We start from the raw sequence: 57,671 nt of genomic DNA on the forward strand, positions 1-57,671 counted from the left end.
AGGGCCGCATAGAGGCTGCTCGTTTTCCCTGCTCCGGTAGGCCCGCAAACCAGAATAAGCCCATGATTTTGCCGGATAACTTTCTTGAACTCTTTTAACAAAGGGCCTGGGAGGCCTAGCTGGTCGATGCTTATTTGTTGCTGGGACTTATCGAGTAAGCGCAGTACTAATCTCTCTCCGTGATTCGCAGGGATGGTTGAAATGCGCAGATCTATGGGTTTGCCTGCAAGATTTACGGTCATACGACCATCTTGCGGGAGCCGCTGTTCAGCAATATCCAGCTCTGCAAGAACCTTTATACGTGAACAAAGGCGAGGGGCAATTTCACCCTGTAGGCTTTGGACTTCTTGTAAGACGCCATCGATTCGAAAGCGAATAGCAAGTTGTCCTTTAAATGGCTCTATATGAATATCTGATGCCTGGCGGCGAATTGCTTGGCTTAATAAGCGGTTGAACAATTTAATGATGGGCGCGTCGTCGCCCTCGGCAAGCAACTCGATATCTTTGTCTTGCCAGAGGCTATGCTCTTCTATAGCGTCTTCGTCCAGTACTTCACTTTGAGATTGATAAAAGCTCTGAAGCTTTGCTTGAAACTCCTCAGCTTCAAGTTGATGGACCTCTATCCCCGGAGCTAAACGTCTCTGCACCTCCAATAAGCTGTCTAAACTGGTATCGGCGGTAATAAAAACACGACTTATAGTGGAGTCGCTATGACTCACAAAAATAGCGTTCTGACGGGCGAATTCGAAGTTCAATTTATCCATCTAATACACGCCTACTCTTCGAATACCGGTAGTACTGGAATAATATCGTTATCTAACAATGGGACGCCGGTGTCCTGTTTTAGCAATTGCTCCGCACGTATATAGCGATACTTCTTTTGACTTATGGCATTTAATAGCTGCTGATCTCGGATAATGGTTGGGCGTAAGAAAACCATGAGATTGCGTTTGGTTTTCTCGCTATTGTCGCTCCGAAAAACGCGGCCAAGTAGTGGTATATCGCCCAGTATCGGAACCTTGGAGTTAACTAATTGAACTCGTTCATCCATCAAGCCGCCAAGCACAATAGTTTCGCCGTCTTCAGCAAGAACCGTAGTGTTTAGTGTGCGTTTATTTGTTATGAGATCCGAGGCTTGTAAGCCGGTAAGAGAGGAGACTTCCTGTTGGATCTTTAGCTGTATAGCATTGCCTTCGTTAATTTGGGGCTTAACTTCTAATTTTATACCGACTTCTTTTCTATCAATGGTTTGAAAAGGATTGCTGTTGTTACTGCCTGTAGTTGAGCCGGTGATAAACGGAACTTCTTGGCCAACAAGAATGGAAGCTTCTTCGTTATCAGTGACTAAAAGGCTAGGAGTCGACAGAATATTGGAATCGGTATTTTCAGATAGGGCATTAATGAGTACAGCAAAACTTAAGCCATTGCTGCGTAATCGCCCACCTGCGAGATTGAGGCCATTTGCCGATGATAGGGCGTTATTCAATGCGTTATCGTTATCAGTCAGCAAGGCGCCAGCTAGCGCAGCGGCGTTCAAGCTGCCAACGCTGCTGCTTAAGCCGCCACCAATCTGGCCATCTTTACCGACCAACCACTGTACGCCGAGCTCTTTCGCTAAGGAATCAGAGAGCTCAACGATTATTGCTTCAATAAGTACTTGTGCGCGGCGAATATCCAGTTGTGAAATAAGTGCCTTAGCATCACTTACGGCTTGTTGGGTGCCAGTTAAGATCAAGGCATTAATATCTTCATCCACTTCTACATTGAGTGCTTTATCTGTATTGGCCTGCTGTTTGCCAGCGATGCCTTGTTTTGGCTGTTCAATGCCTTGTAGAATTTTTTGTAGCTTAATAGCGTTTGCGTATTGTAAATAGACCACCTGGTGGCGTTGCTGCTGATCGTTACCCTTATCTAGCTCTCGTAAAATGCTGCGAAATCTTAGGCGTTCTCGGCTGGGTCCTCGCAGTAATACGCTATTGCTGTTCTGATCGTAGGCGATGGCGACTTTGTTGTTTTTTTCATCCCCGTTTGCCTTTAGCAGGGCGCTTAATAGTTGAGCCATGCTAGCGGCGGAGCTGTTCTTTAAAGGGATGGCTTCTAAATCTTGTTGGCCTTGCTGATCTACGTTCTCCGCTATTTTTAATAGTCTTTTAATGTTGGCTGATCGGTCAGTGATGATTAGTGTGTTGCTTGGCTCATAAGCATTGATAACACCAATTCGGCTGTCGACAAGAGGGCGCAAAGTATTAAGTAAGCTTTTAGCGGCGACATGATCTAAGTGAATAACCCTGGTAATTATTGCGTCGCTGGCCTCGGTATCTTCACCTATGGAAACTAAACCGCCTTCGAGTTTTGCCTGCGGGGCGAGCACGACTTTTAATATGTTTTCGCCTTGTAATACAGCCATATACCCATGTGCTTGTAATTGGCTGAGAAAAATTTCATAAACTTCATCGGCACTTAAGGATTTTCGGCTGTTGATGTTTACCCGACCTTTAACGCGCGGGTCTATGATGATTGTTCGCCCTGTTATTTTACCTACTGAGGTTATGAATTCGCGCATTTCGACATCGTTCATGGTGAACTCAAATTGTTCGCTTTTTGCCGCTTGGGCAAAGGATGCAGCAATAACAATTAGCAGGTAAGCCTGAACTCGAAGTGCGCTGTTTTTTATACTGCCCAAGGTCTTACTAAGAGGCAAGCGTGGTGAGATTTTACCGTTTTTTATCATTGTTATTTCCATTAAGGTAAAGAGGCTTAATCCTAAGTTAAAGGTTTGCTTAAAAAACTAGTGTGAGTTGGCGCTCGGTACCATTTCGATTTAATTGCAGTTCAATTTTCCCGCTGCTCAATAGTCTGGGCACAGAGCTTAAGCCGATATCGGCAATGGGTGTGTCATTGATGTGGGTAAGCTGGTCGCCAGTTTTTAATCCAGCCTGTGTAAAAAGCGTGGCTGACGTGCTAGGGGCTAGCGATAAGCTCGTAAGTTTGCCGTTTTGGTAATTAGCCTGTGCCTGGATGTGATCTGCAAGTGAATTGGGTTGCTCTAAGACGATTGTTTTGAGTTGTGGCAACTTGATAACAGTTTCTGAAAGCCCTTGTTTAATTTCTTTTCCATTAAGCCCTAGGCGCTTTTCACCCCAGGGGCCTGATAACGTGATGTTATCAGTGGCGATGGCTGTTATCGAAATATTATCTTGTTCAGGCAAATATTCGCCTACCGACATAAGCAGTTGCTCCTCATGCCAGCGTATAATCGCAAAAGACTGTTTGGCGTTACTGCGAACTAGGCCAACGAGCTCAACTTGATCAAGCTCCTGCCAGCTCTTGGCTTGTTGATCAAGAATTGTGTCTATTTTATCTGTTGATATTTGAGGTTTCGCTTCAGATTCGGCCGTGGCTAAGGGGGGCTGGCTTTCAGTATTCGCTTTGTTGGGTGACAGGTAGCGAACCAGGCTCAATAAAACAATAACTAAAACGATGACTAGGAAAAGCCATTCTAGGATCGCTAGGCGATTACGGCCGAGAGGTAAGTGGCTGTAAATGGGGTATAGTGCTGCGCGAATTAATGACATGCCGCCGTTGCCGAAATACTAAGTTATACATTTTATTTGATTTTTAACTCTGCTTTTAAACCAGCTTCCTAAGCTTTGCCTGTCACCTCTATTTGGGTGACAAGGTGGCGCTTTGTTGGGTGCTGCTGTCCAGAGTAAGTGATCTTAGACTAACACAAAATTACCTAGGATTACCCCTCGCTGCTATGGCTATTTTTGGCAATGGTAATCAAAAAGTATAACGCGCTCATGATTTGTTCAAATGTATGAGTTGGCAATTCGGCTTAGGAGTGGAATAGCTGTAAATAAGCGCTTGAATAATAAAGCGCCCCCTGGGGCGCTTTATTAGGCCTTAATGCAGCACTGTGTGATTTTAGATCTATGCTGTCCGGTTTCTAGATGACGCCGTAGGCAATCATGGCATTGGCAACTTTGTTAAAACCGGCAACATTAGCACCGCGGACATAGTCAATATAATCGTCCCCTGGGTTTTGGCCGTACTCCATGCAGTTATCATGAATGGTCTGCATGATATTGCGCAGTTGTCGGTTTAAATTACTTTCATCCCAGGAAATACGGGCAGAATTCTGACTCATCTCTAGCCCTGATACGGCAACCCCGCCTGCGTTTGCGGCTTTACTGGGTGCGTACATAATGCGAGCTTTTTGGAACACCTCAACGCCACCAGCGGTGGTGGGCATATTGGCGCCCTCAGAGACAGCCATGCAGCCATTTTTAACCAACATCAATGCATCTTCTTCGAGGAGCTCGTTTTGGGTGGCGCAAGGGAAGGCGAGGTCGCAGGGTACTTTCCATGGGCGTTCGCCGGCATGAAAACTCGCTTCAGGGTATTCCTCTACATATTCAGAGATTCGGCCACGCTTTACATTTTTAAGGTGCAGCACAAAGTCTAGCTTGTCTTCATCAATACCTTGAGGGTCGTGAATGAAGCCCGATGAGTCAGACAGTGTTAGTACCTTGGCTCCAAGTTCGATAAGTTTTTTACTGGCGTAGCTGGCGACATTGCCGGAACCCGAAACGACAGCAGTTTTGCCTGCGAGAGTTTGATTTCGTACTTTCAGCATGTCTTCAAGCATGTAAACGGCGCCGAATCCTGTGGCCTCCGTTCTTACTAAGCTACCACCATATTCAAGGCCTTTGCCGGTAAGGATGCCGGTGAATTCATTGGTTAATCGCTTGTGTTGGCCAAACATATAGCCGATTTCTCTAGCGCCAACCCCAATATCACCGGCCGGTACATCTGTATCGGCTCCGATGTGTCTAAACAACTGTGTCATAAAGGCCTGGCAAAAGCGCATAACCTCTCTGTCGGATTTACCCTTGGGGTTAAAATCTGAGCCACCTTTACCGCCACCCATAGGTAAACCGGTTAAGCTATTTTTAAAGGTTTGTTCAAAGGCCAAAAACTTTAACGTCGATAGGGTGACATCGTGGTGAAATCTAAGGCCACCCTTGTAGGGGCCAATTGCATTATTACACTGTACTCGATAGCCGCGATTTACTCTTACATTGCCTTCATCGTCTTCCCAGCACACCCTAAAACTGACGATTCTATCGGGCTCTGTCATACGTTCCAGAATACGCGCTTCTTTATAAATAGGCTTGTCTTGTATGTAGGGGATTATTGTTTCTACAACTTCATGTACAGCCTGGTGGAAATCTGATTCGCCTGGGTTTCGACGAATCAGGCCTTGCATAAAATCATCTATTTCACTTTGAACGGCACTAGAGTGTTGTGTCATGTTTGGCTCCTTGATGAGTAGCTCGCTTATACTCTTTATTGTTGGCTAATTAGAGCAATGCATTGGCGCTAGTATTTAAAAATTCGATCTTATTGCTTAAGTGTAGCAGCCAAAGTACCAACGACATTGCCAGAGTTGGCTTGGCAATTAAAGCTGGAGGTGTGTTTAAGCGTCACTTTTAGCATGCCCTAGTGAGCACATTTATCGCTTCTGCCTGCTAGTATCCAGTTTGGCGTTTAAAAGCACAGTTAGTTAAACAAAGCTGCTATATGCTATGTTTGCGGCAGCAGTGTGCCATACTTAAGGTAAGGCAAAGATAAGAAGTTACTTTAAGTTGCAAACGTAAGGACATAATTGTTAAGGTTGACAGTGGATAACTAGTAGAATCGGGTTCATTGGAAGGCAACCCTCTCATAGACAACGAGGCCAGTGATGGAGTTAACGTTAACGGTTCAAAAAGCCCCCCACGGCGCTGAGCATATGCTGGGTAAGTCGTTCCGGTTTTGGGCGGTAGGTTGTCGAATGGGGCGTGCGGCCAATAACGACATTGTACTTGTCGATCCCCAGCGCTATGTGTCTTCTAATCATGCGGTTATTACTTTCGAGGGTGGCCAATTTACCATCATCGATCAATCGGCCAATGGACTTTTTATCGATGGCTCGCCAACATCTCTAGGCGTCGGTCGTCGCCATGTTATCTCTCAAGGCGAAATGTTAGGCGCAGGTGAGTATCTTTTAAAGGTCAGCCTAAGTGCGCAGCCAAACCAGTCGCCACAATCAAATGTGGTCAGTATCGCTGCAGAAAGCTCATCTATTCCTCAAGTGGCGTCTCAACCGCCGGCCTCTTCGGCGACGCCTCCCCCTCAGGTAAGGGATTGTAATTCTACCTCCGACCCTGTCCAATTAGCATTACAACTGGGCTTACAGGGAATGAGTGAAGAACAGCTTAATGGTATTTCCTCCGAGATTTGTGATGTGGTTAAACGCTGCGTGGAAGGCGTTATGGTCATATTGGGTAATCGGAGAAATATGAAAAGCCAGCTGCATATGGATATGACCCAGATACAGCCGGCAAACAATAATGCATTGAAGTTCTCTGTTTCGGCTGATGAGGCTTTGGAGACCATGTTTGCCAAGTCAGGCGAAGGCTATATGGCTCCTGCCAACAGTATTAAAGAAGCTTTCCAAGATATCGCTGATCACCAAGTAGCGATGATGGCCGCGATGATGCAGGCATCTCAGCAAATGATGATGCGTTTTCATCCCGATCAATTGGAAAGTGAATTTGCTCAGATGAGTCAAACCAAGGGTTTGTTTTCATCGAAGCAAAAACCTTGGGATATGTATAAAGATTATTATAAACAGATGGTTGGCGCACAGCGTAGCTCTGTAAATGATCAATTTATTGAAGATTTTGCCGCTGCTTATGAGCAGCAGCTGCAACTGATCAATATGGATCGTAAACAAGGTAATACTGTGAATTAGCGCTTCTTCCAGGCTTGCCAGCATCATTCAAGTCGCATACGGAGTGCGACTGGTCTAGCCGGGATGAAGTCGTGAGTAAAGATAAGCAACCTATAGTTGGCACAAGCTCTTCTGGTGACACAACAGGGCACGTTAGCGGAGCCGAGCAAGAATCCAGTCAGGATAAAACTGTTATTCAGGCTGTCGAAAATACGGCAGCCGATAACCCACTCGCTTGTGCAGATCAAAATAAGACCCAAATTCAATACCCCTCCCAAGCTGACAGCAGTGATAAAACGGTTTTACTCGCAAGTGCTGAGTTAGACGATCCCAAAGCCACTGAAAAAACCCAATTTATTCAAGCGCCGGGAACCGGTGACGATCGCACCATTATGCTTGGGGGCTCTGTCAACGCGACTCAATTTATTCAAGATAGTCAAGCGGCAGCGCAAGGCGAAAACGTCACTATTCCCAGCACCATGTCCCCTGATCTTATTATCACCGGGCAGCTGGATGAGCACGGCCGGACGGTCATTAAAGACCGTTTCGTATTGGAATCGCTATTAGGTGCTGGCGGCATGGGCGCGGTCTATAAAGCGAAAGATTTACGCAAGGTAGAAGCGAAAGATCGCGATCCATGGGTGGCGGTAAAAGTCCTAAATGAAAATTTTAAAAATCATCCTTCTGCGTTTATTTCCTTACAGCGTGAAGCGCGAAAATCGCAAACGCTAGCTCATCCGAATATTGTCCAGGTCTTCGACTTCGATAGAGATCACGATATGGTCTTTATGACCATGGAGCTCTTATCTGGCGCCTCGCTAGAAGACGTCATTAAAGAAAAGCCTGAGGGCTTGCCGCTAGAGCAGGTCTTGAATTTAACCCGTCAAATGGGTGATGCGCTGGCCCATGCCCATCGTCATCGAATTACTCATGCCGATTTTAAACCTGGCAATGTATTTCTTTGTGATGGCGATGTAGCCAAGGTTATTGACTTTGGTATTGCCCGTGCGGTTTCGAGTGTAGAAACCGATCAAAAAGACGATAAAACCGTCTTCGACCCAAACAGCCTCGGTGCATTGACCCCCGCTTATGCCAGCCTGGAGATGCTACTTGGCGAAGAGCCACTGCCAAGTTGTGATGTATATGCGCTCGGATGTATCGTCTATGAGCTGTTAAGCGGCAAGCATCCCTTTGAAAAGCAACCTGCAGATCAAGTCGCTATTCAGCGTTTAAAGCTTAAACGCTTGCCACAGTTGAATCGCCGCCAATGGAAGGCCTTACGTCGGAGTTTATCATTAAAGCGTGCCAATCGCTTTGCCACCGTTGATGACTTTTTAAATGAATTTGTACCAATTGTTAATCCGTGGCGCAGGCCGGTAGCGATGGGCTCGGTGGCTGTACTGTTGCTATTGGGCCTAGCTGGGTATCGAGCCTATCAATCCAATGAGAAAGAAAAACAGCTTGAGATAGAAAAGCAGGCGCTAGCGCAGCAGCAGGCGATACAACAACAAGAAATGGACCTGCAAAGACAGGTTCAGACGGTATCAGATGATCTTTCTAAGCAGTTTTCACAGCTCAATGATAAGGCTGGCGAGTTACAGTCACTGCTTGATCAAAGAAGTTTAAGCTTTGATACAGGGGCACTTTGGCAGCGGCAAACAGCGGTAATTATGAATGAGTTACTGCGGGTTTATAAAGATGAATCCTGGCGCGATGGATTGCAAGGGCATGCGCTTGGTGAGCGAAACGATTTCAAAAAAGTTATCCAAGAGCATAGTTTAAAAACTCAGCAAGCCAAACAGACATTGGCTAATTGGGCGAGTAATTATAATTTCACATTAAGTGATGCCTATCTCGCCGGTGCATCGGATGCTTCAGACGATCAAAAATTCGATGAGGCTCGTCGATTACTTGCTCGAGCGCAAACCCTAAACTCTTCATCAGCACAACTTCAAAAAGTAGAGCAGCAAATTGATCGGCAATATAAGGCTTATCAAACGGAGCTGGCGGCTCAAGCTGAAGCGCGAGAAAGGGCGAGGCTTGCGGCCGAGAGGCGTCGTTTATTGGCGGCTTTTGAGGCTGATAAAAGCCAGTTGTTAAACGATGTAGAGCAGTGTCAGGCCGGTTTATTGCGTGAAGGCCGTGGTGGTAGTTTTAACTTAGACTTACGAGCATTGGCCGCAGGTTTTAGTAGTTTGCGAGCAAAATACCCCGTGTTTCAAGGCGATATCTCAAGCGCTCAGCAGGCAAGCGTTACTCAACTGATTGACTGTGTTCAGGTCTATGGTTATGGCAATACTCAAGACGCAAAAGTGAAGGCTGGCTTAGCGGCGCAGTTGTTCCCTTTTGCTGCTGATCGCTTTTTGGAAATGGAAATTTACCCTTGGAACAGTTGTAAGTCATCTTTTGCGGGCCGAGGACAGCGTTACAGCTGTCGTGATCGTTTTTTAAATGAGGATGATCAGCGCGGACCAGAATTAGTGGTAATCCCCAAAGTTGATGGGCAAAAACCCTTCGCGATTTCAAAATATGAAATTAGCATTGAAGACTTCAACATCTTTTGTACGCAAAGTGGAAGCTGCGAAGCTATGCAGGGTTCCGCCAATATGCCAGTTACAGGTTACTCAGTGGAGCTTTACCAAGCTTACGCTGAATGGTTAAGCGATCATACTGGCTTCAAGTACAGAATTCCCAGTTACCAACAATGGTATCAAGCCGCTTCAGCGCGACAATCTGAGCTAGATACTGGTCGCAATTGTACCTTGAAATCTCGTGGTATTCACAAGGGAGATAGCTTATTGCCGATCGACATGGGTGCAGGCAATCGCTGGGGCTTGGTAAACCATGTCGGCAATGCACGCGAGGTCGTAATGCATCCTGAAGGTTTCAGAGCCGCAGGCGCGGACCATAAAACAGCAATGGAAAACTGCACATTAGAGGCTTTGGATATAGTTCCCAGTTCTGGTGATCAGCTGTCTGGCTTTCGAGTAGTGAAGCTGTTGCCATGAGATTTATTAAGCTATTAACTACGCTTACTGCACTTGTTGGCCCAGGTTTTGTATTGGCGCAACAAGAAAATCTCAGCCTCGATTTTTTCGATCAGCGCTTTGAGCTCGAATTGTCACAAGCGGCATTGCAGCCTGCATCTAATGCTGCAGATCAACAATTTGATACGGCTCTACTCAAGCGCTACGATAAAGCATGGTGGATGCAGCGATTGCCAGCCCTACAGGCTGAATTGCTCAAAAGGGAAAGGCTATTCACTGAAGCTGATCGAATTGAGCCTGGCGCTTTAAGTTCACTTGCCCAATACCTTCGCTTACTAATGCCTGAACTTGATATTGGCGCGCCGGTTAGTATAGATAAAACTCGCTTATCGGATGTTCAGCAGCAAGCTTTGTTCAATATGGTCTATGACTGGAAGGGCAAGCATGACCCCCGTAGTACGGAAGACTATCTAGAGCAAGAAGATATAGACCTGGCCGAAATTGTCGAAAATAGTGTGTTGCGGGTTTTCGATGCAAATTTCAGTTGCTTGTTCCAGCTAAGCAGTGCTGAAAATCGCATTGAGGTTTCCTTAAGGCCCCAGTGGTCTGACTGTATTGATGAAAGTCGACCGCAGTTATTATGGGTGAATGAATTGCGCTTAGGCGAGGCAAGTACTCAGCAAGATCTGCCTATTGACCGGGAAGAGGTGTTTAGCTTCTTGAATCAGCAGAAGGAAAAGCAAACGAGACTGAGTAATGATGCTGCGCATGGTTTCAGCTTGTTTGATCTCAATATCTTGGCCTCTAAGCTGAATCAAGCATTTCTTGATTCTTCCGCGGGGCAGCGTTATGACAATGTTCATGACGCCTTGATTACCGAAGAACTTGAAGTGTTGCGACAGCAACACGCTATGAGCTTTTCTAATTTACAGAAAATTTCTGAAACCTTACAAGATTATATTCGAGCACAGGGTTTTATCCTCGCAAAAGCTTATATTCCTCAGCAAGATTTCAGGGCCGCCGATGGTATTTTGGAATTGGCGATCGCCAGCGGCTATTTAGCCGATGTTTATTTTCGTAATATCAATGAAACGAAATACCGCCGAGAGACCTTGTTGTCAGCCTTTGCAGCTTATCTAGATAAGCCCGTAAGCAGTGATGTATCAACCGCGTATTTTCGATTAAATGATATTCCTGGTTTGAGTGTACAAGCAGGCTTTTTCGAACCTGGAGAGGAGAACGGCCAGACTCGATTGAACCTTGGCTTGGAAGAAGAGAAGTGGCAATTACAACTGCGTAGCGACAATTACGGCTCTAAAGCAACCGGAGAATATCGAGTGCTAGCAGGCTTTGATTGGTATAACGCGCTCGGTTATGGCGATTCTTTAAACATAGCTGTGTTGCAAGCTTCTTCGCCGAGTAATACCAGCTATGGCTCAGCTAAGTACAAGTTTCCATTTTTAGAGTTAAAGGCAAATATTGTACTGTCACATGAGCAGACACAGTACGAGGCCCTAGGTGGTGTTGGCGCCAATAAGGCTTTATCACAAGGAGACTTGGCAACCAGCAGTTTAAGTATGGAATATCGCTGGCTACGCTCAAAAGATTTTAACTTCAGTGTAGGTGCTTCGGCAGTGAAAAAGTCATCCGATACCACAGTTACTTTGCAGTTGGGTGATAAGTCTGTTGTTGATGGCTTGGAAACAGAGGTAGAGGGTTATCAAGTCGATGTCAAAGTGGATTACTTATTAAGTTCGCTAAGGGCGTTAACGGATTGGCGTTTTAGCTATTTTTCTGGTCAGCAAGAAGACTTAAAAGATACGGTGATAAGTCGTAGCTATGAAAAATTCACCTTGAGCGGGGACACCTTGTTTCTTTTGCCAGTAGAGGTTTCCAATCAGCCACTCCGGCTAAATGCGAAATTTCAGGCCGTATATTCAGATGATTTATTGCCAACCTTTGAGCGTCAAGCTATCGGCGGGCCCTATGGCGTTAAGACATTCGCCACCGCCGATTTCACCGCGGATAAAACAATTTATGGCAATTTACAGCTGTTGGCAAACGTGAATTCTTGGTTGGGTGAGGGGTTTTCTGATGATCATGATGTATCCATTGCTGTATTTATTGAGGCGGCTGAAGGCCGACTTAATGCCCTGCAAGGGCAATCTGATAGTAAGGCCAGCTTTCAGGCGGCGGGATTGTCTTTGTATTATCAGTGGCAAGAAAATTTAAATCTCGAATTGAATTATTCATTTGCCGGCAGCAAAGATGTCAGTACGGATTTTGCTGAGCTCGTTCCAGAGCCTGAAGATACAGTTTATTTTAGCTTGAGCTATCGGATTTAGTTAGCAAGGTATTGATTATGAAAAATTTCAAATTCAGTAGAGCTAAAGCAAACAATAAAAACTGCAGAAAACCTCTGGCCTTGGCTGTAGGATTAGCTCAGCTAACTGTGATAGCAGGTTTTGGAATAGAGATACACGCAGCACCGGAAGGTGGGCGTGTGGTTCAGGGTGTCGGTAATATCGAGCAAAACGCCAACATTACTAACGTTAACCAGGTCAGCGACTTATTAACCGTAGAGTGGAGCAGTTTTGATCTCGATAGCCAGGAAGTTGTAAATTTTCTTCAGCCCAACAATCACGCTTGGGTACTCAATCATATTTTACAAAATGGCCCAAGCCAAATTAATGGCCAGATCAATGCCAATGGTAATGTCTTGCTTATCAACCCACGGGGAATGATATTTGGCGAAAATGCGCTGATTAATGCTGGTAGCTTCACTGCCAGTAGTCTGTGGCTAGATAAAGAAGATTTCCTAAACGGTCATTTTTATTTCAAAGACGTCGATCCTAGCCAGGGGCGTATTATCAATCATGGCCTAATTTCCGCAGCGACTGGTGGCTTTGTGAATCTTCTTGGGGAATCTATCTCTAACGAAGGTATATTGAGCGCGAATATGGGCTATGTTTCTCTGGCGGCGGGCAGTGAGCTCTACCTGACTTTCGATGATCAGAATTTTCTTGGTGTTAAGGTTACCCAAGAGGTAATCAATAACGATGCGGGCCTAAAGGCAGCTATTGATAATAAAGGAAAGATAGAAGGTGAGTCTGCTAGGGTCATTATGCAGGCAGAATCAGCGAAGGATTTATTTGATCTTGCCGTCAACCATGAGGGGGTTGTTGAGGCGACGGGTTTTGATGGCGGCGAGGTAAGTATTGCTGCCAATGGCGCCATAAAAATAAATGGCAATATAGATAGCTCTGGTGATAATAACTCAGGTAGTGTTGATATTGCCGGTAAGTCTGTTGAGCTCTTAGGCGATATCGTTGCTCGTGGCGACGTTGGCGGCAGAGTATGGGTACAGGCAGAGGATATCCAGCTAGCCGCTTTGGCGACTGTTGATGTAAGCGGTCAGTTTGGTGGTGGGCAGGCCTTAATTGGTGGTGGCTATCTCGGTCGCCTAGAGGGCTTTCGCAATGCTCAAAATCTTTATGTTGCAGGCGGTGCAAAAATTTATGCTGATGCGAAGCAGTCTGGAAATGGCGGAGAAGTTATTCTTTGGTCCGACAACAGTACGCATTTTCACGGCTTAATATCGGCCCAAGGCGGTACCCAATCAGGTGATGGCGGTTTGGTAGAAACCTCATCGCTTAATCAGCTAAGCGTTAGCGGAAAGGTTAGTACGCATGCTCGCAGTGGTCAAACAGGCACATGGTTATTAGACCCAGGTGAATTGGAAATCGTTACAGGCATGGCAGCTGGACCTAATCAAATTTCAGTGTCTACGATCGATCTAGTCAATAATAATGTTGTGATTACTACATCAGATTATGACGCAGGCATGGCCGGCTCTGGAAATTTGACCTTATCTGCTGATATTAGCTCAGTCAGTGGTAATAGTCTTACCTTGCAGGCTGAGACAGATATTATTCTAAATAACAACATCAATATTACCGGTGATATTAACTTAGATGCCCAGAATCAGGTTTTTATAAACAGTAATATTACTGCAGCCAATATCAATTTAGATATGTTGAGCTATAGCGTCGATCCTACAGCGCTCCTCAGCACAGCAGGTTCCTTATCGTTCAACTATAAAACCGGTAACCATGCCCTTGATTTAAACAATCTGGGCTTGGATTTTAATAACATCAGCGCTTCGGCGATTAATTTTAATCTGGGTGCTGGCGGAAGCAACTCGCTGAGCGCGTCGACAACAGGAAGTGATTTTTTCATTACCGCCGCCAATGCTTTAAATGTTGATGTGTTGGCTCAAACCATCAATTTTACCGGCGTAAATAGTATAGCGGGTAGCAATAATAATGATTCAGTCGATGCTGCCAATTCGGGAGTGCAGTTAGGTTTAAGCAGCTACACAGTGAATGATATCGACATTAGCGATATTAACAGTGTCAGCAATACCGATAGTATAACAGGTACCAGCAGTGCTGAATCCTTTACGGCCTCTGCTGAAAATCAAATCACGGTATCTGTTGGTGGCAGCAATGTGGTGTTTGATGATGTTGCTAGCTTAGATGGTGGTAGCGGCACTGGTGATAGTCTTGACGTTTCTAATCAGGGGGCTGTATTAAGCGCGTCTGGATTTGACAGCCGTAGTATTACAGTGAGTGATGTTGAGCTTGTCAATAATACGACGACGCTAACAGGAACTAGCAATGATGATTCATTGACTGTCACCGCTTCAAAGCAACTTCTTGCCGGGAGCACAACGTTTAATAATGTTGACAGTTACGATGCGGCCGCAGGCACCAGCGATACGCTTGACCTTGGCGGTTTCGGTGCTGTACTAGATGGTCAAAACTATACGGTTAACGGTATATCCGTTACCCAAAACGAAATCAACGATAACGTAGCGCAGCTTACAGGTGGTGGGACGATAGATACCTTTGTCGTTCAAGGTAGCGCTAGCGTAACAGCTAATGGCAGCACTAGAACCTATAATGGCGTCACTACGGTAGTGACACAAGCTGATGATATTGTGAATCTAAATGACCAGGGCGCACTTATTGGCGCGACTGGTTTTAGTAGCCAGGGTATTGGCTTTGATCATGCTAGTGCTTTAAATACAGGTGTTTTAACAGGCGGGACAGCAAGCGATACCTTTGTTGTTCAGGGTGCCGAGAGTGTGACGGTTGATGCTGGTGCAAGAACTTTTAATGGTGTCTCCGCTGTTTTCACGCAAGCCGACGATGTTGTGAACCTAAATGATCAAGACGCACTTATCACGGCAAATGGCTTTAGCAGCCAGGGCATCAACTTTGATCATGCAGCTGCTCTAAATACGGGTGTGTTAACAGGTACCGCCGCAGACGAGTCATTTAGCGCAAGCGCCGAGAACGAAGTAAGTGTTGTTATTGATGGAAGCAATAGAGTCTTTGGGGGCGTAGATAGCCTAGACGGAGCGGGTGGTACAGCAGATAGTCTAGACTTGTCTGCTCAGGGGGCAACACTTACAGCGACAGGCTTCAACAGTCGCGGTATCGGTGTAAGTAATATTGAGAGTGCCACTAACACCGTTACCTTAACGGGATCTGCCGCTGATGATAGTGTTGCTATAACTGGGGCTAAAGAGATTAGCACTCCTTCGATTAGCTTTAGCGGTGTCGATAATTATAATGCTGCTGACGGGAGCGCAGATGTTGTAGATGCAAATAACGCCGGTGTGCAGCTCGATGGCAGTAATTACATTATTAATGGTGTACTGCTGAGTAACAATGAAACTGCAAATAATGTTGCGCAATTGACCGGTGGTGGCAGCCAAGACAACTTCAGGGTCGAAGGTTTGAACAGCATTAGTGTCGCTTCTGGCTCAAGGCATTTTAATGATGTTGATTCACTAATAAGTCAGGCTGACGATGTGCTCGATTTAAATGGTCAGGACGCAACTTTATCGTCGACAGGTTTTAGCAGTCAAGATATCGACTTTAGTCATGGTAGTGCGAGTAATACAGGAGAATTAACTGGCACTTCTGGTAATGATCAATTTGATGCATCTGCTACTAATCAAGTAACGGTCAATATAAATGGTTCGGACACAGTATTCAGTGGAGTCAATGAAGTTATAGGTGGCGGCGGTGATGATCAGGCCGATTTAAACAATAGTAATGCTGATTTAGTTGCAACGGGTTTTGACAGTCGATCAATCACCTTTAGTGGCATCGGCGAAGTGATTGAGACGGATGAACTAACAGCAACCGCAGCTCCAGAACATTTTGTGATCGATGGAGCAGGTGGAATCACAGTAAATGGTATTCGTTTTAATGGAGTCACTGTTTTAGATGGTGGTGAAGCCGGCGATGATAGCGATCAAGATCGCATAAGTGGCGCTGTCTCCAGTTTTCTTTTAGCCGGTGATGAGTCCGTCCAAGTCAATCATTTACAAGCAAGTAGCTTTACTGCCAATAATATCGAGCTACTGAGTGGCAGCAATGCAACACTGCATGGTGCAAGTGGAGACGTTGATACCTTCTTGGTAAGCGGTTTAAATACTGTAGCTGCGCGGGACATGGTGTTTGAGGGAGTGGCGAGCGTCATCAGTAACGCCGAAGATACAGTCGATTTGAATAATTTGAATGCTACTTTAAGTGCTACGGGATTTGTTAGTCAAAATATCGCATTTGATCATAGCTCTGCCATAAATACAGGAACCTTAACAGGCACCACGAACTCAGAGGCCTTTACAGCGAGCGCAGCTAATCAAATCAGCGTACAAGTAAACGGAAGCAACCGAAGCTTTGATGGTGTTAATGTACTTGCTGGTGGAAGCGCTACAGGCGACAGCCTGGATGTGCAGAGCCAGGGCGTCAATTTAACTGGGGCAGGCTTTAGCAGTCGTGGCATATCGGTCAGTGATGTCGCATTAGTTAATAACAGTAGTAGTGTCCTTGGCACAGCGGGAAATGACGCTGTCACTGTTTCGGCCAATAAGCAATTAAGCTATAACGGTATCAGCTTCAATCAGGTTGATAGTTATGATGCAGGCGCTGGGTCGAACGATACTCTCGATGCGTCAGCAGCCGGAGTCAGCATAGCTGGCACAGACTATACCGTTAATGGTGTAGTGGTGAGTAATAATGAGATCACTAATGACGTTGCTGTGTTAACAGGAAATGCTGCCGCTGCGGATAACTTTATTGTGCAGGGTAGTGGCTCGCTAACAGCAAACTCTTCAGATCGAACTTACAATGGTGTAACTGAAGTCGTATCCCAATCTAATGATACTGTTGATCTGAATGATCAAAATGCCACCTTAACGGCCACAGGCTTTAGTAGCCAAAATATTGCTTTCGACCATGCTACAGCGGCCAATACAGGCACGCTCACCGGTACTAACAATTCGGAAGCCTTTACCGCGAGCGCCAATAATCAAATTAGTGTGCAAGTAAATGGCAGTAACATTAGCTTTGATGGAGTCGATGCGCTAGCTGGCGGAAGCGCGGGCAGCGACAGCCTGGATGTTCAGAGTCAGGGCGTTAATTTAACTGCGACAGGCTTTAGCAGTCGAGGCATATCGGTCAGCGATGTTGCGCTTGTGAATAATAGCAACACTGTCAGTGGCACGAGCGCTGATGATGCGGTCACGATTTCAGCTAATAAGCAATTAAGCTATAACGGTATCAGCTTCAATCAAGTCGATAGCTATGATGCTGACGCTGGCTCGAGCGATACTCTCGATGCGTCAGCAGCCGGAGTCAGCATAGCTGGCACAGGCTATACCGTTAATGGTGTAGTGGTGAGTAATAATGAGGTCACCAATAACGTTGCTGTTTTAACAGGGAATGCTGCCGCTGCAGATAATTTTATTGTGCAGAGTAGTGGCTCGCTAACAGCGAACTCTTCAGAAAGAACTTACAATGGTGTAACTGCAGTTGTATCCCAGACAGACGATACTGTCGATCTTAATGATCAAAATGCAACGGTCACCGCTAGCGGTTTCAATAGCCAAGGCATCGATTTTTCCCATGAGCTTGTTTCAAATACCGGTACCTTAGCCGGAACCTCTGGTGATGATTCCTTTATTAGTAATTCTGCTAATGAGATTGAAATCGACATAAATGGTGCCGTCGTTACCTTTAGTGGTGTTGATCAGCTTGATGGGGTTGCCGGTAATGATGAGTTGGATATTAATAATAGCGGTGCTGAGCTAACGGCAAGCGGGGTGCTTGCCCAATCGATAAATGTATCCAATGTGGCAAACTATCGAAGCGTTGGTGCATTGCTAGGATCTGCTGGGGATGACAGCTTTGATTTTATTGATGCTGGTGCTGCAGATGCCAGCTGGAATTCTAATACGGCGCTTTTTTGGGGCGTCACAGGAATAGACGCGGCAGCGGGTACGGATTCCGTTATTGGTACTGATATGGTGGACCAATTTGCGCTAGTTGCCAGTGCCAGCAGTCCAAGTGGATTCGCAGATAATCAAGTAACTTACCAGGCGCCGACTACGTCCGGCATATTAATTGAAAACATTGAGGCCGTAGATGGTGGTGGCCAAGATGATATTCTGGCGGTTTTCAACACCGGCTTAGAAATTAATAGTGGCGCCAATATAGTTCAAGGCATAGATTTTCAGAACTTTGAAGTATTTGCTGAAACCGGTGAACTTACATTACTTGGTAACAATGCCAGCACTTCTTTTCTTATTGAGGCAGATGGGCAGGTTCGCGACCTGAGTACGGGTGTCTTGTTTATCGGCGTGGATGCCTTGATTGGTGACGTTGGATTGCAAAATCAAGTCGATTTGGATGGCGCTGGTGCCACTTTACAGGCCGGTGGGTTTAACTCTCGCAACATTGATATTAGCAGAATTACTCAAGTTTCAAACACTGGGCAAATATTTGGAGCTAATGAAAACTATCAAGTGCAAGGCAATCAATCGGTTCTTGTTAATAATATTAACTTCGCAGGTGTTAGTGAAGTAAACGGCGGCAGCTCGGTAGTATTGAACAATGCAGCGGCGGTTTTGAATGGCGCTCGTTTAATCAGTAGCGGCATCAGCTTTGTCAATATTAATAGTTTCTCTCAACTCAGTGACTTGAGTGGCGTGCAGTCTTTTACGGTTCTCAATGACAATGAAATTCAAACGGCGGGCTTTCGTTTTAGCGGCCTTTCCAGCCTTGAGGCTACAAGCGGAGATATAGGCTCTAGAGGAGCGCAGCTGAGATCGGCTGGTGAAATTCTAGCCGCAGGTATCTCTATTCGAGGTCTAAATGCCGTTAGTAATACAGGTCAGTTGATTGGCACGGGGCAGGCAGAGCGTTACGAATTGCTCCCAAATAATCAGCTTACCATTGCCGGAATTCAGTTTAGCGCTGTGACGGGTTTAGATGGCGCAGGTGGCTTGGATACGATTGACTTGAATGGCCTAGGTGCTGATTTGCAGAGCGACGGTTTTACCGTAGGTGATTTTCGTATTAGCAATATTGAAGAAATTGCTAATACCGGTACGGTGCGTGGCAGTACACAGGGTGAGCGTTTTCAAATTGAGTCCAATGGCTCAATCTCAGTTTCGGGCTTTAACTTTTCAGATGTGAACGTCGTTGATGCGGGGGAAGGGCGTGATAGCCTTGATGTCGCTGGTCGCGGATTGAATATGTTGGACCTAGATAGCTTCAGTGTAGAAGGCATTACTTTTAGCGGCGTTGAACTCTTTTCCAACACGGGTGCACTGGTGTTGACCGATGCAGATGATATTTTAAGTCGTGACGAGGAAGATAAGTTCTCTTTGCTCAACTATGAATTTGCTGCTGTTAGTTCAGTGGATGCTGGAGCCGGTAACAATAGTCTGCAATTAGCTGGTTTAGGGCTAAAAGTAGAGGATGGTTCCGTTACTTCGGCTACTGTGGATTTGAGTAATATACAGAGTTTTACTCAGGTCGGTGAACTAGCACTTTCTGGTTTCGATGCCAATGTTGAGCTTTTAGCTGAACAATCATTCCGAGTTAATGGTTTTCAGCTTCAAGATGTGCAAATATTGCAAGCGGGGGCGGGTAGCGACCGTCTGGACGCTGCTGGCTTTGACAGTCTATTGCTAGAAAACAATAACCTTTTGATAGCGGATACAGAAATTCGCTCAATTGAGTTAATCGATAACACTAGACATTTGACCGGTAACAATTCAGATAACAGTTTCAGCCTGCTCGATATAGGTATTGTTGAAAGTGGATCTTATCAATTTACCGGTGTTGAGCGCATTGATGGGGGCGGCGGGCAAGATAGTTTGAGTTTTGCTGCTGTAGAGACTGTTGCAATTGATTTTGAAACATCAGCAATCGGCTCGATTGATTATGATGGCGTTGAAGCTTTGCAACGCTTTGAGTCTATAGAGCAAATCAACTTACCTAATGTGCAATCTTTGCTCTTAAGTGGTGATGCCCAGTTACAGGTAGGGGATCTTAACTTAGATGGTGATCTCAATCTGGCTGGGCAAGTACAGTTAGATGTGGCTGGTGATGCCGGATTTACTGGTGGCCTCGCTATATCCGATGATAGCCAATTGAATGTGTCTGGCACTCTTCAGGCTCTAGGTACGATTAACAGTTCGGGGGCGGCAACTGCAAATATTGACTCCAATGTAATCCTTGGTAATGGCTTGCAAGCCACTGATTCCAGTGTAATTACCGTAGCGGGAGATCTTTCCAGTCAGGGTGATATCGATGTTATTGATGAGGCTCGCCTGGTTTTAAATGGAGGTTTGTCTACGGATACAAATCTAAATTTGGATGGTTCCGGGCAGTTGCAAGTTGAGGGCTCAGTAGATGTTGGAGGCGATTTAAACGCCTTGGGCCAGAGTAATATTAATTCTAATAGTGATATTAATATTGTGGGGCAGGTTACGACTTCGCAGACGGCGACCATTAATGCTGACTCGATCAATGTGAATGTCCCTGAGGAAAAGGTCGTTACTGTACAGCCAGAGATCAATATCAGTTTGGCCGTGTTCTCTGAAATTAAGGTGTTTATTAATAGTAATTCCTCGGTGCGCAATAGCGCTGAAACATCGGCTTTATATAGTGATGACGACTTGGTCGATGCTCTGATAGAGAGCGCCCAAGAAGAAGAAATGGATGGCGCAGGTGAAGAATAGGCCATGAAACGAAAATTAACTGCTTTAAGTGCCAAATTAAGGCCTGTGAATCACTAAAAACTGGTATCACGCTGCTTTGCAGTACGTAATAGAATAGCACTTATAAATATAGGTGAATATTGTTGTCAAAAGCGCTTTGTTGCCTGCTTGCAATATGATTAACTACTAAAGTGGAATCAAATAAAAGAAAACAAGCCACGAAAAGCAACGATAAAGCGCGGCGAAACAACTACGACTACGTACTAGAAAGCGCAACAAATAAATAAAAGAATACTAAGTAAAAGAATTTTACCGTGATCACTGAAGTACGGTACTACAGTGAAAGAGCACCAAGAACAGCAGAGTTACAAAAGAGTATAAGTACAGGTTGGTTTTATTGGTCAAAATGTAAATTTGACTGGTACACAGCCGCGCCTGTTTACTCGATTGACTTATGGTGTATTTGGCCGAATGAGAATAATAGCCATTACGTATTAGGCTGATAAGGAAAGGCTTCCATGTCTGATATTTACGAGATAGCCGTCATAGGGTCTGGGCCCGCGGGTCTAAGTGCTGCGGCACGCGCTGCCGAATATGATCAGCAAGCCCGTAAAAATGACCCCAATCATAAACCTACTCATATATTGCTTGAAGGCTTTAAGCATGCCGCAAAAACGATTTATCGTTATCAAAAAGGCAAGCATGTTATGGATGAGCCAGGTTTTCTAGACCTGCGTAGTCCTATCGAATTCAGTTCAGGTAAGCGAGAAGAAATCTTAAATACCTGGGATGAAGGCATTCAAGAAAAAGAAATCAATATTCGCTATCAATCTGAAGTTAGCAGCATTACCGGTTCTGCTGGAGATTTCACAGTAGGTTTTGCGAGTGGCGAAAACATCAAGGCCAAGAATATTATTTTGGCCATCGGCATGCAGGGCAACCCAAGAAAGCTTGGGGTTTCAGGCGACGACTCAGACTTTGTTCAATATCAGTTAGATGATCCGGATGAATACAAGGATGAAACGATTGTTGTCGTCGGAGCCGGTGATGCGGCGATTGAAAATGCCTTGGGCCTAGCTAAACAGAATAAAGTTTTTATTATTAATCGCCGAGAAGAATTCAGCCGAGCGAAAGAGGGTAACTTAAACTCAGTTTTGGCTGCGATTAATGATAAAAATCTTGATTTTGACTGTTATTACCGTTCTTCTGTTGCACGATTAGAGCTACCAGAAACGGCTGGTGAAGCGGGCGTACTTACCTTGGATACACCCGAAGGCGAGGTAGATATTAACTGCCATCGCATCATTGCGCGTTTGGGTGCGATTCCTCCTAGAAAATTTATTGAATCATGCGGAATTGAGTTTCCCAGTGATAAGCCTGATGCGATTCCAGAGCTAACGGCGCAGTATGAATCGAATGTGAAGGGTATTTATGTCATTGGTGCCTTGGGTGGTTATCCGCTCATTAAGCAGGCGATGAACCAGGGTTATGATGTTGTCGAGTATATTCGAGGCAATGAAGTTAAACCCGCAGATCACCCAATTCTTGATTTACAGCTAAAAATGCTGCCTTACGTCAGTGACGTTGAAGAAATTCTAAGTCTTTACCAACAGCGTATTCCTATGTTCCGACGCATGAATACTTTGGCGTTTAGGGAGCTCGTCATTGAAAGTGATATTCTGGTATCACAAGCCGATGAAGGCATTCTTTCGCAATTAAAATTACAAGCCGATCAGGTCAAAGATGCTCGTTTTGCAGAGTTGAAGGACAAAAAGCAACAGCGCATTGCCAAGTTGGAGCAGAAGGGTAAAAAAGTCAGTAAGGCCGAAAAGGAAGCGGATCCTACTTCCCCAAAAATCACCAAGCTTATTAAGGCTGGCGATTATATTTATCGTCACGGCGATTACAGTAATACCTTTCTAACGGTCGTAGAAGGCGAGGTGGTTTTAGAGTCTGCCGATGGGCAAAACCAACAAACCATTAAGCCGGGGCAATTCTTCGGCGAAATGAGTTTGCTTTCTGGGCGGCCGAGGGTAGGTAATGCGATCGCTGGCGATGATACCATTCTGATCGAGACTCCCCGACGCACCATGGTTAAGTTGATGAACTCCAATGAAGAAATTCTTGGTGGTATCGACTGGGTATTTGTGGTGCGCTTCTTACAGCAATATTTCGCCCCGAAAGCCGATGTTGGCGAGCTTCGCGATATTGCGCAGAATACCAAAACCAAAACCTTTAATGCGGGCGAACATCTTTATAAAGAAGGCGATGACGGCGACTGCCTGTATTTGATTCGCAGCGGTACCATCAGTCTAGAGCGTGCTCGCAATGATCAGGCTGTGGTGGTCGGTCAAGCGCAGTCTGGCCAAATGATTGGCCAGATGGCATTAATGGGGGATAAAACTCGTCGTGAGTCGGCAAGGGCAACGGTGCGTGTTGAAGCCCTAATGATTAAGCAGAAAGAGTTCCTTGCTTTATTAAAACAAGACCCTGAGCGCGTTAATGATATCCAAGCGGCGACCAGTGAAAAGTTAAAGGTTTCTAATCAAATGGAATCCCTGCCTGAAGGTGGGTCTCTGATTTCTTTCTTAATGGGCGAAGGCCTAGGTGAATCTACCAGTGCTTTAATCATTGATGAAAAACTCTGTGTCGGTTGCGATAACTGTGAAAAGGCCTGCGCGGAAACACACGGTGGTATCAGTCGTTTAGATCGTAAATCCGGTCAGCGATACGGTCACATCAATGTCGCGATTTCCTGCCGTCACTGTGAAATGCCGCACTGCATGAAAGATTGTCCAGCAAATGCTATTCACCGTGCGGTAACGGGTGAAGTGTTTATCGATAGCAGTTGCATAGGTTGCGGTAACTGCGAAACCAACTGCCCCTATGATGTGATTAAACTGGCTTACGATGCGCCAAAAAAACCTGGTTTATTTCAGTGGATGCTGTTTGGTAGGGGGAATGGGCCAGGTCAAGATCCGGCCTATCAACCAAGCGACGAAGCGCTCGATAAAGGTAAAAAAGCAGTTAAATGCGATGCTTGTGTAGGACAGAAAGGTGGACCTGCATGTGTAAGGTCTTGCCCTGTGGGCGCGGTAGAGCGTTTGAATCCAGAACAATTTGTTGAGCTGATTGCACCTTAAGCGGCTAAAAAGAAAATTATGTATAACAATATATTAGAGTATAAAGGCGGGCGCTACTTTTGGGTTTCCCTAGTGTTGTTACTCGTCTCCTTCGCCGTCTATTTCAGCCAAGAAGCTTGGCGTCCACCTAATGGTGGTACTTGGCAAGGTTATGTGCTGGGCACGATAGGGGCGTTGCTAATCGTTTGGCTTGCCTATTTGGGCGTGCGTAAAAGACGTTATGCGTCCACTCTAGGAACGGTGCAAGGTTGGACTTCTGCTCATGTATATTTGGGCTCTAGCCTGCTGATCATAGGAACTCTGCACTGTGCTTTCCAGTTTGGCCTCAATGTGCACACGCTCGCCTATGTGTTGATGTGTATCGTTATCTTTAGTGGTTTCTACGGGCTTTATGCCTATATGCGTTACCCAGACAAGCTGTCACGTAATCGCAGTAATCAGAGTTTAGATCAACGTTTTTCCGAGCTTGATGAATTGGATCAGCAAGGTAAGGATATTGCCTCACGTTGTAATACCGACATCCAAACATTAATCAATAGTGCGATTGCTCGCACCAGTTTAGGTGGTGGTTTATGGAGCCAATTGAAGGGTCAGGATAATTCAAAAGTAGAGCTTAGCGCTTCGGAAGATAACCAAAGTCGCACCAAAGTTGTTGATAATAGAAACCAGCAGGCGGCCATTGATTATATTGCCATGCGCATTCCCAATGTGAGCAAGAAGCAAGAGGCTCAGGATCTGCAAGATATTCTCTATATATTTGGTCGCCGTCGAGAATTGTTAAACCGTATTCGTCGAGAAATTAGCCTGCAAGCACGATTGAAAGTTTGGCTGCTGTTTCATATTCCAACCACTATTGTTTTGATTGTGGCTTTAATCATCCACATTGTGACTGTCTTTTTATACTGGTAAGCCATGCTCTATTTAATACGACAAACAAGAAAAACAGGCACTAAGGCTATTGATCAAAACGATAGCCAATTGGATGCTGCTGCAATAAGTATCGGTTCTGGTGAAGGTCAGCTGGTTCAGCTTGCTGGGGAGGATATCTCGGCAAATCACCTAGTAGTGACCGCTGTTGATAATCAAAGTGCAAAATTTGAATGCGCTAAAGGCTGTGTGGTCGAGCTGGACGGTCAGCCGCAAAGCAAGGGCACAATAGGCCTTGGCCAACAATTAACGATTGGCAGACACAAGCTTGTATTACAGGCTCCTCCTGCTGGTTTTTCCTGTGCCTTAGAGTTTGAAATTGATGCGGATGTTAAGCACTCAACGAAACAGCGATTCAAGACTGACTTGCAGGGTGTGGGCTATAACCGCAGCTTAGCTTATATCGCATCAGCGCTGGTCTTGTTGTTTGCTTTGGCATTGCCGATATGGTCCATGCTTAATAGTGAGGCTCGGGATACGCTATCAAAAGTTGGGATTCCAACCGATAAGCACTGGTCTAGCGGGCCGCTGATTCCAGCCCATAGAATTCCAGCGATTGGTGATGACTGCACCAGTTGCCACGCAAAACCTTTCGAAGTTGTACAAGATAAAGCTTGTCTTTCATGTCATAGCAATACCGAGCAGCATGTTCATAATAAGCACCCAGCTATTCCTGCCTTTGAAGAGTACCGCTGCGGTAGCTGCCATAAAGAACATAACGAGCCGGCAACTATTATTATTAAAGATCAGTCGCTCTGCGTAGATTGCCATGGTGATATTGCTAAGTTGGGTAATATTACTCAAGAGGAGTCAGTGGCTAATGTTTCTGGTTTTAATGAAAAAACTCACCCAGAGTTCCGCTTAGGTTTGCTTGGTTTCGATGGTTTTAAGTGGCAGCTATCTAGGGTTCCTTACAGTCAAGAACTGCAAGAAAACTCACAATTAAAATTTCCCCATGATTTGCATTTAGATATCGATAAGGTTCAAAGCCAAGACAGTGGTGAGGCTTTAGAGTGTAAATCTTGCCATGTGCTCAGTGCGGATAATGAGCATTTTGAGCCCATAACCATGGAAGGAATGTGTCGTGATTGTCACGGTTTGGGATTTGACGATGCTGAACCAAGTAGACAGCTTCCACACGGATCACCTTTGCTGGTTAAGCAAACTCTCGAAGAATACTATATTCGTATGTTTGCTGATCCAGACTCTGGTGTGGAAGGTATTGATCATGTGCGTCGTGTTCCAGGTAAAAGCCGCGACCTTGATCGCTGTAAGAAAGGTGCTTTGGTTTGCGGTAAAGAACGTGCAGCCTTAGAGCTGGAAAACCAGTTCACCAAGACAGGTTGCATTACTTGCCACGAAGTGGAAAAAACCGAAGCTCGCCAGCTAGCTGGCAAGAAAAAAGCCGATAATTTTTGGACGGTTAAACCGGTCAAACTCAATAATGATTGGTTCTCGCAGGGACGATTTAACCACTCTACCCATTTATTATTACGCGATGCACCTGTCGATGAGATTTGCCAAGACTGCCACAAAGCCGGTGAATCATCTGAAAGCCACGATATTTTAATCCCTGGTCGCGATAACTGTTTACAGTGCCATGATGATCAGGCCGAGCATGCTGCACCTTTGGATTGCGTAGCTTGCCATAACTACCATATACCCGGAAATCAGGCGATTTGGTTGAAGCAGATGCCTGCTGTTTTGGAGCAAAAAATACCATGAGATTAAGCCGTAAGGGATTCAGCCTTAAACCCTGCCTTTTGTTGGCCACTAGCATCAGTTTGTTAAGCTGCGGTGGAGGAGGAGGTGGCTCTGGTACTGCGCCCAATGAAGGCACACCAACTCCGCCGTCACCACCACCGCCAGTGGTGTGTGAGGGCAATTGTACTAATGCGGATTCTTTCCTGCGCACGGCGGATGTCGAGAAAGTGGTGCAGCAAGCGGTTGCGGAAGCTAAAGCGCTTGGCGTTGCAGCAACCATTGCGGTTGTTGATCGTGTCGGAAATGTACTTGCGGTATACCGTACAGCGGATATTGATACCAGTAAGTCACTGCTGATCTCTAGTAATAAGCAGGGCTTAAGTGATATCGATGGTGGTTTGGAAAATATTGAACTCCCTTTAGCTGTTGGTGGAGACGCACTTGCTGCTATTTCTAAGGCGATTACAGGGGCATATTTATCGACCGAGGGCAATGCATTTAGTAGTCGTGTCGCCAGTCAAATTGTGCAGGAACACTTTAACCCTGGCGAAAGAGTGCAGCCGGCAGGCCCGCTTTTTGGCGTTCAGTTCAGTCAGTTAGCCTGTTCTGATTTTACCTTGGATAACTCTGTAACAGGTATCGGTCCTAAACAGGCACCGCTGGGTTTATCAGCCGATCCAGGCGGCTTTCCTCTTTATAAAGATAATGTTCCCGTTGGTGGTGTCGGTGTGATATCAGACGACTTTATCTACACCCTAGATAAAGTCGTTGTCGATTCCGATATGGATCAAGACGAGCTTATCGCGCTTGCGGCTACAGTTGGCTTTGAAGCCCCCACTGATCGACGAGCTGATCGTATAACAGTTGATGGTAAGGTTTTGCGATACACCGATGTTGAATACAGCCAGCTAACGGCGGCCCCAGGTGCGGCTTCAGTATTAAATGACAGTGATGGGCAGTATATTCCTGTACCAGACTATATTGATGGCAATGTACGTGCGGGCCAAGCTTTTGGTCAGGCCAGTTCCGGCATCAGAGCTGATACTACAACTTATCCAAATCGCGAAGCCTATGTATTTGTAGATGCAGCGGGGCAAGATCGTTTTCCCCCAAAAGATGGTACCGAATTAACCGCCAATGAAGTACAAGCGATCATTGATGAAGCTCTTGGTGTTGCCAACCAATCACGTGCGCAAATTCGCCGACCTTTAAGTACCAAAGCGCGAGTAACCATTTCCGTTGTCGATGTGAATGGAGATGTTTTAGGGATGGCTCGTACCTTAGATGCTCCGGTTTTTGGTGCGGATGTGTCCTTGCAAAAGGCGCGTACAGCGGCATTCTTTTCAAATCCAGCAGCGGCAGATTTCTTGCAAAACTTGCCGCTCACGCAATATTTAAACTCTGACTTAAGTCCTAAACGCAACGTTGATATTGCAAATTATGTGCAAGCTCTAAGGGATTTTGTTGAAGACAGCTCGGCCCTCAGTAATGGCATTGCCTTTTCTGATCGAGCTGGCGGAAATTTGTCGCGTCCTTTTTATCCAGATGGTGTTGATAATGCTCCACATGGACCATTAAGTAAGCCAGCAGGGCAGTGGAGTCCATTTTCTACGGGCTTGCAGCTCGACCTCGCCATGAATGGCATTGTCAGTCACCTATTACATGTTGCAGGCCTACAAACAGATGACGTCGGCAACAATTGCGTTGGCGTCCCATTCGGAGGGACGGCAAGCTCTGCTGCCAATAACATCGCCAATGGCATTCAGATTTTCCCAGGTAGTGTACCCATTTATAAGGGCAATACCTTGGTCGGTGGCATTGGTATTTCAGGGGATGGTGTTGATCAGGACGATATGATTGCCTTCTTGGGTGTTCATCGTGCCGCTGAAAAAATGAATGGAAGCTTCAATAATGCGCCAGCTGAAATTCGCGCTGATACCTTAACGCCACAGGGAACACGATTGCGTTATATAAGTTGTCCGCAATCACCCTTTATTGACAGCGACGAACAAAATGTTTGCTCAGGAAAGTAGGGGATTAACACCATGGCAAGGATAGATAAGCCTTTTTTCGCTTTGAAACTGAAGCCAATATTGAATCACGGTTTAATAAAGGCCTCTGCTTTAGCTGTTGTAGTATCGACCGTGCAGCTACCACTGGCAGCCGATACTCTTGCACAAACACAAACCCGTCAGGAATGTGAGGCCGCGCAAGCAGCGAATAAAGCTAAGCGCCGCAGACGCCCTGGAGGCCGCGTTGACTGTAGCCAGCTTCCCGATGCTAACGAACAGATTGTGGAAACGGTTATCGATGGTAAGCCTCAGCGACGAACGCCAGGGCCAGTTAATGACGCCCGTTTAAAAGAAGAGCAAACCTTTACGGTATTGCGAGAAGACGTTGAGGAATCCCCAGTACCTCGCCCGAAGGTGAGTGATTTTGAAGACAGTATAGTGTTTCCGGATCGCTGGCGTATCGTTGAGGCTATAGGCTATACCGATAATTGGTGGGATCCGTACAACCGAAATACCTTAAAGGGCGATGTTCCGCTTCATGATGATTGGTTTTTTAACCTAGGCGTGATTTCCGACACTATTTACGAAGGCCGAAAAGTCGTTACGCCAGTCGGGCTTATTACCACATCTGATCCAGGTGATTTGGATCTATATGGTAACACCGAACAGCATTCGGTGATTCAGCAAGTCGCTATGGAATTTGTTTATTACAAAGGTGATACAGTATTTAGACCACCGGATTATGAATTCCGCTTTATCCCGGTGTTTAATTACAACCACACCGTTGTTAACGAGCTAGCCGGGATTAATGTAGACCCTCAGCGTGGTGTGCGTCGAGATGATAACTTTGTTGGTATTCAAGGTGCGTTTATCGATGTGCACTTGAGGAATGTATCTGATAACTACGATTTCGATAGTATCCGGGTTGGTATTCAGCCATTTAATAATGATTTTCGTGGCTTTTTGTTTCAGGATAATCAGTTAGGTGTGCGCCTATTTGGTATTCGTAATAACAACAAGATCCAATACAACCTGGCGTGGTTTCGCCGTTTAGAAAAAGATACCAACAGTGGCTTAAATGATATTGGAGAAGCACCCCGTGAGGACGATGTCTTTATTGCCAATGTCATTTGGCAGGATTTGATCGCACTTGGGCATTTTTCTCAATTTTCCATTGTTCATAATCGTAATCGAGAAGATGAATTCTTTTACGATGTAAATGACCTGATTCAGCGACCTGCTTCTTTGGGCTTTGAACGTTTTAGAAATTACGATGTAAGCTATTTAGGATTCAGTTCGGACGGTCACTTTGGCCGTATCAACGTAACCCACTCACTTTATGCCGCCTTGGGTGAGCAGAATAGGGGCCCCTTTGTTAACCAGCGCACCGATATTCGCTCCTTCTTTGCTGCTGCAGAGGTTGGTGCTGATTATGACTGGATACGCTTGCGTGGCTCGGCTCTGTGGGCTTCAGGTGATGATAATCCCTTTGATAACGAAGAAAATGGTTTTGATGCCATATTCGAAAACCCACAGTTTGCCGGCGCCGATACCAGCTATTGGTTAAGGCAGGGTGTACCACTAGCTGCTGGCGGTAAGGTAACGTTATCGACGCGTAATGGCTTATTGAATAATCTGCGCGCATCAAAAGAGCACGGCCAATCAAACTTCACCAACCCAGGGGTGAGGTTATTAGGTGTCGGGGCAGATTTTGACATTCTTCCAGAACTTAGAGCATCGGTGAACGTGAATCAGCTTTGGTTTGATCAAACTGAGGTTTTGGAAGTCGCTAGGCAGCAGGCGGATATTGATGAGTCGATTGGTACGGATGTGTCCTTATCATTGATATATCGACCGTTTATGAGCCAGAACGTTGTTGTTCGTTTGTCTTACGCAGCCTTGCTGCCGGGCAAAGGTTTTGAACAGCTATTTGGTGATGAGACCCAACACTCATTGTTATTTAATTTGGTGTTGACCTACTAAATTCGTGATATTTGCCAGAAAAAGATTTGAAGCTGCTAAAGCAAGCAGCTCGCAAGGAAAAGTGATGAAGCCAATGGGAACGGAAAAAGCCATGTGTGCACAAGAAGAAAAAACGCTAGCCAAGGCCGTTATAAAGCCCATCATAAAAGGGCTGCTGTTACTGAGTGCTTTATTGGCGCCAGGTTTTGTTTTCGCTGTTGGCGGGCCCAAGCCGGTCGAGCGTGATTATGTGACGGCCGCAAATGCTCCCGCTTCTCAAAGCCCGGAACTCGTCGCTAAGAAGAACGAGGGTTGTGTTAGTTGCCATACTGAATCCGACAGTAAAAATATGCACAATAACCCGGCCATCCAATTGGCCTGTGTGGATTGTCATGGAGGTGATTCCAGTATCGTTCGAAGCTCTGAATCACCAGGCGATGAAGGCTACGCACGTTTACGAGATCAAGCCCACGTATTGCCTCGTTATCCGGACTTATGGAATTTTCCTAGCTCAGCAAATCCAGAGCGGACATATACCTTACTCAACAAAGAAGCGCCTGAATTTATACGTTTTATTAACCCAGGCGATTTGCGCATTGCTCGTGAGGCCTGTGGTGCTTGCCATTTGAATGTGATTCAGGCTTCTGAAAGAAGTTTGCACGCCACGGGTGCTATGCTGTGGGGTGGGGCTTCTTACAATAACGGCATTTTACCATTTAAGCAGTATTTACTGGGCGAATCCTATAACCGCGAGGGCGAAGCCACGGCTTTGAAAAACCCCACGGAAGTTACTCCGGAAATGGCGGCCAAAGGTATTGTTGCAGCGCTTTATCCTTTGCCCAATTGGGAAACGGTTAAGCCCGGTGATATCTTCCGCGTGTTCGAGCGCGGTGGTCGAAATATCACTAACTTATTTCCAGAAACTGGTATCCCCAATAGTTTGGGATTAATTCAACGTTTAGAAGAGCCAGGACGCCCGGATTTTAGGCAGTCAAATCGAGGGCCGGGCACAGGCGCTAGAATTTCTGTTCCACTGATTAATATTCATAAAACGCGTTTGAACGATCCCTTCTTATGGTTCATGGGAACGAATGATCAACCAGGTGATTATCGACACTCAGGCTGTACCTCTTGTCACGTTGTTTACGCCAACGACCGTGACCCGAAACACTCGGGGCCTTACGCGCAGTTTGGCCATACAGGCAAAACACAAACGATAGATCCAACGATTCCAAAGGACGAATCCGGTCACCCATTAAAACACCAGTTTACTCGAGGTGTACCTAGCAGTCAGTGCATGATCTGTCATATGCACCAACCCAATATGTTTATGAACACTTATTTGGGTTACACCATGTGGGACTATGAATCGGATGCACCGGCGATGTGGCCAGAGGAGCAACAATATCCTTCTGAGGCACAAAAGCGTAAGGTTTTGGATCGTAACCCTGAAGGTGCAGCACCTCGTGGTAAATGGGCTGATGTAGAATTTTTAAAAGAAGTAGCCTCTTTAAATCCAAAGCTGAACGACACCCAGTTTGCTGACTATCATGGTCACGGTTGGAACTTCCGGGCTATCTTTAAAAGAGACCGTAAGGGCAATTTACTCGATGCCGAAAACAATATGGTATCGGATGATGATCCAGATAAATTTAAAAAAGCAGTGCATATGTCCTCGATTCACGCGGATGTCGGTATGCACTGCTCCGATTGTCACTTTGCTCAAGATAACCATGGTAATGGGCACATCTATGGCGAAGTCGCTGCGGCGGTAGAAATAGCTTGTATCGATTGTCACGGTAGTGCGCAACGTTACCCTAACTTATTAACCTCCGGCCCGGCCAAACTGGGTAAGGGTGCAGATCTTTCTGTACTCCGTAATCCTGACGGGCAGTTACGATTTGAATGGCTTGACGGTAAGTTGATCCAGCGCTCCTTGGTAACACCAGGCTTAGAGTGGGAGCTTAGCTTGGTAAAAGACAGTGTGAGCAAAGGGCATCCGCAATACAATGAAAAAGCAGCCCGTGCTAAATTAATGTCAAAAGACACCGCAAAACAAAATTGGGGTGAAGATGTACCAGAGGATCAGCTGGCACACACCTATGAAAATATGGAGTGTTACACCTGTCATACGGCGTGGACAACAAGCTGCGGTGGCTGTCACTTGCCTATTGAAGCCAACGTAAAAACCGAGCGTCATCATTATGAAGGTGGAGAGACACGTAACTTTGCGACCTATAATCCGCAAGTGTCGCGTGATCAAATTTTCATGATCGGTAAGCGAGAAGAGCATAAAGGTGGTAAGTACGCACCGATTCGATCTACCTCTGCCTTGGTATTGTCTTCGACTAACTCAAACCGTGAGCGAATCTATATACAGCAGCCACCTGTAGCGTCTAGTGGCTTTAGTTCGCAAGCCATTAACCCGCACTTCCCACATACAGTTCGCAAGACTGAAACAAAAACCTGTAGCGATTGCCACTTGGCAAACACTGAAGACAATAATGCGATCTTTACTCAGACCTTGGGTGTGGGAACTAAGTTTATTGATTTTATTGGCCGCTTTGCTTGGCTAGGCGGTGATGGCGAAGTTACTGGTGTGCAAGTTACCGAATGGGACGAGCCTCAGGCAGTTTATGGTAGCTACTTACACAAGTATGCTTATCCCGATTGGTACAATGATCACCAAAAAGCCGGCCAAGAATTACAGGTAGGCTATAGCCATAGCTCTGGGCGCAGTTCTTGTTTGCAGATGCGTGGCGAGTATCTCTACACCGCGGCGGGTAAACAGGGCTTACAAGTTTATGATATTGCCTCTATTGATAATAAAGGTGTTTCCCAGCGTATCATCTCGGCACCATTTAGCCCGCTTGGCCACAACCCGAATGTACCGAGTAAAAATGCAACTTGTATGTTGATGCCTACAACTCAGCCAGTGGCGCCAGCGCGCAACACCGGTGAGTTGATGCGGGTGACCAATATGGAACAGCCGATGCATCCTTTATATCACTATGTCTATGTGACAGATGCAGAAGAAGGATTAATCCTAGTTAATATCGATACCTTCTCGGACGGTGAGCCACGCAATAACTTTTTAGAACGTGCCGCGACCTGGAATGCCAATGGCATATTAAATGGCGCTCGCCATATAAGTATTGGTGGCCACTATCTCTACATTGTTGCAGATGCCGGGTTGGTCATTGTTGATATTGATAAGCCGCTATCACCGCAGTTGGTGTCGGTAACGCCATTGAATGATGGTCGAGCTTCGGCCGTACAGTTCCGTTATTTGTTTGTGACTGATGCAGATGGTTTGAAGGTCATTGATATTACCGATCCTAAGCAACCTTCTTTGTTGGCGAATAACACGATCGCTTTGGCCGATGCACAAAAGGTTTTCATTGCTCGCACCTATGCTTACGTCGCAGCTGGCAAAGATGGTTTGGCAATCATTGATATTGAAAAGCCAACTGCCATGAAAGTGGAGCAAATGTTTAACGCCGGAGGTAAGCTCAGTGATTCTCAAGATGTCGTTGTAGCAAGTACCAATGCCTCCTTGTTTGCCTATGTTGCTGATGGTGTTGGTGGTTTAAAAATACTTCAACTGACGTCTCCGGAAATTCAGCCAAAATTTTATGGCTTTAGCCCGAAACCGAATCCGCATCTGATTGCGCATTACCCAACGGAAAAGGCAGCCTTAGGTTTGTCGAGAGCGCTAGAACGTGACCGTGCTGTTGATGAAACTGGTGGCCAAGTAGCGGTATTCGGCCGTCGCGGTTCTCGCCCGCTGAATAAAGAAGAAATAAATAAGCTTTACAAAGATAAATCCGGCAAGGTCTGGACCGTAAAAGATAAAGAAGAGTAGTTATGAAAAAAACGATCTTGAAACTACCGGCGTTTATTTTTAGCTTGGCATGCATAGCGGCAAGTGGGCATGCCTTAGCCGAAGAAAACCCAATCACGGGAAAAGACAAGCACATGGGTGTTGCTACCTGTGCTTCCAGTGTCTGTCACGGCAAGCCGGCACCGGATGCAAATTCATACGCGCTGTTAAATGAATACCGCACTTGGAGCCGAGAAGACTTACATTCCAAGGCTTATAAAATTCTATTCAATGCTGAGTCTAAGCGGATGGCCAAGAATCTCGGCTTGGCTTCGGCTCACACAGCGGATATTTGCTTAGATTGTCATGCGGATAATGTTCCACAAAGCCAGCGTGGCCCTAAGTTCGTCATTCGTGACGGCGTTGGCTGCGAAGCCTGCCATGGCGGCAGTGAGAAATGGTTAGATAGCCATTATAAAAAAGGCGTTACTCACGCAGAAAACCTAGCGGCAGGCATGTACCCAACTGAATCGCCCAAGCCTAGAGCGGAAATGTGCCTGTCTTGCCATCTTGGTACTAAAGATAAATTCGCCACGCATCGAATAATGGGAGCAGGGCATCCTCGTTTGGCTTTCGAGTTAGAAACTTTCACCGCAAATCAGCCCGCTCATTATGTAGTTGATCAAGATTACCTTGAAAGAAAAGGGCAAATCGAATCGGTGACTATGTGGGTTGCCGGGGTTTACTACACGGCTAAGCAAACCTTAGAGCTTTATAACAGTCATTTGCTAACAGCTAATGGAATGATTCCCGAGCTATCTTTCTACGACTGTCACGCCTGCCATCATCCGATGGATAAAAAGACTTGGCGCCAGACAAGTATCGAAGTTGGATTAAAACCCGGTGATTTACGCTTAAACGATGCGGCACTGCAAATGTTGGTGGGTATTGCCTATATTCGCGATCAGGAAGGCGCCCAGCGATTATTACAGCTTTCACGTGATTTGCATGTCGCCTCTCGCAAAGATGTTAACGGTCTTAGATCTTCCGCCAAGGCGGCATTAGCACAATTAGCAAGCATGGAGGGGGCACTATTGGATCGCAATTACAACAACAATGAAATTACCTCTTTGCGACAAAGAATCCTAAGCAAGAGCGCCGCCGGTCAATATCGCGATTACACCAGTGCTGAGCAAGCCTTCTTGGGGGTAGAGACGCTGACATTGGCTTTAAATCAAAGTGAGCGATATAGTGCACAAATGGACAGCTTTTATGCTTCACTCGCCAGTGAGTCTGCATTTCAGCAGGGGCGTTTCGCCAGTGTCGCAAAAAATCTGCTTTCAACCATGTACCCATAGCGAGGTGAGTCAGTGCTAAAAATAGTAGGATGCACCCACACGGGAAGACGCGAGCTCAATGAGGATTCCTTTCTAGCGGATGATGAACTGGGCTTGGCGGCTGTGGCTGATGGCATGGGAGGCTATTCCTCAGGTGAGGTTGCAAGTGCAATCGTGGTTTCCACCCTTTGGAACGATTTAAAGGAAGGCGAAAAAAGCTTAGAAGAGTCGGTTGCCAATGCTCATCTCGAAGTTAAAAAAGGTGTTTTGGACGGGCGTGGTGGAGCCGGCATGGGCTCGACAGTAGTCGCGGCGAAATTTGACGGTTCGCGCTTTGATGTCGCCTGGGTTGGCGACAGTCGTGCTTATATATGGGATGGTCACGAATTAAGGCAAATCAGTCGTGATCATTCCTACATCGAGTCATTGCTTTCGCGTGGCATTATATCGGCCGAAGATGCCAAAACTCGTAATGATCGTAATTTAGTGACACAGGCCTTAGGGGCTGAAGCACTTGTAGAGCTAGATATTGGAACCTGCGAAGGGGACCTATATCAAGGCGAACTATTGCTCCTTTGTAGCGATGGCCTTAATGATGAGCTAGGCGGTTTTGAGATCGCAAGGCTTCTTCATGATAATGCCGCCGATGGTCTTGAGAGTTGCTGTGAGAAATTAGTCCAAGCCTCATACGATGCTGGCGGTAAAGATAATATTACCGTGATGCTGGTGAGTAACGATGTTGCAGTGCCAGAATCGGGCCGCGTACCAGAAACAATCGTAGAAACCCATAATCTATCCGGGCACAGTGAGTATTTCCCGCTAGGTGGGCAAAATGATGGCGCCCATATCACCAGCAGTGACAGTGTCACTGAAGAGTTTTCCACAACCCAAGTGTATGCCGTTAAGCCCAAGAGTCAGTTAGATTATGATGCGCTGGATGATCATATCGGTGGTGGTACGCCTAGCTGGCTAATTGCGGTAGTTTGTGTTCTTTTATTGGCGGGGCTGCTTGGGCTGCTCGTTTATTTGGGTATAATCAGCTTCTGATATTGCCTTGATGTAGCAATCAGCTGATTTAGGCGCTGCCTAAGGTTAATACAGCTTTCATAATGGCAGCATAAGCTAGTTTATTTGTTTTCTGTATAAATACAGATTTCAAAAACATAGTAAAAGATTAAACAGTAGTAAGAATAAGTAAAAGGTCGAAAATGATGGTTGAGTGCACAAGCGACAACTGTAAATTGAAGAATCCTCAAACAGGCGAGCTGTTATCTTTAAGCGCCTCTACCATCCTGGGGCGTAGTGATGATTGTGACATAGTTCTAAAAAGCGATGTGGCCTCTCGCCGACATGCCTCCATCGAGATCAAGGATGGCAAGTTGGTTTTGTCAGACTTGGGTTCAAGTAATGGCTCGTTTCTTAATGGTGAGAAAATAAACGATTCCTCTGATCTATTCGATGGCGATTTAATTGTGATCGATACGGACAGTTTTAGTGTTATTTCGCCCAATAAGCGTGAAGCCGAAGCGGATATTCCATCGGTTTGGTCTGAAGGAGAAGGCTTAGAAAGCGCTTCTCAGACCCAAATTGTGTTTGATGTAGAGCGGTCTGCGGCTGTTTCAGACTACATGGCAGGCCGTATTGATATTCCAGCGCTTGGCGCTGTCCCACGTTTAGTTGGGCTATCAGACGCTGTTAGAGGTCGAATCTATGAGCTACAAGGTGATCAAGCGACGAATATCTGGCACCTAGGGCGTTCTGAAGAAGTGGACATTGTTATCGACGATGGCAGTGTTTCTGGTAAGCACGCCCAATTGGTAAATGACGGTGTACTCTGGAAAATTGTTAATTGGATGTCTACCAATGGTACCTTCGTAAATGATAAAAAGGGTTTATCGACCTTTTTGAAGTCTGGCGACATCATCCGCTTAGGGTCTGTGGAGTTTGCCTTCGAAGCGAGACTGTCCAATAACAATTCAGCAGCCGCTAGCGTTAAAACGGCTAGCCCAGAATCCGGCTCATCGAAGACTGGCCTAATCATAGGAGCAGTCGTTGTAGTAGTGGCTATAGCAGCGGCTGCGGTATTTTTGCTCTAAGAATTTAGAGTAGTAAATAAAAAAAGCCGCTATAGCGGCTTTTTTTATGTCCTTTTTATATTCGTTCTATGAAAGGCATAAAAAGGAGTAGTTGCTATTCAACAACGGCTGGCAAGTCAAAGCTCAGTGTTGTTCTTAGCAAAAAACTTAGCAATCAATGTATCGATAGCCAAAAGGCCGGAGCCCCACAGTACATTCAGACCCAATAATAGACCCCAGATAACATGCCCAGCAAAGGCTGCGGGTGCTATTTCTTCCAAGCTAATTACGGCAACAACATTTACTACGCTCAATCCAAGTGCCGCAAATCGTGTGCTGATACCAAAGGCCAATAAAACCGGTAAAACAATTTCACCTGCAGTACCTAGAAATGCGGCTACAGCCGGAGACAGAAAGGGCACCTGATACTCGTATTCAAAAAGAAAAAGCGTTGTTTCCCAATCATTGAGCTTTGTTAAGCCCGATGCAAAAAATACCCAAGCGACGTAACAACGCGCAAGCAACAATGCTAGGTGCTGGGGGTATTCTAAATATCGGCTTAACTGCAAGTAGTTGTGGTAGTGGTTGCGTATACTAGAGTTCATAATATTCTCCGTTTTAACTCGTCTAATTGGCTCTAGCTAATGAAGAGCACAAGGTAAAAAGTTCGCTTAGTAATATTTAAAAAATGCTATAAAAATGGTGCTGCTGTATGTTGGTGATTCCAGTTTCCCGATCTTACTGAGGTGATTCTTGTTACGTTCTATGTTCACGGATCATTGAATGTAAAGTTCACTAATGGCTTGGTGTTGGACCAGTAAATTCAATACGTTGCCCAGGTCTAAGCCATTATTTTCGGCAGTCCGGTGTGCTTCGATCTCGATCGTGTCTAGAGCAGATCCAATACTTAAGCCCTTCATACAAGCTGAGATAAATGCGAATTCATTCTTTGCCACTGCTGTTGAGTCAGCCTTATAACGACAGCGATAAATCATCAATCGCTCTTCATATTCGTCTTGCTCAAGCTTTTCCTTAGCAAGCTGCAGATACTGATCAGTATCGGCAGCTTCGCTGAGGTTCGCTCGATAAATATCCTCTACAGGATATGGGCTTTCCAGTAGCCGAAAACTTTCTTGAAAGCGAATGTAGACATTGTCGATATCGCTTTCTTGCAGTTTGAAAACACTGGATTGATCGAATAATTCATCTCTCGATCTCTCGCTTTCAAATATTAGCGCTTCGTAATGGGCCACATCGCTAAGATAGGGGTATGATTCAAAGGCTTCATTGCTGGCAATAATCTTAGCGAGTAATTGCCCAAATTCAGACCAGTCCGCGGTTTGCAATGGCTGTTGCTGCAAATTCATTGCCGCCAGCCCTTTTAGGGCTTCATCGCCAATTAATTGCCGAGTGCAAGGGTAGGCAATAGACAAGCTTCTAAAGGCACTGGCCAGTAGATTGTTCTGATAAACCTGAGTATGTGCTGCTGATGTTTGTTGCTCACCAAAGCGGTATATATCTTCGAGCAGGGAGCCTTGTAGTGTCTGGATATCACTCATGACGGTAGCGCCTGTTTTAGGTAATGCTCTGACTCTAGCTCACTGACAATAGCCCGTGCTTTGTCTAGTTCAGCCACTAAAGTTTCCCAGCTGGGTAGCGAATTGTCCCATTCAATCAAAGTGGCAACTTTGCCAAGGCGCTGAATAGTGTTGCGATACAAGGCCCAGCATTCATCAGATACGGCCTGAGAGTGATCGTCGACATAAAAACCGGCTACCTTATCCTGGCTAAAGCCAGCAAGATGAATCTCTTGCACGGCATTAAGGTTTATGGATTCGGTCCAGCTAATAGCATCGTGAAGCGGATTACTACTTTGCTTATTGTGGGCGTTGATCAAGATGTTGTTTAGATCAAGTAGCAGCCCGCAGCTGGTTTTTTCGACAAGCTGGTTTAAGAAGTCTGTTTCCATCATTTCATCTTCATAGTATTGAAAATACGATGATAGATTTTCAACAAGGATTTGGCGGCCTAACTTGTCTTGAACATAATTGACGTTGTCGCTTAGTGCCGAAAGCCATTCTCGGTTAAACGCTAGGGGTAATAGATCACTAGTAAATATTGACTTGGCGTTTTTATCGGAATTAATCGCAGCCCGGTTAAAGCTTGCATGATCGGATAAAAATAGGGGTTTGTGGTCCTGATTTAATCTTGCGATAGTATCCATATAGCTATCGCTGGGTCGATCGATTGAACCTAGCCCCATGGCAGTGCAGTGTAAACTCAGCTCGTAATGCTTAGAGATCTCACGAATAAGCTCGGCACTGGCCCCGCCAGGGGCGAAGAAATTTTCAGTGTGTACTTCCACAAAGTCGATATCAGCGGGACAGGTCAGGGCCTGCTGGTAATGCTCGTGACGCAAGCCAATACCAAATAGCTGTGCATCATTAAGCGCTTTTGTTGGATTGCTCGATGATATAGCAGGCCCTAACATGTTTATCTCCCTGATCGATTAAGCTTTTTTAGAAGCTTTGTACTTCTTTTTGGCTTCAGCTTTCAGCATGCCGCCAAGGTCTACGCAAGTGCCTTTGGCTACGAGCTTCCATTCACCTGGATCGTTATCAACCTTTGATTGGCCTGCACATGAATGTGTGCCAGCTAGGTTGCCACAATCATTTTGGCCAGCTTTGGCAACGCCGTAGCATTTTTCTTTCGCTGCGGCTTCACTGACCGGAACCATGGTGGTGGATACTAATGCGGCTAAAGCCGCGCTTGCTAAAATACTCTTGTTCATAGCTATATTCTCCGCTAATGTTGGAAAATTACTCTTCAGCCAAAACTTCAGCGTCTACAGTACGGATGCCATTCCAGTTACGGTAGGCTGTTGTTAGATTGCCGTCGATGTCAGTAGACCATTTCTTTTGAACATCTTTGTTAAGATTTAAGTAAAGCTTGTTGTCAACAATCTTCCAAGCGTATGGGTCAACGTCTAATTTCTTATTCAGTGCAACACCCATCGCGCAGTAACCACCAAATTGTGGTGCGTACTTTTCAGGTGAGGCCTTAAATAGATCGCGGTTGCTCGCACTGCTAAAGTGGAAGATGGCACCTTTGTGGGTTGCAGTGTACTTGGTGCTACCTTTGCTAGGCTTGCCTTTCTTAAAGTAAGAAACGGCATCGTAACCACTGATCGCCAAATCGTTTTTGTCAGCGTTAACACCAATGTCGGCTGCAAACGTTAGGCTGCTCATGGCAATAGCAGAAGCGGCAGTTAAGGTTTTTAGTACTCGATTGAATTTCATAATTTCCTCGCTAAGTCTTTAGGTTTTTGGCCATCGCTTGGCCTATTAAGCTGTGATGACTCTTCAATCACGGTGACCAGTATAGGTAGGAAAAAATATTTAAATTAACCAAACGTACAGAAAAACGAGCCAATCGTTCAGCCTTACAAAGGTTTACTTTGGTCTTGTCGTCTGCTTTACAGTTGCTTGATTTTACTTTGCGTTGAATGTGAATATGGTTTTTTCTAGCGGGCTGGAAATATATTGGAATCGCATAAGCTAATAAGTAATTAATTTGTCGAGCTTAGCTTTCATACTTTTCATTTTTGAGGACAGAGTAATGGTGCTTAATGAGCGTCTTTTAGACACAAGGCTTGCTTGTGACGCTACAAACATAAAGAAAATGTAGATTGCTTTGCTTATGCTAATTGCAAATTAACTAAGTCAGTTAGGATGGCTGGAAGGGCGAGAGGAATAAGGGGCTTAAAAGGGCTTAGTGCTTATCTAGTTAAGCACTAAGCTTCTCTTTAAGCCATTCTTTAGGGCTGATTCCATAACGTTTGCGAAACACTCTGCTTAGAGCCGAAGCGTGTTCGTAGCCCACTTCATGGGCCACCATACTCACCGGTTTGTTGTTAATAAGAAGCTCTTGGGCCTTAACTAATCGTATTTCGGTAAGATATTCATTGGGCGTCTTACCAACAGTATCTTTAAACAAGGTGGCAAACTTTGAGCGTGACATGCTTGCCGTCGCTGCCATGGTATCTAGGTTCCAACTATCTGACGGGGCTTTTTGAATGGCGGCTATAAGTTTGGATAACTGTGGGTGCACCAAGGCTGAAAGGATCCCGTGGACTACAAGCCCTTTTTCAGTAATATGTCTAAGGATCTGGATAAATATAATGTCGCTAAGCTTGTCCAGCATCATTTGCTTTCCGGGCGTCTCTTGGAAAGCTTCTTCAAACAGCCAGTTTGCTGCGCGTTGAAGCTGCTGGTGGCTAGCGCCATCAAAATAAATGAAGCGGGGTAGGGAATTAACGAACTTTTCTTGTCCCTGCCCAAAATGAATCTTGGCGCAGACCAGTTCGGCGTGTTCACTATCGCCCACGGAAAGTCGATGATTTGATTTGCTAGGGATAAAAATCACAGATGGGCGATCTAGAAATATTTTGTGGCCGTCCTCAGTGACAATGTTTAACGTCCCTGATTTTAAGACATGTAAATGCCCACAGCTGTTGTCGCCGATGGATTGCAAGCCGCACAGCTGGCCACTGAAAAACACCTCTGTATTGAAGTCGATTAAACCCGCCGCTTCACTAAGCTGATCCATACTTAAAGCTTCTTATCATTGATGGAGGTTGTACTGTGCGTCTTTACATTGCTTGAATCAAGCTCGATAAACAAAACTTGATAATCAACAAATGGGCTTTACTCAGATTTTTGAGGGCTCACAGTTTTCTGTGTTTAAAGTCCTAAAAACCTCGAATTATTGCTGGTGGTGTTGGCTTATAAGCGTAAGGCTTATAGGTGAAAGGGGATTGCTTGATGCCCGAAAAATGGATGTTTCTGATCTCTATAGCTGATTGATCGGCTGGGCGCAGCTTTACACCTGCCGATCTACTACTATTAGCGTGCAGCGCTAGGAGTTGCCGATATAGGATGTGATAACTGGGCTGGATAGATTTCTAGAAACTGGCCTTTAATAGGCCAGATTCGGTCGTATCCACTTTTCGATATCTTCTTGCTTAAGGTTTCGGCGTTGCGCAATGGATTGCACCTGATCTTCCTGGATTTGGCCAACATTAAAGTACTTACTTTCTGGGTTAGCAAAATACCAGCCAGAAACTGAGGCAGCGGGCGTCATGGCGAAATGCGTACTGAGCTCTACGCCAATATTTTCTTGGGCATTTAGTAGTTCGAAGAGAAATTCCTTCTCGCTGTGATCCGGACAGGCTGGGTAGCCAGGAGCGGGGCGTATGCCCCGGTACTTCTCTTTGATAAGTTCTTCATTGCTAAGCTGTTCATCGGCCTGATAGCCCCAAAACTCTTTACGAACCCGCTGGTGCATATGTTCAGCAAAGGCTTCGGCCATACGATCTGCCAAGGCCTTAACCATAATTGCCGAATAGTCGTCACCGTTACTTTCGTACTCTTTAGCAAGGGCTTCGGCCCCAAGGCCGGTGGTCACACAAAATCCACCAATATAATCTTGCTTACCACTATCTTTGGGGGCAATAAAGTCCGCAAGACTCAATAGTGGCGGCTCCGCAACATCTCTGGTTGCTTTAATAGCCTGTTGACGAATTGGCTGAATGTTACCCAGAATCTTGCCATTGGAATCGCTTATTTGAATGTCTTCTTGATTGACTTGGTTGGCTGGCCAAATACCAATTACGCCTTTCGCTTGCAACTGTTTTTTCTCGATCAGCTCTTTAAGCATCTTTTGGGCGTCGGCAAATAGGCTGCTGGCCGCTTCGCCAACGATTTCATCTTCTAGAATAGCGGGGTATTTACCAGCCAAATCCCATGAGATAAAGAAAGGTGTCCAGTCGATAGTGTCGACAAGCGCTTCTAATGGGTAGTCATCAAACACTTGAGTTCCGATCAGCTTGGGCGTAACCGGTGTAAAGGCATCCCAGTCTATCTGCAAGCCTCGACCTTTACTTTCTTCATAGCTAATTTGTTTGCCCTTGGGCTTGCGATTGGCGGTGCGTTCGCGAACTTTTACGTACTCACTTTTAATATCATCAATATAGCTTTGTTTGTCCTTAGACAGTAACTTGCTAGCGACACCTACTGCTCGCGAAGCGTCCGCAACATAAATAGCTTGATCAAGATCGAACTCGGGATCAATTTTTACTGCGGTGTGGGCTTTTGATGTTGTCGCGCCGCCAATCAGCAGTGGTTTTTGAATATTCTGTCGCTGCATCTCTTTGGCAACGGTAACCATTTCATCAAGCGATGGAGTGATAAGGCCTGATAAACCGATAATGTCGCAGTTTTCTTCAACGGCAGTTTTTAAGATGTCTTCGCAAGGCACCATCACGCCAAGATCAATCACCTCAAAGTTATTACACTGTAATACCACGCCAACAATATTTTTTCCGATATCGTGCACGTCACCCTTTACGGTGGCCATGAGAATGCGGCCATTGCTCTTTGCGCCTTCGTCTTTCTCATCTTCAATATAGGGCTGCAGATAGGCTACCGACTGTTTCATGACGCGGGCCGATTTGACCACCTGGGGAAGAAACATCTTACCTTGGCCGAATAAATCACCCACAACGTTCATGCCGTCCATTAACGGGCCTTCGATAACATCGAGAGGGCGCGTACTAGCGATGCGGGCCTCTTCGGTATCTTCTTCAATAAAATTGTTTATGCCTTTTACAAGGGCGTGCTCCAAGCGTTTACTTACAGGCCATTCGCGCCATTCTAGGTTTTCTGTTTTTGCGCCACTGCTACCGTCACCGCGATACTTATCGGCTATTTCAAGTAAGGCCTCGGTAGCTTCCTCGTTGCGGTTGAGGATTACGTCTTCAACTTTATCTTTTAGTTCTTGCGGTAAGTCATCGTAAACGGCGAGCTGGCCAGCATTTACGATGCCCATGTTTAGACCGGCTTTAATGGCGTAATACAAAAATACCGAGTGAATCGCTTCGCGTACTGGGTTATTTCCCCTAAACGAGAATGAAACATTACTTACGCCACCAGAAACACCGGCGTGAGGAAGGTTTTCACGAATCCAGCGCGCTGCTTCAATAAAGTCGACGGCGTAGTTGTTGTGTTCTTCAATACCGGTGGCTACAGCAAAAATATTGGGATCAAAAATAATATCTTCGGGCGGAAAGCCTACTTTGTCGACCAATACTCGGTAGCTGCGTTCGCAGATTTCAATTTTTCGCGCAAGGCTATCGGCCTGTCCCTCTGTATCAAAGGCCATTACAACAACAGCGGCGCCGTAGCGCATGCAAAGTTTTGCCTTGGCAATAAAGTCTTCTTCGCCTTCTTTTAAACTAATCGAGTTAACGACGGCCTTACCCTGTATGCATTTTAAGCCAGCTTCGATAACTTCCCACTTAGAGGAGTCCACCATGATAGGTACGCGGGAAATATCAGGCTCACTAGCGATCAGGTTCAAAAACTTCACCATCGCCGCTTCGGCATCCAGCATGCCTTCGTCCATATTGATGTCGATAATTTGCGCGCCGTTTTCTACCTGCTCTTGGGCAACCTCTAGAGCAGTGTCATAATCTTCTTCGATAATCAGGCGTTTAAAGCGCGCGGAGCCGGTGACATTACAACGCTCGCCTACATTGACGAACAGAGAATTTTTCTCGATATTGAATGGCTCCAAACCGGCTAAGCGGCAGGCGACATCAAGGTCTGGAATTTTACGAGCCGGATGTTTGGCAACCGCATCGGCGATAGCCTTAATGTGGGCGGGCGTTGTACCGCAGCAACCGCCGATGATATTTACAAAGCCGCTGGCTGCAAATTCTTCAACGACTGTCGCCATTTCTTCTGGCGTTTCATCGTATTCACCAAATTCATTAGGCAAGCCGGCATTAGGGTGCGCCGAAACAAAACAGTTAGCAACCCGAGAAAGTTCTTTTAGGTAAGGGCGCAACTCATCGGCACCGAGTGCACAGTTCAAGCCAATTGAGATAGGTTTGGCGTGAGCTAAGGAGTTGTAAAAAGCTTCTGTAGTTTGTCCAGAAAGGGTGCGGCCAGATGCATCGGTAATCGTACCCGAGATCATAATAGGTAAGCTTTGGCCGACTTCCTCAAAATATTCCTGTACCGCAAACACCGCAGCTTTGGCGTTTAGGGTATCAAAGATGGTTTCAATCAAGATAAGATCAACGCCACCGGCGATAAGCCCGGAAACCGCTTCACGATAGTTTTCAACTAATTGGTCAAAGGTCACGTTACGTGCTGCAGGATCATTGACATCGGGTGATATTGAGCAGGTGCGGCTGGTGGGGCCAATCACTCCAGCAACATAGCGCGGACGATCGGGCGTTTTTGCCGTCATGGCATCAGCGGCTTCGCGTGCTACTTTGGCCGACGCTAGGTTGATCTCATAAGCCAGCTCTTCCATTTGGTAATCGGCCATAGAAACCTGGGTGGCATTAAAGGTATTGGTTTCAATAATATCGGCACCGGCTTCCAAGTAGGCCGTGTGGATGTCTCGAATAATATCTGGCTGGGTGATCGATAGCAGGTCATTGTTACCGGCCACGTCCATATGGTAATCCGCAAAGCGCTTACCGCGATAATCAGCTTCTTGCAGCTTGTAGCCTTGAATCATGGTGCCCATACCGCCATCCAGCATCAGGATACGATCTTGCAGTTGTTCTCGAATATCAGGGCGTGGGCTTTGACTCATGGTTTCTTTCCTTCTTGCTTCGGCGCTACAGCTCTTCTAAATAGTGGTTTAAAACAGCTGGGCGAGGCGCTACATTTGCTATATGCCACAATGACTAGTTAAAGCTACGGCTAGTATTGGCTTGTTCTTAACTATAATTCTTAAAGATAGATCTTAAAGTCAGCTCTTAAAGAAAATTCATATAGCTTCGCATTATACCTATATCAAAATATTTCGATATAGATTTTGAATTCTAAGCTTATTCATATATTGAGGCTGCTTGATTGCCGCGCCGCACTACATCGCTGGTCATATAAATTTGTCTTAGCGCTAAACCCACTTCACACACAAGGTTTTTATATTAGCTTTCATGATTTAGAATAACCGACCTGTGAATTAAGGTATTTAAAGAGCCTGTTATATGAGTGATACGCCTGTAGTCGATGTGGATTTTACCCCTTCAGCCCAAAGCTATTTAGCTGAATTACTATCAAAGCAAGACGGTGAGGGCATTGGTATTCGCATGTTTGTATCAAACCCAGGGACACCACAAGCGGAAACCTGCATAGCCTATTGTCGTCCTGGCGAAGAGCAGGAAGGTGATATCCAAGTTCCTTTGGATGGCTTTACTGCGCATTTCGAGGCGCGCTCCATACCTTTTTTAGCCGAAGCTAAGGTTGATTACTCGGCGGATAAAATGGGCGGCCAGCTCACGATTCGAGCGCCTAATTCAAAAATGCCTAATGTTACCGACGACAGCCCGTTAGAAGATAAGATCAACTACATCTTATTCAACGATATCAATCCGGGTTTGGCGTCTCATGGTGGTGAAGTGAGCTTGATTGAGATTACCGATGACAACTACGCAGTATTGCGCTTTGGTGGTGGCTGCCAGGGTTGTGCCTCAGTGGATATGACTCTTAAAGATGGCGTTGAAGGCACTTTAAAAGCTAAGCTGCCAGAACTTGCGGGTGTTCGCGATATCACTGACCATAGTGATCGCTCTCAAGCTTACTATTAAGCGCCGCCCGTATTTCATTCCTTTCAGCTTAACGCTAAGAATGCGCCCAAAGCCGATGTCTCGCAGAGGCTTTGGGGCTTGTTTCAAAGCTTTTTAGTTGCTTCAGCTAACTTAAAGGCACTAAAAATAGCCAAGATTCCCCGCTATCTAAGTCGTGCATTACATTATCAACGACAAACTGCTCACCCTCTAAAACCAGTTGCTCACCAATGGTAACCGGGTTTCGAAATAGCTGGTCTTCATAGCTGTAGCTATCTTCTTTGCTGACGTGTAGATGGTAGATGTACACACAAACTCCTTGAGGTCTTATTTGCTGTCTAGGTCTTTTGAGTCAGAATAGGGGATGCTGTAGCCATGTGACTCGATAATCAGGCGCGCTTTAGGTGTTTGTAAAAACTGCCAAAAAGCCGTGGCTGCTGGTTTGTTGCTACCGCGCTTAAGCAAAACGGCGTCTTGTAAAATGGCAGGGTGCAGCTGCTTGGGGACTTGCCAGGCATTATTACGGTCTTCCGCTTGCAAGTTCAACCATTGGGATTTGGCTATAAAACCCGCGTCCACTTGGCCAGCTTGAGTAAAGTGGTAGGCCTGTGCGATGTTTTCACCTTGTATCTGTACTATGTTGCCCGCTTTGTTCGGTTTTGCTTGATTGGCAAGCATTTTTAAAACACTGTGCGCAGCTCTACCATAAGGGGCGAGCTTGGGGTTGGCGAGGGCAATTTTCCCAGCTTCTTGCTTAAGGAATTCAGCGTTTAGTTTTTTATTACGGTGCTCGGCATGGCTAGACCATAGGACTAAGGCCCCCTCAGCGTAACTAAATTGACTATCCGCGAGTGCAAATTCTTCATCAACTAGCTGTTTTGGGCGAAGCTGATCTGCAGACAGAAATATATCAAAAGGCGCGCCGTGCCGAATTTGGGCGGCGATCTTGCCGCTAGAGCCCAATACAAAGCGAACCTTGTGGCCGCTTTCTTTACTGAATTCTTGACCGATCTGGCGTGCGCTATGGGCAAAGTTTGAGGCTACAGCAACGGTTATTGTTGCTGAATAAGATTTTGAAATATTGTTAATAAACAATAAGGTGGAGAATAAAGCTAGAATTAGCTTCACCACAAAAACTCCCGAATTTATAGTTTCCTTAAAGTAACAAATTCAGGATTCTATTGCAGTAAATTATAGAATAAAAGCTGTAGTGAGCTGTTGTTGCTGCGGAAGTCGGATCTGAGGATAAAAAAAGCCGCCTATAATACAGGCGGCGCAAGGGTCTTAGGGTGTTCTCTATTACTTAATAACTTAGATCATATATCGGATATATGCAAAAGTGATTGATGAAGCAAACGACTTTTTTCACACTTTTGTATCAATTTCTATTGTTTTTTCGCCTATTTCGCCAGCAGAGCATCAATTTGGCGCTCTCCGTCACTTAACACTTCCGCTTGCGAGCCCTTTGAGCCACTGGCATCGATGTGATATATCTCCTTAACGCCAATAAAGCGGCATACCTGCTCGATATAGCTGCTGCAATGATCATAGCTACTGCCTACAGGTGTGCCGCCAGTTACGGTGATGATATAGGCCTTCTCAATATTACAGAGGCCTTGCGGGCCTTGCTCTGTATAGTGAAAGGTCTTTCCCGCGACACAAATGGCATCAATCCAAAGCTTTAAATAACTCGACACGCTGAAGTTATACATGCTGGCGCCAATAACTAGGGTGTCAGCTTGCTTTAACTCGTTAATTAGAGTGTTGGATAGCTCCACAAAGTTACTTAGGCTGGCATTTCCGTTATCAGTTCCATCTTTAAAGGCCATCAAATCTTCGGCGCTTGGGAGGCTAACGGGGTTTGACACGAGATCACGGTAAACCGTTGGCTTATCCAGCTTAGCTGCAAGGTATTGGCCCAGCTTGCGACTGTTGGAGCCTGTTAAATTAGCGCTGCTGTCGATGTGTAAAGTAGTCATTTTTAAGCCCTGTATTAAATAATTGTTCAAATTTGTTTTTGGTTTATTAAGCTTGTTTAGCAGAGCATGCTTTGATAGGACGCACTGCAATAAACTGTTAAGAAGTATTTTATGGATTGACAGCTTTTTAATAAGCGGTAAATACTGCATAAAACCTTCAATTAAATTGAACAGTTGCTATGAGATCTCAAATAACCCTAGAAGTGCTTGAAATCCTGGATGCTATTGATCGTCGAGGCAGCTTTGCTAAGGCGGCCGAAGAGTTGAATAGGGTGACCTCGGCATTATCGTATTCTGTGCAAAAGCTTGAGGAACAGCTGGATATTGTAGTGTTTAGGCGGCAAGGGCGCCGGTCAGTGCTCACGCCAGCTGGAAAGTTGCTCCTGGATGAAGGGCGGCAGCTATTGCAGGCTAGCAATGATATCGTCTTAAAAGCGAAAGAGGTGGCTAATGGCTGGGAGCCAAGGATTCGTATTGCCGTTGAATCGCTGCAGAATTATCCCAATTTTTTTGCTGTGGTATCTGGCTTTCTGCAAGAACACCCCAGCATGGAAATTGATATACAAGAATCTGTTCTTAACGGTGGCTGGGATGCTTTGGCCAGAGCTGAGGTCGAGCTACTTGTAGGTGCGCCAGGGCCGGTACCCAGCAACCAGGGAATAAGAGTGGAGCCCTATGGTCTGGACGCGCTGATCGAGCTAATATCATCCAGTCACCCTTTGGCCGAGCAGGCCGCTAATGCTGATTTGGTAGACCAGGTGTACCCGAATCTTAGGCGTGTAGTGCTGCACGACACCTCGGTGGTTGATGTTGCCCGAAGCGCAGGCCTTGGGCTGCAATCACAGCGTTTTTATGTGCAAACCATGGAGCAAAAATACCAGGCCATAAAAGCTGGCGTAGGAATCGGCTTTGTACCTACGCATCGCGCCGAGAAGGCGATAGAAAACGGTGAGCTTATCAAAGTCGCTAAACCGGTTATGGATAAACAGCAGCATTACTTGGCCTGGAAGGTAAGTAACAAGGGCAAGGGCTTGCAAGAACTATGTCGGCGTCTATTGCTGGAGGGTAGTGCGGTTTAGGGTGCTGTCTACTTATCATTAAGTGTATTCGCTCAGACTAGATCTGACACTTCGTCTTGAAAAAGAGAGAGTTACCCGTTTTGATAAAGGTGTCGCAGCTTTAATCAAAACAAAAAGGTAACTCTCATGATCCATACTTACAACCCCATCATTAAACACAAGGCCAACTTGCTCAATTTAGCAGAAGATCTGGGCAATGTTTCCAAAGCCTGTAAAGTCATGGGTGTAACACGCGATACGTTCTATCGTAATCAAGAACTTGTTGAAGACGGAGGTATAGATAATCTGATCTACAAGAGCCGTAAAGTACCAAATCCCAAGAACAGAGCGGATGCGGCGACAGAACAGGCTGTAGTCACTTGCGCCATCGAGCAGCCGGCTCACGGCCAGCATCGAACCAGCAATGAATTAAGTAAAACAGGTGTGTTTGTCTCAGGCAGTGGCGTCCGCTCGATCTGGGTACGCCACAACCTGGAAAACTTCAGAAAGCGCCTAAAAGCCCTTGAGGAAAAGGTGGCCAATGACGGTTTATTCTCAGTTCAGGCAACAATTGTGGCGCTACCGCTTTGAACAAAGCATGAGCCGCCGTGGCTACTGTTGGGATGCTCCGATGGACCGACTGTTTAGAAGTTTAAAAACAGAATGGGTGCCGAATACAGGTTGCTGATCGATCACAGAAGCCACGATCGATATAGGCTGGTATCTAATGACTTATTACAATCAGCGCAGGCCGCATGCAGCTAACGATGGCCTGCCGCCTGTTGCAAAGGAAGAAAAACTTAAATCAGTGTCAGGTAATTGTTGACCATTACATTTATCATTGCACCCAAAAACAATAGTACGAAGCAAACCGAATAGAAAGCACTATGTAATTTAACCTCGGCACTAAAATTCATTTATGTCATTGGCAGTTAATCCCGCAAGAATCACCGTTTGCGAGACTTAGCCCTGTAGTACAGGTTTGTATAGGAGCAGTGCTAGCCGAACAGGCTGCAGGTAATGATATGCTTATAACCGTCAGCGTAACTCCTGAATTGTTTTGATACGAATTATTCGAGCCGTTATTAATTGGGTGTCCAGCATCACAATTTGAACCGGAAATATCATTAAGTGTTATGCCGCCGCCGCCGCCGGCTCCGCCAGCTTCCGCGTGCTGAATGAAATAAAATCCATTTATAGCAATTATTCCGTATAGAAATAAAAGCGCTTGCGTGCCTTTCAACTTGCCTATCTTTCTAACGATGAAAATTAAAAATACTGCTAAAACCGCTAATAAAATAGGGCTCTGAGTAAAAACCTCTTGGGCGGGCATGGCGCAAATTACAATTTGCGCGCTAGCTGTGGTGGAGAGAAAAAGTCCAAGAGATAAAAGGGCTAACTTTATTCTTATATTGCTCATCAAAAATAGTCCATAAGTATTGTTTATTGTTTATTGTTATGTTAATAGTAAGGTATTTAAAAATCGAGTCAAACAAACCCTCATATCATAGTAGTGCTACCATCTAGAACTATAAAGCAACTATAGCCCCCCAGCTCTACTCGGGTAATTCAGTTCTAAAAAAAGCCACTGAGAGGCAGCGACTATCAAGATCTCGGTGCGTAAGGGGCGCACTAAGTAGGGTGTCGAAGGTGAAATTAAATGATAAAATCACATCACAACATATCCTACATTTTTAGCATTAATATTTGCTGAATTAGATTCTATCGCGATATTTATGTGCTTATTCATCGCTAGTGGCCGGTGGTGATTGACTCCCATACTTGATTGGTCGAAATTTCCAAGAGTTGATTATCTGGCAGTTGAGTACTCGGTGAAAACGAGTTGATGTATTCATCGTACAATTCGATGTTATTGCGCGCAAAGCGACCCCTGTCAAAGAGCAGAGTTGAATAAACATATACGGCCCTTTGTTCATAGTCGTTGGATAGGTTTTGGTATAATCCGAAGATTGATTTTTTCATTGCAAGTAACCTTTTAATCGCAGCAAATAAAATCAGCCCCCACTTAGTTGGTAATCGAATTGTGCCACAAGCTAGTAAAAGCTCTTCGCTTATAACCAGAAATATTAATAGACACCACCTTGCTTGAATGCGCGTTGGTAATTAGGCACGCAACACATTGATTTTGGGCAGGAAAAGCTTTGCCAAAATTTTTCCAAATCCAGTGGTTCATACAGTAGAGGGGATTTCTGTAAGCTTTTGATTTTTCTCTATTTTCCTTTTTTGCGTTTTTTTCCGTATTTCACAGATTTTAAGGGGCTAAAAAGGGTGTTTTTCTTAGGTAAATCAAAGACTTAATAAAAAAAACCCGACGTCTGGGGGAGAGCATCGGGCCAAGACCATTAGGAGTAAACACGTCGTTGAACATAGCTTTGAAGAAAGATAACAGTGCTCTGTTCGATCTATAAGATGAAGACTGGCTGCTGTCATTTACCTTACTGGCGTTATTAAGTATTAATCAAATCAGAAAAAATGCCAGTGAAATATCGTCTTTGCTTAAATGTTTTTTTCATGTTCCTAAGGCTTCGAAATACTCAATTCTTATATCCAACCTATTGCTGAGCTCTGGGGTAATTAATCGCTATTTGTTATTAATTTCGTGGAATATAAACGTGCTTGCTATATAACTTCAGCGGCTATTAGTTGGCACTATCGTCACAAAAAGCCGCCTTGGCCTCTTTATTGCTATGTTTTCTGTATTGATCACTGCAACTGAGTCGCCCCTCCAAAAATAGCCTAGTCTGATTGTTATGTGGCTTATTACCAGCTACGTGCTGGACAAAAATTTCCTGTAGGAAATTAAAAAGGGAAGCTTGTTGCCGCTTATATACGGGAAGAGCGTTATGAAAACGAGTAAGTTTACCGCTGCAAAATACTTGTCGATCACTTTATTGCTATCGATGCTAATGGCCTGCACGCCGCAATACAGTTATCAGGTGGTCCAGGAGATTCCGTCCTATCTTCAAATGAGTAATAAAGTGAATATTACTCGCCAGCAGCAGTGGCGGCTTAATGCCCATACGCCTTTGTATATTGCTATGGCTAAAAATGATCTTATTCCCCGTACCGAGCTGACCATCACAGAGAGCCTATACGATGCTTTGCTGGAGCAATTTCCATTGAGCAAAGCGTCTTCCAATCCTGCTAGTTTAGGCGAGGCTCTAGCCAGCGCTCGCTTGATGCGCATGCCAATCACGGTGTTCCATCAGTTATCCTACATGGAGGACAATATCAGCAGCTGGCAGGAGTACGATCAAGATATGGACTCCGGCAAAGCGATGGGCCGCGATCGTCTGCGCCTTCAGATACAGCTTTACGATAGCTATAGCGGCAAGCTGTTGGATTCAGCCATATTGGATTCGGTAAGTCGCCGTTTAGCATGGTCTGAGGTAAGTCCTATTGAGCTATTGCGCATGGCATCTGCAGATTATGCTCAGCAGTTAACTATGGTTAGCGCCCCCTGATAACCACGTTGAGACAAAGACGAAGGGTTCTTGCATCGCAGGCTGACTATGGGCAGACTGTAGCGCCCTAATGCTGGGAACAAAAAATCCTCCGTTGTATGGCCATCGATTGTTGGCTAGTGAGACTTAAAGAGAGGGTGCTTATGCCAAGCAGGAATTATAATTTAAGACCTATGCTAGACCCAGAACAACTGAGCCAGGCCGTTCAACAAGCCGCTACGCCAGGATCCAAGCCTCCAGTTCATTTATGGAACCCTGATTTCAGCGGTGACATCGATATTGTTATCTCGGCTGACGGGCAGTGGTTTCACGAAGGTGATCCTATTCGCCGCCTACCTTTACGGGCACTGTTTGCCTCGATTCTTAAGCGCGAAGGCGATGAGTACTTTTTGGTAACCCCGATTGAGAAGTGGCGCATCCAAGTCGAAAGGCAGGCATTTTGTCTAACTCAAATGATGGAGTTGGAAGAAGATGGTGTGTTTTTCTTGGAATTTCGTAATGAAATTGGAGAATCTGTTCGCCTAGATGCTAAGCATCAAATTTGGTTTGAAAGCTATGGTGAGCAAAGCATCCCTTGTATTGCCGTGCGAGATGGCTTAAATGCGAGCTTATCGCGATCGGTCTTTTACGAGCTGGTAAATCTTGCCCAAGACTGTGAGGGTGAAATGCAGGTGTTTAGCGGCGGAGTCGGCTGTTCCTTAGGGAAAATATATTAACCAGCTTGAAAGCTCTTGTTGCTGCTAAGTAAAATAGATGACCTTAAAAAAGGGCCCGCAGGCCCTTTTTTAATGTCGCAACAAGCTTTGCGTTACATATTTGGATAGTTAGGGCCGCCAGCGCCCTCTGGGCATACCCAGGTAATGTTCTGGCTTGGGTCTTTAATATCACAGGTTTTACAGTGTACGCAGTTCTGGCCATTAATTTGGAACTTCTTGCTGCCATCTTCCTGCTCGACAACCTCGTAAACACCCGCAGGGCAGTAGCGCTGCGCTGGCTCATCCCACTTGGCGTAGTTCACATCCATTGGAATGGCGTCGTCTTTTAAGGTTAAGTGGCAAGGCTGATCTTCTTCATGATTAGTATTCGATAGGAATACCGAAGAAGGCTTATCAAAGCTCAGTACGCCGTCTGGTTTCGGGTAGTCGATCTTCTTGGCCTCTGAAGCCAGTTTCATGCCTTCATGGTCTGGCTTAGGATCAGATAGTGTCCAAGGCAGGCTGCCATTAAAGATATTGATATCGATAAAGGCATAGGCCGAACCAATGATGTTGCCCCACTTATGCTGTGCAGGGCCGAAGTTGCGCTGGGTGTGTAGCTCTTTCCATGCCCAAGAAGCTTTGTAGGCCTCGGTAAAATCGGTTAGATCTTGACCATTGCGCTCTTCTGTAATTGCTTTAACTACCGCTTCAGCACCTAGCATGCCAGATTTCATCGCGGTGTGGCTGCCCTTAATTTTGGCAAAGTTCAGGGTGCCTGCGTTATCACCGAGTAACAAACCGCCAGGGAAGGTCATCTTCGGCTGTGACTGGATGCCGCCTTTGGCGATAGCTCGAGCACCGTAAGAAAGACGCTCGCCGCCTTCTAGGTATTGCTTGGCTACTGGGTGATGCTTGTAGCGCTGGAACTCGTCGAAGGGGCTCAAGTGCGGGTTAGTGTAGGAAAGGTCGGTAATTAGGCCGATTACTACCTGGTTGTCTTCGATGTGGTACAAGAAAGTACCACCCGCAGACCCAGATTCGCTCAGAGGCCAGCCTGCGGTGTGCACAACCAAGCCTTGCTGGTGCTGTTCCGCTGGAACCTTCCAAATCTCTTTAATGCCGATACCGTAATGCTGTGGCTCTACGTCTTTATCCAGCTCGTATTTGGCGATTAGCTGCTTACCCAGTTGACCGCGACAGCCTTCGGTGAATAGGGTGTATTTACCGTGCAGCTCCATGCCTGGCATGTAGCTGTCTTTTTGCTGGCCATCTAAACCGATGCCCATATCGCCTGTTGCAATACCTTTAACACTGCCGTCTTCGTTATAGACGACTTCGGCGGCGGCAAAGCCAGGGAAGATCTCTACGCCCATGGCTTCGGCTTGCTCAGCCAACCAGCGGCACAAGTTACCAAGGCTGATAATATAGTTGCCTTCGTTGTGCATGGTTTTTGGGGTAAAGAAGTTTGGAATCTTGATGCTGTTTTCGGCGTTGCGCAGCATGTAGATATCATCACCTGTGACTTCGGTGTTGAGTGGCGCGCCACGTTCTTTCCAATCAGGGAACAGTTCATTTAAGGCAGTGGGCTCGAATACCGCACCCGAAAGGATGTGGGCTCCAACCTCTGAACCTTTTTCAACTAGGCAGACAGAGATTTCTTCGTTCAGCTGTTTTATACGACAGGCTGCTGATAAACCGGCAGGGCCAGCACCAACGATAACCACATCGTATTCCATATATTCTCTTTCCACAGTCTCACTCCTGGCAAATCTAGCTAATACGGTTGTGCCGTTTGTCTAAATAGCGGCACTTCTATAATACAAACCGAGAGGCTTGGCTTTTTATCAACCCAAAACATCCGGGTTAAGCTTCATTATTGGCTTAGCTTAACCTTTCTAAACCTTTTAACGCCATTCATAGTTTTGATACCCATTATCGATACTGTCGATTCAAGGCTAAAACTGTTGGCAAAGCGCTCAGATAATTAAAACTAATACCCAATTTCTCTAGTATTGGCGCGGATTATAGCCGTGACGGCCTAGATAGACCAATGGTAAAAAGGCGCAAAGCTATGACCGAATGTTCCACCATTTAAGTAGTGGGATGCGACATTCGCCCAATAACTGCCTAATAAATGAGCCTTAAAAAGGTACTGTCTGTGGAAAAAATGACTAATTTCAGTGACTTTGATCAATCTTGCCATCACCCCTGAGCAGAACAGGTATTGATTTTAAGGGGCTGCTGCTTCAACATACTCGCCGCTCGAAGTCGGCTGTAATAAGCTTTTATTAAAGCCAGAGCACTGCGGGAATGTGGTACCACTCTTAAAACAACAAGGGCGTAAAGCCAGAGGGTGCTGCCGCGTTTATCCTTCAACGATAAGCGAATGGGAAACCGATGAAGATTCTTGTTGCTGTTAAACGCGTTGTGGACTACAACGTCAAAGTACGTCCAAAGTCAGACGGTACTGACGTTGATATTGCCAACGCTAAAATGTCTATTAACCCTTTCTGTGAAATTGCTGTTGAAGAAGCGGTTCGCCTAAAAGAGAAGGGCGTTGCGACTGAAGTAGTCGCTGTATCACTGGGTACTAAACAATCCCAAGAACAAATTCGTACTGCGATGGCCCTGGGTGCCGATCGCGGCATCTTGGTAGAAACCGATGCTGAGCTGCAGCCATTAGCTGTAGCGAAGTGTTTGAATGCCATCATCGCCAAGGAATCTCCTGATCTTGTGATCATGGGTAAGCAGTCCATCGACGGTGATAACAACCAAACTGGTCAGATGCTAGGTGCATTGAGCAATATGCCTCAGGGTACTTTCGCTTCTGAAGTTGCGGTTGAAGACGGCACGGTTAACGTAACTCGCGAAATCGACGGCGGTCTACAGACTGTTAAGTTGAACTTGCCAGCGATCGTTACTACCGATCTGCGCTTGAATGAGCCTCGCTATGCGTCTTTGC

At 45.7% G+C, this 57,671-nt stretch carries 34 protein-coding genes and 2 pseudogenes (2 of these 36 only partly in view); 20 read left to right on the forward strand and 16 right to left on the reverse strand.

What is annotated here, in order from left to right:
- From Q1A41_RS04765 to gdhA, 4 genes are all read right to left on the reverse strand, one after another.
- Positions 1-764 carry the 5' portion of an ATPase, T2SS/T4P/T4SS family gene (locus tag Q1A41_RS04765; RefSeq protein WP_299975414.1) on the reverse strand. Its footprint begins 700 nt before the window's first position, so the window shows 764 of its 1,464 coding nt (coding positions 1-764); the start codon lies at positions 762-764; the stop codon falls past the left edge of the window.
- 11 nt (positions 765-775) lie between these two features.
- Complete coding sequence (gene gspD / locus Q1A41_RS04770; protein WP_299975416.1) at positions 776-2,731, reverse strand: type II secretion system secretin GspD; 1,956 nt, start codon at positions 2,729-2,731, stop codon at positions 776-778.
- Between the two features lie 49 nt (positions 2,732-2,780).
- Entirely contained in the window at positions 2,781-3,575 is a 795-nt protein-coding gene (locus tag Q1A41_RS04775) for a hypothetical protein (RefSeq protein ID WP_299975418.1), read from the reverse strand.
- Between the two features lie 374 nt (positions 3,576-3,949).
- A complete protein-coding gene (gene gdhA / locus Q1A41_RS04780; protein ID WP_299975420.1) occupies positions 3,950-5,317 on the reverse strand; it encodes an NADP-specific glutamate dehydrogenase in 1,368 nt (455 codons plus the stop codon).
- Between the two features lie 432 nt (positions 5,318-5,749).
- Between gdhA and tagH the strand changes: the two genes are divergently transcribed.
- The 13 genes from tagH to Q1A41_RS04845 all read left to right on the forward strand — a co-directional run bounded on the left by tagH (position 5,750) and on the right by Q1A41_RS04845 (position 37,861).
- On the forward strand, positions 5,750-6,802 hold the full coding sequence (tagH, locus tag Q1A41_RS04785; protein ID WP_299975422.1) for a type VI secretion system-associated FHA domain protein TagH: 1,053 nt from the start codon (positions 5,750-5,752) through the stop codon (positions 6,800-6,802).
- Positions 6,803-6,873: 71 nt separating this feature from the next.
- Positions 6,874-9,789, forward strand: a complete 2,916-nt coding sequence (locus Q1A41_RS04790; RefSeq protein WP_299975424.1) for a bifunctional serine/threonine-protein kinase/formylglycine-generating enzyme family protein — start codon at positions 6,874-6,876, stop codon at positions 9,787-9,789.
- Positions 9,786-12,113 carry a ShlB/FhaC/HecB family hemolysin secretion/activation protein gene (locus Q1A41_RS04795; RefSeq protein ID WP_299975426.1) on the forward strand — a complete coding sequence of 776 codons (2,328 nt, stop codon included), beginning with the start codon at positions 9,786-9,788 and terminating at the stop codon, positions 12,111-12,113. Before Q1A41_RS04790 ends, Q1A41_RS04795 begins: the two co-directional genes overlap by 4 nt.
- A gap of 17 nt (positions 12,114-12,130) precedes the next feature.
- On the forward strand, positions 12,131-20,878 hold the full coding sequence (locus Q1A41_RS04800; protein ID WP_299975428.1) for a filamentous hemagglutinin N-terminal domain-containing protein: 8,748 nt from the start codon (positions 12,131-12,133) through the stop codon (positions 20,876-20,878).
- Positions 20,879-21,375: 497 nt separating this feature from the next.
- Positions 21,376-24,000, forward strand: coding sequence for a cyclic nucleotide-binding domain-containing protein (locus Q1A41_RS04805; RefSeq protein ID WP_299975430.1), 2,625 nt, complete (start codon positions 21,376-21,378; stop codon positions 23,998-24,000).
- Between the two features lie 18 nt (positions 24,001-24,018).
- A complete protein-coding gene (locus Q1A41_RS04810) occupies positions 24,019-24,909 on the forward strand; it encodes a hypothetical protein (RefSeq protein WP_299975432.1) in 891 nt (296 codons plus the stop codon).
- A gap of 3 nt (positions 24,910-24,912) precedes the next feature.
- Positions 24,913-26,652, forward strand: a complete 1,740-nt coding sequence (locus Q1A41_RS04815; protein WP_299975434.1) for a cytochrome c3 family protein — start codon at positions 24,913-24,915, stop codon at positions 26,650-26,652.
- Complete coding sequence (locus tag Q1A41_RS04820) at positions 26,649-28,664, forward strand: heme-binding protein (RefSeq protein WP_299975436.1); 2,016 nt, start codon at positions 26,649-26,651, stop codon at positions 28,662-28,664. Before Q1A41_RS04815 ends, Q1A41_RS04820 begins: the two co-directional genes overlap by 4 nt.
- 12 nt (positions 28,665-28,676) lie before the next feature.
- Positions 28,677-30,626: a hypothetical protein gene (locus Q1A41_RS04825; protein WP_299975438.1), complete on the forward strand. Its 1,950-nt coding sequence runs from the start codon at positions 28,677-28,679 to the stop codon at positions 30,624-30,626.
- A 64-nt stretch (positions 30,627-30,690) separates the two neighbouring features.
- Entirely contained in the window at positions 30,691-34,470 is a 3,780-nt protein-coding gene (locus tag Q1A41_RS04830) for a hypothetical protein (RefSeq protein WP_299975440.1), read from the forward strand.
- A gap of 2 nt (positions 34,471-34,472) precedes the next feature.
- Positions 34,473-35,786: a multiheme c-type cytochrome gene (locus Q1A41_RS04835; RefSeq protein WP_299975442.1), complete on the forward strand. Its 1,314-nt coding sequence runs from the start codon at positions 34,473-34,475 to the stop codon at positions 35,784-35,786.
- Positions 35,787-35,798: 12 nt separating this feature from the next.
- Complete coding sequence (locus tag Q1A41_RS04840) at positions 35,799-36,812, forward strand: protein phosphatase 2C domain-containing protein (protein ID WP_299975444.1); 1,014 nt, start codon at positions 35,799-35,801, stop codon at positions 36,810-36,812.
- A gap of 194 nt (positions 36,813-37,006) precedes the next feature.
- A complete protein-coding gene (locus Q1A41_RS04845) occupies positions 37,007-37,861 on the forward strand; it encodes an FHA domain-containing protein (protein WP_299975446.1) in 855 nt (284 codons plus the stop codon).
- A gap of 116 nt (positions 37,862-37,977) precedes the next feature.
- Here Q1A41_RS04845 and Q1A41_RS04850 read toward each other — a convergent pair whose 3' ends face one another.
- From Q1A41_RS04850 to metH, 7 genes are all read right to left on the reverse strand, one after another.
- On the reverse strand, positions 37,978-38,445 hold the full coding sequence (locus tag Q1A41_RS04850) for a DoxX family protein (RefSeq protein ID WP_299975448.1): 468 nt from the start codon (positions 38,443-38,445) through the stop codon (positions 37,978-37,980).
- Between the two features lie 171 nt (positions 38,446-38,616).
- The gene (locus Q1A41_RS04855; protein WP_299975450.1) at positions 38,617-39,399 is read right to left on the reverse strand and encodes a putative DNA-binding domain-containing protein; all 783 of its coding nucleotides are present in this window, start codon (positions 39,397-39,399) and stop codon (positions 38,617-38,619) included.
- Positions 39,396-40,331 (reverse strand): DUF692 domain-containing protein, encoded by a 936-nt coding sequence (locus Q1A41_RS04860; protein WP_299975451.1) that lies wholly within the window; start codon positions 40,329-40,331, stop codon positions 39,396-39,398. Before Q1A41_RS04860 ends, Q1A41_RS04855 begins: the two co-directional genes overlap by 4 nt.
- An 18-nt stretch (positions 40,332-40,349) precedes the next feature.
- Complete coding sequence (locus Q1A41_RS04865) at positions 40,350-40,631, reverse strand: DUF2282 domain-containing protein (RefSeq protein ID WP_299975453.1); 282 nt, start codon at positions 40,629-40,631, stop codon at positions 40,350-40,352.
- Between the two features lie 28 nt (positions 40,632-40,659).
- A complete protein-coding gene (locus tag Q1A41_RS04870) occupies positions 40,660-41,139 on the reverse strand; it encodes a YHS domain-containing (seleno)protein (RefSeq protein WP_299975454.1) in 480 nt (159 codons plus the stop codon).
- A 487-nt stretch (positions 41,140-41,626) separates the two neighbouring features.
- On the reverse strand, positions 41,627-42,448 hold the full coding sequence (locus tag Q1A41_RS04875) for an AraC family transcriptional regulator (RefSeq protein ID WP_299975456.1): 822 nt from the start codon (positions 42,446-42,448) through the stop codon (positions 41,627-41,629).
- A 369-nt stretch (positions 42,449-42,817) separates the two neighbouring features.
- A complete protein-coding gene (metH, locus tag Q1A41_RS04880) occupies positions 42,818-46,510 on the reverse strand; it encodes a methionine synthase (RefSeq protein ID WP_299975458.1) in 3,693 nt (1,230 codons plus the stop codon).
- A gap of 400 nt (positions 46,511-46,910) precedes the next feature.
- On the opposite strand from metH, the gene nfuA reads away from it, so the two are divergent.
- Positions 46,911-47,510, forward strand: coding sequence for a Fe-S biogenesis protein NfuA (nfuA, locus tag Q1A41_RS04885; protein ID WP_299768817.1), 600 nt, complete (start codon positions 46,911-46,913; stop codon positions 47,508-47,510).
- A 106-nt stretch (positions 47,511-47,616) separates the two neighbouring features.
- On the opposite strand, the gene Q1A41_RS04890 is transcribed toward nfuA, so the two are convergent.
- From Q1A41_RS04890 to Q1A41_RS04900, 3 genes are all read right to left on the reverse strand, one after another.
- Positions 47,617-47,799, reverse strand: coding sequence for a hypothetical protein (locus tag Q1A41_RS04890; protein WP_299768820.1), 183 nt, complete (start codon positions 47,797-47,799; stop codon positions 47,617-47,619).
- A gap of 17 nt (positions 47,800-47,816) precedes the next feature.
- Complete coding sequence (gene modA, locus Q1A41_RS04895) at positions 47,817-48,620, reverse strand: molybdate ABC transporter substrate-binding protein (protein WP_299975460.1); 804 nt, start codon at positions 48,618-48,620, stop codon at positions 47,817-47,819.
- A 269-nt stretch (positions 48,621-48,889) separates the two neighbouring features.
- Positions 48,890-49,468 (reverse strand): NAD(P)H-dependent oxidoreductase, encoded by a 579-nt coding sequence (locus Q1A41_RS04900; RefSeq protein WP_299975462.1) that lies wholly within the window; start codon positions 49,466-49,468, stop codon positions 48,890-48,892.
- Between the two features lie 179 nt (positions 49,469-49,647).
- On the opposite strand from Q1A41_RS04900, the gene Q1A41_RS04905 reads away from it, so the two are divergent.
- The 3 genes and pseudogenes from Q1A41_RS04905 to Q1A41_RS04915 form a co-directional block, all read left to right on the forward strand.
- A complete protein-coding gene (locus Q1A41_RS04905) occupies positions 49,648-50,547 on the forward strand; it encodes a LysR substrate-binding domain-containing protein (RefSeq protein ID WP_299975464.1) in 900 nt (299 codons plus the stop codon).
- A gap of 126 nt (positions 50,548-50,673) precedes the next feature.
- Positions 50,674-51,078, forward strand: a pseudogene (locus Q1A41_RS04910) (helix-turn-helix domain-containing protein); the annotation flags it as partial.
- 7 nt (positions 51,079-51,085) lie between these two features.
- Positions 51,086-51,352 (forward strand): annotated as a pseudogene (locus Q1A41_RS04915) (integrase core domain-containing protein); the annotation flags it as partial.
- A 96-nt stretch (positions 51,353-51,448) separates the two neighbouring features.
- On the opposite strand, the gene Q1A41_RS04920 reads toward Q1A41_RS04915, so the two are convergent.
- Positions 51,449-51,946, reverse strand: coding sequence for a hypothetical protein (locus Q1A41_RS04920; protein ID WP_299975466.1), 498 nt, complete (start codon positions 51,944-51,946; stop codon positions 51,449-51,451).
- 1,444 nt (positions 51,947-53,390) lie between these two features.
- Between Q1A41_RS04920 and Q1A41_RS04925 the strand changes: the two genes are divergently transcribed.
- Positions 53,391-54,011: a DUF4823 domain-containing protein gene (locus Q1A41_RS04925; protein WP_299975468.1), complete on the forward strand. Its 621-nt coding sequence runs from the start codon at positions 53,391-53,393 to the stop codon at positions 54,009-54,011.
- Positions 54,012-54,154: 143 nt separating this feature from the next.
- Positions 54,155-54,727 carry a DUF1285 domain-containing protein gene (locus Q1A41_RS04930; RefSeq protein WP_299975470.1) on the forward strand — a complete coding sequence of 191 codons (573 nt, stop codon included), beginning with the start codon at positions 54,155-54,157 and terminating at the stop codon, positions 54,725-54,727.
- 92 nt (positions 54,728-54,819) lie between these two features.
- Here Q1A41_RS04930 and Q1A41_RS04935 read toward each other — a convergent pair whose 3' ends face one another.
- On the reverse strand, positions 54,820-56,445 hold the full coding sequence (locus Q1A41_RS04935; RefSeq protein WP_299976163.1) for an electron transfer flavoprotein-ubiquinone oxidoreductase: 1,626 nt from the start codon (positions 56,443-56,445) through the stop codon (positions 54,820-54,822).
- 661 nt (positions 56,446-57,106) lie between these two features.
- On the opposite strand from Q1A41_RS04935, the gene Q1A41_RS04940 reads away from it, so the two are divergent.
- Positions 57,107-57,671: the 5' portion of an electron transfer flavoprotein subunit beta/FixA family protein gene (locus Q1A41_RS04940; protein WP_299975472.1), read on the forward strand. 185 nt of this gene lie beyond the right edge of the window; only the first 565 of its 750 coding nucleotides appear in the window; the start codon lies at positions 57,107-57,109; its stop codon lies off the right edge, out of view.

The sequence above is a fragment of the uncultured Pseudoteredinibacter sp. genome, from assembly GCF_947502065.1.
In the GTDB taxonomy this organism is placed as follows: Bacteria; Pseudomonadota; Gammaproteobacteria; order Pseudomonadales; family Cellvibrionaceae; genus Pseudoteredinibacter.

Excerpts from the sequence above, each read along its gene's own strand:
- Q1A41_RS04835 (WP_299975442.1), top strand. The coding sequence starts at position 34,473 with ATGAAAAAAACGATCTTGAAACTACCGGCGTTTATTTTTAGCTTGGCA.
- Q1A41_RS04855 (WP_299975450.1), bottom strand. The coding sequence starts at position 39,399 with ATGAGTGATATCCAGACACTACAAGGCTCCCTGCTCGAAGATATATAC.
- Q1A41_RS04810 (WP_299975432.1), top strand. The coding sequence starts at position 24,019 with ATGTATAACAATATATTAGAGTATAAAGGCGGGCGCTACTTTTGGGTT.
- Q1A41_RS04930 (WP_299975470.1), top strand. The coding sequence starts at position 54,155 with ATGCCAAGCAGGAATTATAATTTAAGACCTATGCTAGACCCAGAACAA.
- Q1A41_RS04935 (WP_299976163.1), bottom strand. The coding sequence starts at position 56,445 with ATGGAATACGATGTGGTTATCGTTGGTGCTGGCCCTGCCGGTTTATCA.
- Q1A41_RS04920 (WP_299975466.1), bottom strand. The coding sequence starts at position 51,946 with ATGAGCAATATAAGAATAAAGTTAGCCCTTTTATCTCTTGGACTTTTT.
- Q1A41_RS04870 (WP_299975454.1), bottom strand. The coding sequence starts at position 41,139 with ATGAAATTCAATCGAGTACTAAAAACCTTAACTGCCGCTTCTGCTATT.
- Q1A41_RS04865 (WP_299975453.1), bottom strand. The coding sequence starts at position 40,631 with ATGAACAAGAGTATTTTAGCAAGCGCGGCTTTAGCCGCATTAGTATCC.
- Q1A41_RS04900 (WP_299975462.1), bottom strand. The coding sequence starts at position 49,468 with ATGACTACTTTACACATCGACAGCAGCGCTAATTTAACAGGCTCCAAC.
- Q1A41_RS04820 (WP_299975436.1), top strand. The coding sequence starts at position 26,649 with ATGAGATTAAGCCGTAAGGGATTCAGCCTTAAACCCTGCCTTTTGTTG.
- Q1A41_RS04815 (WP_299975434.1), top strand. The coding sequence starts at position 24,913 with ATGCTCTATTTAATACGACAAACAAGAAAAACAGGCACTAAGGCTATT.
- Q1A41_RS04825 (WP_299975438.1), top strand. The coding sequence starts at position 28,677 with ATGGCAAGGATAGATAAGCCTTTTTTCGCTTTGAAACTGAAGCCAATA.
- Q1A41_RS04795 (WP_299975426.1), top strand. The coding sequence starts at position 9,786 with ATGAGATTTATTAAGCTATTAACTACGCTTACTGCACTTGTTGGCCCA.
- Q1A41_RS04805 (WP_299975430.1), top strand. The coding sequence starts at position 21,376 with ATGTCTGATATTTACGAGATAGCCGTCATAGGGTCTGGGCCCGCGGGT.
- gdhA (WP_299975420.1), bottom strand. The coding sequence starts at position 5,317 with ATGACACAACACTCTAGTGCCGTTCAAAGTGAAATAGATGATTTTATG.
- Q1A41_RS04925 (WP_299975468.1), top strand. The coding sequence starts at position 53,391 with ATGAAAACGAGTAAGTTTACCGCTGCAAAATACTTGTCGATCACTTTA.
- Q1A41_RS04800 (WP_299975428.1), top strand. The coding sequence starts at position 12,131 with ATGAAAAATTTCAAATTCAGTAGAGCTAAAGCAAACAATAAAAACTGC.
- Q1A41_RS04830 (WP_299975440.1), top strand. The coding sequence starts at position 30,691 with ATGAAGCCAATGGGAACGGAAAAAGCCATGTGTGCACAAGAAGAAAAA.
- Q1A41_RS04875 (WP_299975456.1), bottom strand. The coding sequence starts at position 42,448 with ATGGATCAGCTTAGTGAAGCGGCGGGTTTAATCGACTTCAATACAGAG.
- Q1A41_RS04905 (WP_299975464.1), top strand. The coding sequence starts at position 49,648 with ATGAGATCTCAAATAACCCTAGAAGTGCTTGAAATCCTGGATGCTATT.
- gspD (WP_299975416.1), bottom strand. The coding sequence starts at position 2,731 with ATGATAAAAAACGGTAAAATCTCACCACGCTTGCCTCTTAGTAAGACC.
- Q1A41_RS04860 (WP_299975451.1), bottom strand. The coding sequence starts at position 40,331 with ATGTTAGGGCCTGCTATATCATCGAGCAATCCAACAAAAGCGCTTAAT.
- Q1A41_RS04775 (WP_299975418.1), bottom strand. The coding sequence starts at position 3,575 with ATGTCATTAATTCGCGCAGCACTATACCCCATTTACAGCCACTTACCT.
- tagH (WP_299975422.1), top strand. The coding sequence starts at position 5,750 with ATGGAGTTAACGTTAACGGTTCAAAAAGCCCCCCACGGCGCTGAGCAT.
- Q1A41_RS04850 (WP_299975448.1), bottom strand. The coding sequence starts at position 38,445 with ATGAACTCTAGTATACGCAACCACTACCACAACTACTTGCAGTTAAGC.
- metH (WP_299975458.1), bottom strand. The coding sequence starts at position 46,510 with ATGAGTCAAAGCCCACGCCCTGATATTCGAGAACAACTGCAAGATCGT.
- nfuA (WP_299768817.1), top strand. The coding sequence starts at position 46,911 with ATGAGTGATACGCCTGTAGTCGATGTGGATTTTACCCCTTCAGCCCAA.